Origin of the sequence: Phyllobacterium sp. CCNWLW109 (genome assembly GCF_037203905.1) — a bacterium.
Taxonomy (GTDB): domain Bacteria; phylum Pseudomonadota; class Alphaproteobacteria; order Rhizobiales; family Rhizobiaceae; genus Phyllobacterium; species Phyllobacterium ifriqiyense.
In genome coordinates this window covers 286,888-342,246 of record NZ_JBBCBK010000003.1, presented here as the reverse complement: position 1 = coordinate 342,246, position 55,359 = coordinate 286,888, and the positions used below count along the sequence as shown (strand labels likewise).

The following is a 55,359-nucleotide window of genomic DNA, read 5'->3' as shown; positions in this document are numbered from 1 at the left end:
GCTGGCTAAGGCCGATCTCCCGGCCATCAGCAGCCGCTTCTCCAAGCAGCAGGGCTGTGCCTGATGGCGCATCGACCTTATGTTTGTGGTGCATTTCAAGAATCTCGATATCGAATTCTTCACCGAGTGCTTTTGCTGCCTGTTTGACCAGAACGCCAAGCAGATTGACACCAAGACTCATATTGCCTGATTTGACGACCACTGCATGGCGCGCTGCGGCATCAATCTTAGCATTATCCTCAGCGGAGCAGCCTGTTGTGCCAATCACATGAATGATACGCGCTTGTGCAGCCAATTCGGCAAATTCAATGGTCGCGGCAGGGGTGGTAAAATCAAGCACGCCCTCAACGCCGACAAAAACAGAAAGCGCGTCATCGGTAATTGGAATACCGAGGTGACCAACGCCGGCAAGTTCGCCTGCATCCTGACCGATATGCGGCGAGCCAGAGCGCTCTATGGCACCGGCAAGTGTGGCGCCCGGTGTCGCTTGTATGATGCGAATCAAGGTCTGCCCCATGCGCCCGCCAGCACCGGTTACGGCAAGCTTCATCGGATTTTCTATGCTCATTCCGTTGGTCCCATGCGTTCGGCAGTCTCGTCTTCATCCATAAGAATAATGGGTGACTCATCCTTGCCCTGCAATTGATAGAAGCGCGCGTAAACGCCATTTGGCCGGGCAAGCAAGGTTTCATGAACGCCTTCTTCCACAACCCGTCCCGCTTCCATAACGACAATATGATCCGCGTTGACAATAGTCGAAAGACGATGGGCGATGACGATGGTTGTGCGGCCCTGCATGCTGCGTTCAAGAGCCTGTTGTACGCGCTTTTCGGATTCATTATCGAGCGCTGAAGTGGCCTCATCGAGCAGGAGAATGGACGCATTGCGGACAATGGCGCGCGCAATGGAAAGGCGCTGCCGTTGACCGCCTGAAAGCGTTATACCGTTTTCGCCCACTTCGGTGCCGTAGCTTTGGGGCTGCTTGATAATGAACTCATCGGCATTGGCAAGTTTGGCCGCCTCGATAACCTCTTCATCAGTCGCGTCGGGACGTCCGTAGCGAATATTGTCGGCAATAGTGCCCTCGAATAAATAGGGTTGCTGCGAGACATAAGCGATGGATTGGCGCAGCGACCGCTTGCTGACATGGGCAATATCCTGGCCGTCAACCAGAATACGTCCACCATCAATATCATAGAAGCGCTGAACGAGACCGATCAGTGTCGATTTACCGGCGCCCGATGCACCGACAATTGCGGTGGTCTTGCCTGCATCTGCGGTGAAGCTGACATTGTGGAGAACCTGAATGCCATTGCCATAACCGAAGCTCACATTATCGAATTGAACCTCGCCATTGGGCACCGTAATCGGCACGGCGCCGATGCTATCTGCCTGACGCGGCTCAATGTCGAGAATTTCATAGATCATGCGGGCGTTAACGAGCGAGCGCTCAAGGCCAACCTGCACACGGGCAAGACGGCGAACCGGGTCATAAGCGAGGAGCACAGCGGTGATAAAGCTGAACATGGCGCCGGGAGGCTGTGCATCATAAACGGCGCGAAAGCCCGTATACATGATCATTGATGCAATGGCTGTACCCGCAATGAGCTCTGTCACGGGAGTCAGCCGCTCGGACACGCGTGAAATCTTATTGGCTCGCTCCTCGGCGCGTGTGATCAATTTGCTGATCTTGCCGCGCAACTGGTCTTCCATGGTGAAAGCCTTGACGATGGCTATCCCTTGCGTAGCCTCTTGCATCGCGCCCAAAAGGTGTGAATTCAGGGTCACTGATTCACGATGAATGACCCGCAGGCGCTTGGTCAGGTAACGGACGGTGAGGAGCACTGGTGGGCCGATCAGCAAAGCGAACAGCGATAGCAGCGGGTCGAGCAGGATCATTGTGCCGACAAGAGCGATCAGGGTTGGAATATCCTTGCCGATTGTCGTGACCACAATATCAAGAAGCTCACGAACGCCACCAATATTCTGATTGATCCGCGCCGCCAGCTGTGCGGAACGCGTATCGTGATAAAAGTCGAGCCCAAGCTTCATCAGATGGTCAAAAATGCGATGCTGGTAACGCGCCACAATGCTGTTACCGACTTTTGCCATCGTTACTGATTGTACATAGGTCGCGACGCCGCGGATAACGAACGCGGCAAGAATGCCGAGGCTGATCGGTATGATGAGGTCTTCGCGGCGCTCATAATAGATTTTGTTGATTACATCCTTAAAGATATAGGCAACAAAAGCGGTACTTAGCGCCACGGCCAGCATTGCGAAAACTGCAACAGTGTATGAAGAGCGGTGCTGCCGGACATTTTCGCCAAGCACCCTGCCGACGACGCGCCTGGCCTCGGTCGGGTCGATTTTGTTCTTCTTGGGTACACCATTCATGACAGGCGGCAACTCGCTGGTACTAAAATGTCAGGCAAACCTCCTTTTGCAGGAAGTTTGCCGCGTGATCTTGTCCCTATAGCGTTATTGCCTCGCCTTGCCTATCGGTTTTGCCCCGTTTGGCGGAATGCGGCGGGCAGTGTTGCCTTGATGCCCCAGAAAGGGTTCAGCGAACAGTTCAGCCTTGGCGCCAGCGACGACCCTCAGTAGCAACGCCGAATCGGGCTGGTGTGCGGGCAAATGCAGACAGACCGCTTAAGGCTGCCAGAGGATGCGTGATGATATAAACCGGTGTCTCGCGTAATATTTGCTGGTGCGGGGCCTTATCTTCAAAAGCTTCGCGGAAGGCCGGATTTTTTAGCGGCTCCACGATCTTTTGAACGATGCCACCGGCGAGATATACACCACCGCGCGCCATGAAAGTCAGAGCAAAATCACCCGCCAGACGGCCGAGATAGGTGACGAAAAGAGCCAGGGTTTCCCTCGCTTCCGGAGATTCACCGGAAAGACCAGCGGCAGTTATGTCGGCAGGCGTTTCAAGCGCTGGTTCCGTTCCACCAACCTTGCAAATGGCGCGATAGATATTCTGCAGTCCGCGCCCGCAAAGCAGTTGTTCGCCGGAAATGCGGCCATCAATATGCTCGATATGAGGGAAAAGTTCGAGATCGCGTTCAGTACGCGGACCCATATCCACATGACCACCTTCACCAGGAACAGGAACCCAGCTTGCGCGAGAACGAACCATGCCGGCAACCCCAAGACCAGTGCCGGGCCCGAGCACCGCACGGCTGCCATGCGGATCACCCGCGCCACCGCCAAGCTTTTCAAGATGCTTTGGCTCAAGCGAAACAACGGCGAGTGCCTGCGCCTCGAAATCGTTGATGACGGTAATGTCCGAGAGGCCAAGTGTCTCCATCATCTGGCGCGGCTTGACGACCCAGGCGCAATTGGTCAGGTCGATCTCGTCACCTTCGACAGGACCAGCAATGGCAAGCACTGCAGAACGTGGCTGGATCGAGGTGTGGTCAAGGATCGCGTTCTGGATAGCTTCATCAATAGTTGAAAAATCGGCAGTTTGCAGAACCGGAAATTCCTTCGGCTCTGCATAGGCATCGACAAGAATAGCGAAGCGCGCATTGGTACCGCCAATATCCCCGACCAGAATCGGAAATTTCATGATGTGGTCGGTATCTGCCTGTGTAACCATTATCGCTTTCCTGTCTTAAATGCCACGCGTGCCTTTATCCCGATCGGACACATGGCGCATCAATGTATTGTCGGCCGCGTCATCCCGTAGCAAGCCTCTTTTTTGTACCAGAACCTCAGCTGTGGCCCGGTTCAATGCCATGGGAATATCGTAAACGCTGGCAAGCCGCATCAGTGCTTTTACATCAACATCGTGTGGCAAAGGTGACAACGGGTCGACGAAAAATATAAGCCCGTCAATTCGTCCTTCCGCAATCAACGCACCGATCTGCTGATCGCCGCCAAGCGGTCCGCTCTTTACGCGGGCGATTGTCAGTGAGGGACACGCTTCCTGTATCAGGCGGCCGGTCGTGCCGGTCGCGACGATGTCACATGGTGCAAGCAAGGCCTCATAATTGCGCGCAAACGCCACCATGTCGTCCTTCTTCTGGTCATGGGCAATCAACGCAAGGCGGAATGGCTGTGTCATCAAAACTCTTTTTCGGGTGGGGCCCTAAATCGATTGAAACTCTATAAACAATTCACGTCGCCGTGAAAAGGGCAGAGCACAAAAAGACCTCAAGGCTTTTGACCGGGAACCGGAACGTCTTCTGGAAAGTCCTGGCTGGTATCTGTAGATGCCTGTGGAACCTTCGCACCAACGCCAAGCGTAACCTCTTCAACCGATTTTGGCCCGGGTGCATTCAATATCTGGGCGCAAAGCTTCGGTAGGTCCGAGAGCATCATGACCTTGGGCTTGACCGGGTTTTTGGGTGGAGGTGCTTTCTTCCACGGCTCATCGGTGAACCACCAGGCCAAAGGTTTGCCGCAGCCATCATCAGTCCCTGTCGGCTCCTGTGCTTTGCATTCGGGAGATCCGGGCTGGCATTTGATGCGCACATGGAAATGATAATAGTGACCCCAATAGGGACGTACTTTGTTCAGCCAGCTACGGTCGCCCTGCACGCTGTCACACAGCTTTTTCTTGATGCCGGGGTGGACAAAAATCCGCTCAACCTCAGGGTAACTCGCAGCGCGTTTCAAAAGAGCCGTGCGACTTGCACTCCATTTATCAGGGTCAACAAAAAGCGTGTCCCCTTGAAGCATGGACTTCGCCTCCACCGTCTCACGTTCCTGATTGGTGAAGCGGCGTTTCGGCATCGGAGTCAGCCAGATATCGGCATCAAGCCCTACCTGATGCGAAGCATGACCGGTCAACATCGGACCGCCACGTGGCTGCGAAATATCGCCAACCAGTAGGCCGGGCCAGCCGTCCTTGGCGGAAGCATCACGGGCTAGCCGTTCCAGAAGGGCGATCATGCGCGGATGGCCCCAATTGCGATTTCGCGACAGACGCATGACCTGCCAGGCCGGTCCATCCACGGGCAATGCAACGCCGCCTGCAAGGCAACCCTTGGCGTAAAAACCGGTTGATTGCGGTGCTCCGAGACTGGGCAATGATTGCGAGCCGAACAAGCGCTTTGCAGGCCCGTCTTCGGCGACAGCATTGAGTGTGCTTGCTAGCGAAACTAATATGCCAACAGCAAAGGAGAGCAGAGTTTTTGATATCATTTTATTGTCCAATGGATGGGAAGCAAAATTGCTTCGGTCATCCGAGCTTTATGATGGCAAGATTCGCATGAAACCCGCAATATGGAAACAAATTTAGGTTTGATTCGGTGGGGTCCGCATTATGAGAGCAGTCATTTTCGAGCAGTTTGGCCATCCGCCCCGCGTGCAGAACGTTATGGATCCCGAACCTGCCGCAAGCGGCGTTGTAGTGAAAGTTGAAGCGACCGGACTTTGCCGCAGTGATTGGCATGGCTGGATGGGGCATGATGCGGATATTGTTCTGCCGCACGTGCCAGGACATGAGCTTGCGGGAACAATTGAAGCTATTGGCAAACATGTGACAGGATGGAAAATCGGCCAGCGCGTAACAGTGCCTTTTGTTGGCGGTTGCGGACATTGTTTTGAGTGTAATTCGGGCAATCATCAGGTTTGTGAAAGTCAGTTTCAGCCCGGCTTCACCGCATGGGGCTCTTTCGCGGAATATGTCGCGCTCGACTTCGCCGATACCAATCTTGTCGCCCTGCCGGATTCGCTGGATTTTGCCACGGCGGCAAGTCTTGGCTGCCGATTTGTGACCTCTTTCCGCGCCATTGTCGACCAGGCGAAAGTGAAGCCAGGCGAATGGGTGGCAGTGCATGGATGCGGCGGGGTGGGACTCTCCGCAATTATGATTGCCACTGCGATGGGCGCGAATGTTGTTGCGGTCGACTTGTCCGAAGAGAAGCTTGCTTTTGCCCGAGAATTAGGGGCTGTCGCTTCTGTCAATGGACGTGAGAAACAAGATGTTATTGGCGCAATCCGAGAGATTACCAAGGGTGGTGCCCATGTTTCCATAGACGCACTGGGGCACCCCACAACATGCTTTAATTCAATCGCGAATCTGCGTCGCCGTGGCCGTCATGTGCAGGTGGGACTAATGCTTGGTGATCACGCACACTCTCCCATTCCCATGGATAAGGTCATTGCGCATGAGCTTGAAATATATGGCAGCCATGGCATGCAGGCCTTTCGGTATAATGCTCTGATGGACATGCTGGAGACTGGCAAGCTCAAACCGCAAAGATTGATTGGCAAGGAAATCACCTTGGATGACGCGCCAGCGGCCCTGATGGCGATGGACCGCTTTGAAGGCATCGGAATCAATGTAATTACGAGTTTTCGCTAGATACAGACGTTAACGCCAGCTGCCGTCTCGCCACATGGCCGCGAAGGCAGTGCCGTAGTCGGGATAGCGGAATGTGAAACCCAAAGACTTGATGCGCTTGTTGGAAACACGCTTGTTCTCGCCATAAAATGAGCGGGCCATCGGCGTCAGTTGCGCTGATTCAAAGTCAGACTCTTCCGGTGGCTCCACGCCCATTAACTCGGCGGCATAGGCGACAACATCCTGGGGCGGAGCCGGTTCGTCATCGGTAATATTGAATATGCCACCCTGGTTGTGCATGCTGAGGAACTGAAGGGCACCGGCAATGTCATCCACATGAATGCGGTTGAAAACCTGACCGGTTTTGTTGAGACGCCGCGCTGTTCCATTGGTGAGATTGACAAAAGCATTACGCCCCGGTCCGTAAATTCCCGAAAGCCGCAATATTGCCAGCGGAACGCCGCGAGCATCTGCCAAAGCCTGCCAGCTATGCTCCGCATCGACACGCTCAACCGAACGCGTGGAAACCGGGCTGCAGGGCGTTGTTTCGTCCACCCAGGCACCGGCGTGATTGCCATAGACGCCTACTGTCGATAGATAGCCGATCCATTGCAGCTTTGGCATGGCGCGACGGATCGTCTCTCCGAACAGCGCGATCACGGGATCGCCGGTTTTTGCTGGAGATGTTGAAATAACCAGATGAGTGATGGTTTCCAGCGCATCTGCAATCTCCTGCGACGCGTGGGTGCCATGGAAAAGGAAAGGCATGATACCTTCCTTGTCGAGTGTCGCCAACTTCGTTCCGTCACGCGTCGTCCCGCCAATAAACTCGGCTGTGGGAGCAATTGCTCTGGCAAAGGCGCGCGCTGAATAACCGGCACCAAACAGGAAAATCTTCATAGCTGATTGTTCGCGCCATTGTGCCATTCGGTCAAGACGCCAGCATCATTTTCCTTCACTGCGTGGATCAATCTGAGGTTTGAAAAGCTTTCTGCGTTCAGGAGCTGGCTCAAAGCCCACACCGCTGAGCCGCGCACGAGCGGCGAAGGATCGGACAGATGCCGCTTGACCGGTTCTATCAAATTCGGATCATCGGAATTACCGCAGGCGTTCAATACATTTCGCAGGAAGCGATCGCGACCAATGCGCTTGATAGGTGAGCCTGAGAACAGGGTTCGGAATGTAGGGTCATCCAAGGTCAGCAGGTAAGCAAGAGAGGGCGAGCGAAGATCGTCGCGGGCACGCAGCTTGGACTCGCGTGCAGTTTCAGCAAATTTATTCCACGGACATACGGCAAGACAATCATCGCAACCATAGATACGGTTGCCCATCGCCTTGCGGAACTCGAGTGCGATCGGTTCTTTATGCTCGATAGTGAGATAGGAAATGCACCGGCGTGCGTCGAGCTGATAGGGAGCAGGAAAAGCCGAGGTCGGACAGGTATCGAGACAAGCACGGCACGAGCCGCAGTGGTCCTGCTCTTTGGTGTCTACAGGGAGCATTGCTGTTGTGAAGATGGTGGCTAGAAAGAGCCAGGACCCATGCCTCCGGCTGACCAGATTGGTGTGCTTGCCTTGCCAGCCAAGCCCTGCGGCTTCTGCCAGTGGCTTCTCCATGACAGGTGCCGTATCAACGAACACTTTAAGGTCTTCGCCAGTGGCCCGCGAGGCAAACCGGCTGGCTACGCCTTTTAACTTGCCCTTTATAATGTCGTGATAATCACGGTTCTGCGCATAGACGGAAATCGCTGCCTTGTCTTTTTGCTCAAGGATAGTGAGCGGATCGTTGTCGGGGCCGTAATTCATGGCCAGAACAATGATCGAGCGAACTTCCGGCCAAAGAGCTTGCGGACTGCTTCGACGCTCCTCGGTTTCCCGCATCCATTCCATGCTTGCGTGACGCCCAAGCGACAAATATTCGCGCAGCCGCTCTTCAGCTTGTGGGATTGAGTCCGGACTGGTGATCGCGATGACATCGAAGCCAGCTGCCCGCGATTCTTCGATAATGAATTGTTTAAGCCGCTCTTGCTGATTTAGGTTCATTTGCATGACAACCGTGCATGAGAACTTAAATACCCTATAAGATCAAAAATCCAGATCACCATAGTGCGATGCAGGGGGCAAGCCGCGCACGCGGTCCGAAAGAAGCGGGCGGAAGGAGGGTCGGGACTTCATCCGGGTATACCAATCGCGTGCCGCACGATACTCGGCCCATTTTATCTCTCCAAGATAGTCGAGAATGGAGATGGAGGCCGCAGCAGCCATGTCTGCATAGGTCGGTGCAGGTCCTGCCAGCCAATTGCGTGTGGCGGTCAACCAGTCAATATATCTCATATGCTGGGTAATATTTGCCCGGGCGGCGCGGATGGCAGCGCTGTCAGGTGCGCCTCCACCCTGCTCGGCTGTCATATGCAACTTGAAGATGCGTTCACGCGCCATATGCCGTGTCACTTCATTTTCAAACTTGCTCAAGAACCAGTCAACAAGCCGGCGTACCTCTGCGCGATTGAGCGAGTCTTCCGGAAACAAACGACGGCTGCGTTTTAATGCGCCACGTGTTTCGTCAATATATTCGGCAATCACCGATGCCCCGGCCACAGGCACGTCACCTTCTGCAAGCAATACGGGCAATGTACCTGCGGGATTGAGCGACAGAAATTCCTTGCGGCGTGCCCAACTGTTTTCCTCGATCAACTGCACTTCAATGTCATATTCATTGAGGATCAGTCGCACATATCGCGACCCGGTGGACATGGGATGATGAAAAAGCGTCAACATGGCAGATATTCTAAATCTTTCGAACTGGCATTTTGCGGGTCGGCATCGTATTGCGAACATGGCAGACACCGGGCCAATGCTATAGGCGCAACGGCGGCATGAGACAAGTAAACACGATTTAACGGGCGGGTCCTTATCGCTGAATAATTTCTTAAACGAGAATCGGTTAAGACAAAAATTGTGCAGTGTATTCAATTGTAGCGGTGCCCTTTTGGCGGGGCGGGAACCGCAATACGGATTAAGAAAGCGGTAAGCATAAACATGGAAACTCAGACAATTGTCGAAGCGCTTTTCTTGGGATTGCTGGAGGGGCTTACCGAATTCATCCCTGTTTCTTCGACAGGACACCTGCTGCTTGCAGGCCATTTTCTCGGTTTCGAGTCAAATGGTAAGACCTTCGAAGTGCTGATCCAGCTCGGTGCGATCCTTGCTATTCTGACTGTTTACTCCGCACGCCTTCTGAAAATAGCACGTGATTTGCCCAATGATCCGAAGGCCCGGCGTTTTGTAATCGGTGTGCTGATTGCATTTCTGCCCGCCGTTTTCATTGGCGTTCTTGCCCATGGGCTCATCAAGGCAATCCTGTTTGAATCGCCAATGTTGATTTGTACGATGCTGATACTGGGTGGGCTTATCCTTCTATGGGTGGATAGGCTCGACCTGAAGCCACGTTATACGGATGCGATGGATTTCCCATTGCCGCTCTATTTGAAAATCGGCCTTTTCCAGTGCTTTGCCATGATCCCTGGCACGTCGCGTTCTGGCTCGACCATTGTCGGAGCTTTGCTTTTGGGCGCTGACAAGCGTTCGGCGGCTGAGTTCTCGTTCTTTCTTGCCATGCCCACCATGGCAGGCGCTTTTGCCCTCGACCTTTTCAAGAACCGCAATATCCTGACATTCGATGATGTGACGTTGATCGGCGTCGGCTTCCTTGCAGCCTTTATCTCCGCCGTGCTCGTAGTGCGTTATCTGTTGGGTTACGTATCTCGCCACGGTTATGGCCTTTTTGCTTGGTGGCGGCTTGTTGTCGGTACGGTGGGCCTGGTCGCTTTGATATTGATGCGCTAAGTCACGGCTTTTCCATAGACTGAAGACAGCCAATGGGCGGAATATTTCCGCCCGCCAGAGGTTTTTTGCAAAGTATAGATGAATTATTATTCACGCGATGAATTTTATTGACAGTCTCTTTTCTTTGAGATTAGTTACCCATGCTGGCATTCGAGGAGGAGTGCCAGTTTTCGCAAAGTAAAGTGGCTGCATTCGAAGCGCCGCGGACAAATGGGAGGGGCTTCGGCCTCGAGGAGGACACTTGCGTACTTTTTTGGGCACGACCGCGATGGCGGTCCTTGCAGCAACATTATTTGCATCGCCAGCCAAGGCTGAAACGGAATCGCCGTTTCGCTGCAAGCCGGGCGAAAAATATGTCATGAACGTCATGGTGTCGGGTGTCGAATACTGGTTCCCGGTTTACGAGATGTTCAAGCAGGCAGGCAAGCAGCTTGGCTGCGAGACGGCCTATACCGGAACACCGGAATATGACGTCAACAAGCAGATCGCCAGTTTTGATCAGGCATTGGCACAGAACCCGGCAGGCATTCTGGTTCACCCAATGAACTCGGATCCCTTCATCGAGCCAATCAACCGCGCTATCGGTCAGGGAACGGCAGTCGTGACATTTGCGGCGGACTCGCCATTGTCAAAACGCATATCGTTCATCACTTCGGATAATATTCGTGAAGGCACCTATGCGGCTGATGCCATTGCCAACAAGCTTGGTGGCAAGGGCGAATATGCGGTGCTGGAAAATCCAGGTCAGGATAATCACGACAAGCGTGTAACGGCATTTGTTGACCGCATGAAGGAAAAGTGGCCGGATATGAAATTGGTTGGCCGCGCTGCCTCCAATCAGGACCCGACAAAAGCCTATCAAGGCTTGATGAGTATCGTGCAGGCCAATCCTAATCTTGGTGCAGTGTTCATGCCGGAGGCCAACTCGGCCATCGGCGCAGCCCAGGCAAATAAGGAAAGCGGCGGTAAAATCCTCGTCATGTGCGCGGACGTCAACGCCAATATTCTCGACATGATCAAAGCCGGTGAAGTCTTTGGCTCAATCAACCCCAATCAGGGCATGCAGGGCTATATGGGTTTCATGCTGCTCTGGTTGGCCAAGCATCCGGAACTGATCGATCCTATGAACGATGCCAAGCGGGCAGGGTTCAACCCGATGAGTATTCCATTCGTTGACAATGGTCTCTCCATCGTCACAGCGGAAAATGCGGATGATTTCTTCTGGGACAAGTACCTGAAGCGTCGCGGTACCAAAGGGATCGAGGAGTAGACTTCGCAATCCGCTATCCGGATTTGCAAAGTCCGGGTAGCGTCTTGTGAAGTATTGGGGAGGAGCGTCATCATGCCGAAACCGGTTCTGGACATCCACAACGTCACAAAGCACTTCGGTGCGGTAAAGGCGTTGACGAATGTAAGTTTCAGCCTCCATCGCGGGGAAATTCACGCGATCTGCGGCGAAAACGGAGCCGGCAAATCGACGCTGATGAATATCATTGCCGGTGTGCTGCAACCGGATGAGGGTGAAATCCTCGTGGAAGGTGAGGCGGTGAAAATCGCCTCTCCTTCAATAGCCCAATCATTTGGTCTGGGGCTTGTGCACCAGGAAATCGCGCTTTGTCCTGATGCAAGCATAGCGGAAAATATCTTCATGGCCGCGACGAGCCGCCAGCGATCGTTCCTGATGGACTATCGTAAACTGGAACGTAAGGCGCAGGAAGTCATGAACCGGCTTGCACCGATCGACGTGCGCCGAAAGGTTGCGGATCTGTCCATTTCCAGCCAACAGCTGGTGGAGATCGCCAAGGCTCTGACACTGGATTGCCGGGTACTGATCTTTGACGAACCAACAGCTGCATTGACCGAAGCCGAAACCCGCATATTGTTCGATATTATTCGGGATCTGAAAGCGAACGGCATTTCCATTATTTACATCAGTCATCGAATGGCTGAGATTTTCTCGCTCTGCGACCGTGTCACGGTTCTGCGCGACGGCCGATATGTGTCCACGGAGAGGGTGGCAGATGTGACGCCCGATGATGTTGTCCGCCGTATGGTGGGCCGTGAAATAACCCAGCTCTATCCGCCTAAACAGCAAAGCGCTGAGGTGTCAGGCGAGACAATCCTTTCGGTTCGTGGCCTTGGTGACAGAAGCCGCTTCCTTGATATCAATATCGAGTTGAACAAAGGCGAGATACTAGGCATTGGCGGTCTGATCGGCTCTGGCCGCACGGAGATTGCCGAGGGCATTTGCGGTCTGCGGGCGATCACGGATGGCGAAATCCGCTTGCACGGTCAGGTACAGGCAATCAAGACTTACACGGATGCCGTAGAGGCTGGCATCGTCTATCTTTCCGAGGACCGCAAAGGTTCTGGCGTTTTCCTCGACATGTCGATCGCCCAGAATATTTCCGTTCTCAATCTCAAGGCGCTGACGGGACATCTGGGGCTGATTAATGCGCGGGGCGAAGCACAGCTTGCCCACGCATTCGCGCAGCGGCTGAATATTCGTATGGCCAACATCGACACGCCTGTATCAGCGCTCAGTGGCGGCAATCAGCAAAAGGTCGCGATTGCCAAACAGCTCGCGGTGCAACCGAAGGTCATCCTGATGGATGAGCCGACGCGCGGCATTGATGTTGGTGCAAAATCTGAAATTCACCTGTTGCTTCGCGATCTGGCAAGGTCCGGCATCGGAATCATTGTCATCTCGTCAGAGCTGCCGGAATTGCTTGGATTATGTGACCGGGTGCTGGTTATCCGGGAGGGAAAGATCGCGGGTGAACTCGGCGCAGATGAGATGACGGAGGAGGCGGTGATACGGCTGGCTTCCGGTGTCAATCAAAGCGAACAAACACGGTTGGCGACAGATCATGCTGCCTGAAAAGTCTATGGGAGAAAATAACATGGTGGCTGAAACAATCGGAGTAAGTGCTACGCGGACACCGTCCTGGAAAAGGCTGGGTTCAATGCGGGAAGCTGGGCTGATCGCGATCATTCTGGCGCTGTGCATTGCCATGAGCTTTGCTTCACCGCATTTTCTGACGCTCGGCAATTTCCGCGCCATGCTGATGAGCTTTTCCGTTGAAGGCATTGTTGTGGTTGGCATGACAATTCTGCTCATCGTCGGCGGTATCGATCTGGCGGTGGGTTCCGTAGTCTGCTTCGCAATGGTGCTTTCAGGCTCGCTTTTCGTTGCGGGACTGGACCCGTGGAGCGCCTCTCTTATCGGTATTCTGGCAAGCAGTCTGATTGGCTGCGTGATGGGCTTCTTTGTTACCGTTGTCGGACTTAATCACTTCATCACGTCGCTCGCCGGAATGGTGATTGTACGTGGCCTTTGCCTTATAATCACCAAAGGAACGCCGCTCTCGCTCTTCACCCTACCCCCCGCGTTCAAGGCAATCGGGCAGGGCAGTTTTCACGGTGTGCCCTATGTCATCATTATTTTCGTGGTGGTGGTGGTGCTCTTCGATTTCCTCTTGCGTCGTTCGACTGCATTGCGAAAAGTTTTCTACACGGGAAGCAATGAAAAGGCCGCTCTTTACTCAGGCATCAGGACCAATCAGGTCAAGTTCTGGGTGACTGTTCTCTGTTCCACGCTCGCCGGGGTGGCAGGCGTCATCTATATGTCACGCTTCGGTGCGGCGACCCCTACATTCGGCGTCGGCATGGAGCTGAACATCATCGCAGCGGCTGTTATTGGCGGCGCGTCATTGAATGGCGGATCGGGAACAATTCTTGGTGCGATCCTCGGCATTGCCCTGCTTTCGGTGGTCACAAGCTCGCTGGTTCTGCTTAATGTATCGGTTTACTGGCAGGACATGATCAAGGGTTGCATTCTACTCGGCGCAGTATCCATTGACCACTTTTTGCACAAGCGTAAGGCTTCCTGATATGACTGTCGTCAGACTCAACGCAAAACTATCTCCAGCACCACGCGAGGAGATCGTCATTGCCAGGCAAATGCATCAGGCATTGGTGTTGCACTTCGTGGAAGGCCTGACACAAGCGCAGATCGCCGATCAGCTCGGCGTATCACAGCCGACAGTTAATCGCCTCATTAAGCGCGGGCGTCAGCTCGGACTGGTCGAAATCAAGATAAAGTCACCTGTTGAACCGCTCATCGATCTGGAAGAACGGTTGCTTGCGCTGGGGGGTATCAATCGGGCTGTCGTGGTGCCCACAGTGTCGGACAATCCGCAAACAGCATTGCAGGCGGTTGGTGAAGCGGCGGCTAGGTTGCTCCTGCAGCAAATCTCCGATGGCGATACGATTTGTATCACGGGCGGCAAGGGTGTCAGTGCCGTTGTTGCCGGTCTGCAGGTGCCGCGGCCGTTCAATATCGAGGTTGTGCCCGCAACTGGCTGTGTCCAGGGCAAGCATTACACTGATGTCAATCACGTTGCGACATTGCTGGCCGACAAGCTCGGCGGACGGGCTTATCAAATTCATGCGCCACTCTTTGCAGATACGGCGGCAGAACGATTGATGCTTATCAATATGCGGTCGGTCGCGGATGTTTTTAAGCGTGCGCGGGAAGCCAAAGTCGCAGTTGTCGGTATTGGCTCCATCCTGACCGATGATTCGAGCTATTATGACTTGCACCCATCGTCGAGTACCGACCGGGAAGCGATTGAGCGCTCCGGTGCAAGCTGTGAACTGCTGGCCCATCTGCTGGACGACCGGGGGCAGGTTTGCGGCTACAGCTTAAACGATTCCCTCGTTTCACTCACCTTGAGTGAATTCGCCTCGATTCCAACAAAGATTGGCGTGGCGAGTGGGCCGAACAAGGCAAAGCCAATTCTCAGCATTATGCGCGGCAACCATCTGGATACGCTGGTGACGGATGAAGCAACGGGTATGCGTATTTTAGAAATTGCAGAGGCAGAAGGAAGCTGGGCATGAATAATGGGCAATTGATACGTGCCATTGGCAAGTCCGGTGTAAATGCCTCGGCTGTTGGCTTGGGGACATGGGCCATCGGCGGCTGGATGTGGGGTGGCACTGATGAAAATCAGTCCATAGCCGCAATACAGGCCTCCCTTGATGCCGGTGTCAGTTTAATCGACACAGCTCCCGCCTATGGCCTTGGGCGCTCGGAAGAGATCGTTGGCAGGGCGTTGAAGGGAAGGCGTGACAAGGCAATCATTGCCACCAAATGCGGGCTGGTCTGGCACACGCAGAAGGGACAGCATTTTTTCGATCAGGATGGAAAACCGGTTCATCGCTATCTCGGGCGCGATGCGATTTTCCACGAGATCGATGAGAGTCTCAAAAGGCTGGGTACCGATTATATAGATCTGTATATCACGCATTGGCAGGACCCGACGACACCCATCGAGGAGACCGTACAGGCACTGGAAGATTTGCGCAGTGCCGGCAAAATCCGCGCAATCGGCGCAAGTAATCTTAGCCAGAACGAACTCAAAGCCTATGTCGCAACCGGCTCGCTGGATGCCATACAGGAACGGTTCAGTATGATCGATCGCGAAATCGAGACGGATCTACTTCCGGTCACTCGAGAGCAAGGCGTATCTACACTGAGCTATTCTTCTCTGGCGCTTGGGCTCCTTGCCGGGACGATTGATCCGCATCGCGTGTTTTCGGGTGATGATCAACGTAAGGATAATCCCCGCTTTTCTACCAGTAATCGTTTGAAGGCCAAACAGTTTGCCGAGGCAATCCAGCCCGTAGCAGAAAAGCATCAGGCGAGTGTCGCCCAAGCGGTGATTGCATGGACGCTGGCACAACCCGGCGTGACATTTGCCCTGTGCGGTGCACGAAATCCGGAACAGGCTTTGGAAAATTCCAGAGCCGGAACAATAAGACTTGATGAGCAAGACCTTGCGGCCCTTGACGCGGCCATCGCAGTGAAACTGACAAATATGGACAGGTAACGGGCTGCATCATGAAGCGTGAAGAAGTATTTGACGGGCTTCGTCGGAGCCCGAAGGTGGACGTGTGTGTCATCGGCGGCGGAATAAATGGTCTCAGCGTGTTCCGCGAACTGGCGCTGCAGGGCATCAATGTTCTGCTTGTCGAGAGGAATGATTATTGTTCGGGCGCCAGCTCAGCTCTTTCGCGCATGGTTCATGGCGGTCTTCGCTATCTCGAAAACGGTGAATTCAATCTGGTGAAGGAATCACTGGTTGAACGCGACCGCCTGCTTCGCAACGCCCCACATATGGTCGCGCCCTTGCCTACGACCGTCCCGGTTTTCAGTTTATTCTCTGGCCTTGCCAACGGTGCTGTGCGTTTTCTTGGCCTGACTCGCAAACCAAGCAGGCGCGGTGCTCTCGCCATAAAGGCAGGCTTAAGCATTTATGATTTTCTGACACGCAAGCGCGCTTTGATGCCCAAACATCAATTTCGCGGGCGGCAAGCCAGTCTTGGCAAATGGCCAGAGCTCAACCCAGCCATCAAAAGTTCGGCGACCTATCACGATGCTTGGGTCAGCCATCCAGAGCGAATAGGAATTGAACTGCTCCAGGATGGCATGTCAGCCAATGCTTCGGCCCGTGCGGTCAATTATGCCGAACTTCGCCGGGATGCGTCGGGCGTTTTTGCTGTCCATGACCATATCAGCGGAGCCGCCATAACCATAAAGCCAGACCTGATTGTCAATGCGACGGGCGGCTGGATAGATATGGCCAACGCCACATTGTTTCCAAAAAATGCCTTGTCTGCACCGCTCATGGGTGGCACCAAGGGATCTCACCTCATCATCGACAATGCCGAGCTTCTGAAAGCCCTTGATGGCCATATGATCTATTACGAGAATGAGGATGGCCGCGTCTGCATTCTCTTTCCCTATCTTGGTAAGGTGCTGGTTGGCTCTACGGATATTCGGGTTGATAACCCGGAGAATGTCACCTGCACCCCGGAGGAACAAGACTACATTCTGCAATCCTTGGCCTTCGTGCTGCCGGCAATCAAGATAAAGCCGGAAGAAATCGTCTATCAGTTTTCCGGCGTGCGTCCGCTGCCTGCGAGCAAGGATCAGTTTACGGGGCGCATCCCGCGAGATCATTTTTGCACTTTTGTCGAGCACGACAACAGCGGTCCGCCTGTCCTTTGCATGATCGGTGGAAAGTGGACAACCTTTCGCTCCTTTGGCGAGCTTGCTGCGGACATGGTGCTGGCAAGACTCGGCCGCAAGCGGAGCCTGACAACAGAGGACCGCGCAATTGGCGGTGGCCGTGATTTCCCCGCTGAAAGAGATGCGTGGATATCGCGTGTCGCTGGCCCGACCGGCCTTGAGGAACAGCGTATTGATCAATTGTTCCAACGATATGGAACAGATGCTGAAGTGCTCGCACAATTCATTGCTGCGGGGAACGATGAAGCAATGCCGCATCCAGGCTACTCAAGGCGCGAGATTCTGTTCCTGATCAGAAACGAAGCGGTTGAGCATCTGGACGACATCCTGCTGCGGCGCACCACCTTGGCGATCAGCGGAGAGCTTTCACTGTCGATGACAGACGCGGTTCTGGGCCTGCTCGCCGCTGAAAAGGAATGGTCTGTTGCACGCCGCAATGATGAGCGAGCGAAGTTTTTATGCCTGCTCTCAGAGCGGCATGGCGCTGATATCGCCGCACAAAGCGCACGAAATGAAGAAGGAGACTATCATGAGAAACAACAGCAAGGTTCGGATGAACCGTCTTTTCGGCAAGGGGCGCTGCCTCGACGTGGCGATCGATCACGGAGTGTGCAATGAGCCGACCTTCCTGAATGGTCTGGAGGATATGGAATCTGTCGTGAAGGCATTGGTTGCTGCAGCTCCAGACGCCATACAGATGAATTACGGCCAAGCCGATCTTTTGCAAAACGTGGACGGGAAAGATAAGCCCGCATTGGTCATGCGTATCGACATGGGCAATCCCTACAACCCGTTTCGTCACCGCAATATGTGGGCGGTTTTGCAGAATGAAGCCGAGCCACTGATTGGCGCGATCGAAATGGATGCAGCCTGCGTCGTCGTCAATCTGTTCATGCTGCCCGATGAGCCGGACCTGTTTCGGCAATGTGTTCAAAACATTTCACGCGTGCGCGCCGATTGCGACAAATACGGGTTGCCATTGATGATTGAGCCGCTGGTCATGCAGCCGGTCACCGAGTGGGGAGGCTATATGGTTGATGGCGATGCGGATAAGATCGTAACGCTGACACGGCTTGCCCGCGAGATGGGGGCCGATATCGTCAAGGCTGATCCGACAACCAATGCAGAGGATTTTCATCGCGTTGTTGAAGCTGCCCGCTGCCCGGTTCTTGTGCGCGGTGGCGGCAAAGAAGACTTGAAGAACGTGTTCGTCAAATCGGCAGCTTTAATGCAGCAGGGCGCGATGGGTATGGTCTATGGCCGCAATATCTACCAGCATGCAAATCCGGGCGCTGTGGTTCGTGGACTAATGGCCATAATCCATGACGATGCCAGCGGCGAGGATGCCTACGCGCTTTATCAAGAGGGCTGAGCATAAGCATAGAACCTGAGGAGGGGTTCCGGATGGGAGAATATCTATTAGGGCTCGATGCTGGCAACACGATCATCAAGGCGGTGATCTTTGACAGGCAAGGCCGTGAAATCGCTTCAGCTGCACAGGAAGGGCACAGTGCGATGCCCTTTCCCGGGCATGTGGAGCGGGGTCTCGGGGAACTTTGGGAGAATGCCAAACTTGTCATCAGAACCTGCATCGAACAGGCCGGGATCGAGCCTGAAGATATCGCAGCAATCGGCTGTGCGGGACATGGCAATGGGCTTTATACGCTGGATCATTCCGGTGAACCATTGTTTGCAATCCAGTCGCTGGACACACGTGCAGCACCACTTGTCGAGTCATTATTGGCTGAAGGCGTCGGAGATCGCACCTATCCGATAGGTTTGCAACGTCCCTGGCCATCCCAAACCCCAACCCTGCTGGCGTGGATCAAGCGTAATCGCCCGGAAACCTTTCGCAAGATCGGGACAGTGTTTCTGTGCAAGGATTTCGTGGTCAATCGCTTGACGGGTGCGCGCGTCAGTGAAGTGTCCGACATGACCGGCTGCGGATTGTTGAATGTTGCCGAACGCCGCTATGACCAAGACCTTCTGGACGCGTTCGGTTTGGGCGACTGCATGGACATGCTGCCGCCTTTGATCGAAAGTGCGGACATTGCGGGAACGGTCACAGCGAAGGCGGCTGCTGAAACCGGATTGGCCGCTGGAACGCCAGTCATTGGCGGATTCTTTGACGTGATCGCTTCCGCCATCGGGTCCGGGGTCACGCGCACGGGTGCCGCTTCCATCATTGCTGGAACATGGAGTATTAACCAGGTGATCATTGATCGCCCGCGCCTGGAAGGCCCGGTGTTCATGTCATCGACCTTTGATCGCGATCGCTATATGGCGATTGAATCGAGTGCTACTTCAGCAGCCAATCTTGAATGGCTGGTGCGTGAATTCTTCCATGGCGAGCAGCCGGATGGTCAATCACCATTCGATGTCTGCTGCGAATTAGCATCATCAATTGAGCCAGCGGCAAATGATCCAATCTACCATCCCTTTCTTTATGGCGCGCAACAGGACGGTAATGCGCGGGCGGGTTTCTACGGTGTTGCAGGCTGGCATACAAAAGGTCATATGGTTCGAGCATTGCTGGAAGGCGTAGCTTTCGGCCATCGCCAGCACATCGAAATGATGCGCGCCGCCGGAGCGAGCTTCAACGAGGCCGTGCTTTCCGGTGGCGGTTCGCGCAGCTTGATCTGGCCGCAAATATTCGCCGATGTGCTGGGGTTGCCTGTATCCATTGCCCGCTCAAGCCAGACGGGTGCGCTGGGGGCTGCCATCGCGGCAGGAACGGGAATTGGCATATTCGCAGATTTTTCTGCTGGTGCTGAAGCAATGGTCACCAGTGAGCGGCACTACAAGCCCGATGCAAAACGAGCAAAGCATTATGAACGTCGCTACCAATTATACCTCGAGATTGCCGCAGCTATGGCTCCAATCTGGCGGCAAATGGCGGAAAGCGATGCAGTCGCGACCGAGGTGGCAGCGTGAATATGCATCGCACCGAGCAAGCCTTCGATGAGGGCGTCTATGACTTTATCATCGTCGGGGCTGGTTCGGCGGGGTGCGTTCTTGCCAACAGGCTTTCGGCCAATCCAAAACATCGTGTTCTCTTGCTCGAAGCGGGAGGAAGCGATCGATATCACTGGATACATGTTCCAATCGGCTATCTGTTTTGCATGGGAAACCCCAGAACCGACTGGATGATGAAGACCGCTGCTGAACCAGGTTTGAATGGCCGGACGCTACCCTATCCACGCGGCAAGGTGCTGGGTGGCTGCTCGTCGATCAATGGCATGATTTATATGCGCGGACAGGCAGCCGATTACGATGGCTGGCGTCAGGCAGGCAATACTGGCTGGGGCTGGGATGACGTGCTGCCCTATTTTCTCAAGTCTGAAGACAATTATCGTGGAAAGTCCGCCTTGCATGGAGCTGGCGGTGAATGGCGGGTGGAACGTCAAAGATTATCCTGGCCCATTCTCGATGCATTTCGGGATGCGGCGGAAGAGCTTGGCATTCCCAAAACGGAAGATTTTAATACCGGCGATAATGAAGGCTCGGGCTATTTCGAAGTTAATCAGCGTGGCGGTTTACGCTGGAATACCACCAAGGCGTTTCTTCGCCCTGCCATGAAGCGACGCAACTTGCGGGTCGTCACCGGGGCAGAAGTGGAGCGGGTGGAATTCGAAGGCAAGCGGGCCGTGCGGATCGGTTATCGTTTGCAGGGCCGAGCCTGCATTGCACGCGCTTCGGGCGAAATTATTCTGTCGGCAGGCGCAATCAACTCTCCGAAAATCCTGGAGCTGTCCGGCATCGGAAACCCTGCCATTTTGAAAGATGCAGGCGCTGCGCCCTTGCACGATCTGCCTGGGGTGGGTGAAAATCTGCAGGACCATCTTCAAATCAGGACAGTGTTCCGCATCGAAGGTGCGCGAACATTGAACCAACTTTATCACAATCTCTTCTCGCGGGCTGCCATGGGGTTCGAATATGCGCTACGCCGCTCAGGACCTTTGTCCATGGCCCCGAGTCAGCTCGGCATTTTCGCAAAAAGCGATCCCGGACTCCTAACGCCTGATCTTGAATACCACGTGCAACCGCTCAGCACAGATCGGCTGGGCGAGCCTCTGCATCGCTATCCCGCTGTTACCGTCTCGGTTTGCAATTTGCGGCCAGAAAGCAGAGGTACAGTCCATATAAGCAAGGCTGATTCCAGCCTTCCACCCAATATCAAGCCGAACTACCTGTCGACGGTGGGCGACAGGCTGCTTGCAGCCCGGTCAATTCGTCATGCCCGAAATCTGATGGCGACCAAGGCTGCAATGAAATACCACCCACAGGAAATGCTGCCTGGAACGCAATATCAAAGCGATGACGAGTTAATTCATCGCGCAGGTGATATTGCGACGACGATTTTTCATCCGGTTGGTACGTGCCGGATGGGCCGTGACAATTTGGCGGTCGTCAATACGGACTTGCAGGTGCATGGGCTGGAAAGGTTGCGGATTGTGGATGCATCGGTGATGCCATCCATCGTCTCTGGCAATACAAACTCGCCGGTTATCATGATCGCAGAAAAAGCTGCCGACCTAATTCTGACAGCAGCCCGCTAGGGCAAATTTTGCTCTAATCAAGCAGGCTTCTGGCTGGAATACTGACCCTGCACACGGAAGCGCCAAAGATATGACGGCAAAATCGTCTCAATGGTTTGCGGACGAATGCCGAGGCCTTCAAGCGTGCGCCCTTCTGCCTTTGCTTGTTCGGAAACGACATTGTCATTTCTAAGCTGGATCACCTGATCGGAAGTAATCATCGGCTTTGGCAATAGCCCAAGGATCGAGCCTTGTATGGATGCTACCCAGAATGGAATGGGGAGGAATGCCCGCTTGCGGCCAATAACACGGAGCATTTCTTCCATGCACTGGCGGAACGTCAGAACTTCTCCGCCGCCTAATTCGTAAATTCTGCCCTGCTGCAAGGCACCGTCGACAGAACGCGCGATCACCTCGGCCACATCGCCGACATAAACCGGTTGAAACTTTGTATGACCACCGCCGACCAACGGCAGGAACGGGGATATGCGCGCCATGCCCGCAAACTTGTTGAAGAATCCATCCTCCGGTCCAAAAATGACGGACGGGCGGATAATATACGCCTCCGGCAGAATTTTCAGAACGGCTTCTTCAGCACGCCCTTTCGTACTGGCATATGCGGATTGCGATTGCGAATGAGCACCCAGCGCCGACATATGGGTGAGGGGAACGCCTGCTGCACGGGCTGCTTCAGCAACAGCACGCGCGCCAAAATCATGTACCGTGCTGAAACGCTGGCTGCCTCCCTCATAAAGGATGCCAACCAGATTGATGACATGGTCAGAACCGGCGACTGCGCGATCCACCGACCAACGGTAGCGCAGATTGGCTTGAACTGCCTGAATTTGACCAACGCCACCCAATGGCTGCAGATGAAATGCAAGATCAGGGCGTCGAACCGCGACCCGAACCCGGTAGCCGCGTTTGGCGAGCGCGCGAACCACGTGACGACCGACAAAGCCAGAGCCTCCAAAAACAGTAACCAGTTTTGGTTTGGTGATTGTCATTGAACTCTCCTGAGCAGTCAAAACGTACAACAGCTATTTCTATGCTGTTTAATGCGTTTTGATGTCGACGCAAAGGCCTGTTGTCTCACGAATCTCGCGGCGCGTTGCCGCGCTTTGAACCATATAGATCGTCAGGCCGACATGCGCAGCATGATTTCGGCGTTTAAAAGAATGCGCTCATTTGCCGGTAATACTGTTTTGGTGTCACGCGTTTCGCCGAGCTTCTGAAACATCAATTCGACCGCCAGCCGACCGATTTCCTTATGGTTTTGCGCAACAGTGGTGAGCGGCGGGCACATATAACGAGCAAAGGGCTGGTCATCGTGCCCTGCCAAGCGAAGGTCATCATTCTGACGCCGGCCAATCTTCAGTCCCGCTTGATAGGCCGCGGCCGAAAGGCCTGCCGCTATGCGGTCATTGCCGCATAGCACGGTCTTGGTCGGGAAAGATCCGTTTCGCAGGATTCGAATAGCGGCATCAAAGGCGAATTTTTCAAGGTTCCATGTGTTTTCTGGATCCACGGGCACAAAAAGCGGCTCCAAGCCCAGATCATCCATTGCCTCGACATAGGCGCTCCTGCGACCCTGCACATTATTGTTAAGCGGCGGCATGCCAAAATAACATGGAGCGTCGCCTGATCTGGTTAGATAATCCACGATGAGCTTTACGCTCTGCCTGTTATCGGTTCCCACGAAGGGGGACGTATCATCAAGCGAGGAGTCAATATACACAATGGGTACTGACTCAGCGGCTTTTGCCAGTTTTTCCTGATGTGATGACGAGCCGAGCGCGCCGATGATAACGCCAGCTACATTCATGGATTGGAATGTTTCAAGCGCGCGCTGCTCAAGCTCCGGTCGTCCTTCGGAGCTTTGCATGAAAACCATATAGCCTGCCAAACCCGCCAAATCCTGTATGCGACGTGTCAGCGACATATAGAATGGATCGTTGGAATTAGGCACGATCACGCCAAGAATATGCGTTCTTCGATTGCTGGCAAAAAGGTTGGGCTTGTAACCGGAGCGAAGGATCGCGGCTTCGACAATTTTGCGCGTGCTTTTGCGGACAGACGATGGATCGTTAAAGTATTTCGACACTGTCGGGCGCGAAAGACCAGCAAATTCGGAAAAGTCTTCCATAGTTTTGATGTCTTTGGGCATCGGTTAAATTCCTTTTTGGACTACAGGCAATCCGGAAAAAAGAATTGCAGGATGAGTCCTGATAAATGAATGAGGTCAAAACTATGCAACTTTCAGTTGCACAAATATTCGTAAAAGTAGCAATTAAGCGTATAGTGAGATGATATTCATTTGCTAAAGATCTAATGTTAATTCATTGATTGCAAAAAACCATATAAATACTTTTCCAGCCGATTAATGCACGTATCTGAACCAATAGGTTTTAATAATCTATGCTGGAATAAATTTCTAGCTGCCAGATTCGATATTGTTGAAATAGTATTCAAATCCAGACTGCTAAGGAGTGAATATGACATTTGCGCCCATACCATCGCAGCACTATGCAAATGTCGATTTCGTAGAGACATGGCATGGAGATTGACTGATGGAAGGCGCAATACCAAATCCGGAAGTATTTACACACGTACGGGTCATCATAGGCATTATTCTCGGACTCAGCGTATCGCGTCTGCTTACCGGTGTTGCCCGGATCATCCAGCATCCGCAGCACAGAAATATCTATGTCGTTCATTTGGGCTGGGTGCTTTTTACCCTGCTTACGGTGGTCCATTTCTGGTGGTTTGAGTTCTATCTTCACCAGCTGGTGCTATGGAAATTCGAGGCCTATCTCTTCGTCATCTTTTTCGCCAGCTTGCACTTTCTGGCATGCGCCATGCTGTTTCCGGACAGTATGGAGGGCTATGACGGCTATGAAGATTACTTCATGTCCCGCAGAGCCTGGTTTTTCGGCATTATGATATCGATATTTGTTTTCGATTTTATCGATACCGCAATGAAGGGGCACGCCCACTTCCTCTCTCTCGGGCCTGAATATCCCTTGCGTAATCTGGCCCTGATAGGGCTGCTCAGTGCCGGGATTTACTTCAGCAACCGAAGAGCCCGACTTGCAATTCTGGTCGCAGCTCTAATCATTCAAATGGCTTTCATCCTCGTTCAGTTCGATACGATCTAGTTTAGGAACAAGCCCTTGCAACAAAAAACCCGCCGGCGAACCGGCGGGTTTTTTAACTCAAGTCCGAAAGTGGACTTAGTTCTTTTCGCGGTTCTTCAGGGCTGCGCCGAGAATGTCGCCGAGCGAAGCGCCGGAGTCTGTCGAACCATACTGGGCAACAGCTTCCTTCTCTTCAGCGATTTCAAGCGCCTTGATGGAAACCTGCAGCTTGCGGGTCTTCTTGTCGAAAGCGATGACGCGCGCGTCTGCCTTCTGGCCAACAGTGAAGCGCTCTGGACGCTGCTCGTCGCGGTCACGGGACAGATCAGCACGGCGGATGAAGGTGTCGAGGTCGTGATCGACCAGACGCACTTCAAGGCCACCATCGGTGATCGCCGTAACTTCTACGGTTACAACGGCGTTCTTGCGCAATTCACCCGAAGTCGCTGCTTCACCGACCTTGTCGCCGGTAAGCTGCTTGATGCCAAGCGAGATGCGCTCTTTCTCGACGTCAACGTCGAGAACTTGCGCCTTGACCATGTCACCCTTGTTGTACTCTTCGATGACCTGTTCGCCTGGACGATTCCAGTCGAGATCGGAGAGGTGAACCATGCCGTCTACATCGCCATCGAGGCCAATGAACAGGCCAAACTCGGTCTTGTTCTTGACTTCGCCTTCGACGATCGTACCGACAGGGAACTTTTCAGCAAAAGTGGTCCAAGGATTGTCGAGTGTCTGCTTGAGACCGAGGGAGATGCGGCGCTTGACCGGATCCACTTCGAGAACAACGACTTCGACTTCCTGTGTTGTCGAGAGCAGCTTGCCCGGATGCACGTTCTTCTTTGTCCAGGACATTTCAGAAACGTGGATAAGGCCTTCGATGCCTGGCTCGATCTCAACGAATGCACCGTAATCAGTGATGTTGGTAACCGTACCGGTGATCTTTTTGCCGATTGGGTACTTCGCACCGATACCATCCCAAGGATCGCTTTCGAGCTGCTTCATGCCGAGCGAAATACGATGTGTTTCCTGATTGATACGAATGATTTGAACCTTGACCGTCTGGCCAATGCTCAGGATCTCCGAAGGATGGTTCACACGGCGCCATGCCATGTCTGTTACGTGCAGAAGACCGTCAATACCGCCGAGGTCAACGAACGCACCGTAATCGGTGATGTTCTTGACAACGCCTTCAACGACCTGACCTTCTTCGAGGTTCTGGACGATTTCAGAACGCTGTTCCGCACGGCTCTCTTCGAGAACCGTACGACGCGATACAACGATGTTGCCGCGACGCTTGTCCATCTTGAGGATTTCGAAGGGCTGCGGATTGTGCATAAGCGGGGTAACATCGCGGATCGGACGGATGTCAACCTGTGAGCGCGGCAGGAAGGCTACGGCGCCATCGAGATCGACAGTGAAACCACCCTTGACCTGATTGAAGATCACGCCATCGACACGTTCGCCGCGGTTGAACTTCTCTTCCAGGCGAACCCAGCTCTCTTCGCGGCGTGCTTTTTCGCGCGACAGAACAGCTTCACCCAGCGCATTTTCGATGCGCTCAACATAAACTTCAACGATATCGCCTGGCTTGAGCGAACCGTCCTTGGCTTTCGCGCCGAATTCCTTCAGCGGAACGCGGCCTTCAACCTTGAGACCGGCGTCAATGATCGCCATGTCTTTTTCGATGGCAACAACACGGCCCTTTACAACATAACCTTCTGCAAGGTCGTTGGTGGCAAAGGACTCGGCGAGAAGAGCTTCGAAATCTTCGCGCGATGGATTGGCTTGAGACATATATACTCCTGAAGTGTCCGGCTTTCCGCTTTTAGGAAAGGTTTTTGGACACAGGCACCGGTGGTTCGAGTTACGGATCATTCACATGCCAACCCGCCCTATGAGGGCAATCCGGTGCGAGGGCTGACTGCAAATGTATTACTTGGTATTACGGGCTTCCCGCGCCAAGGCCTGATCGATCAGAGTTTTGGCATTAAGAAACGCGGTCTCTATATCCATTTCTGTCGTATCAAGCAAGTGCGCGTCCGCTGCCGGCTTCAACGGAGAGTCTGTGCGCCCCATGTCACGCGCGTCACGGCGGGTAAGGTCGTCGAGAACATCCTGATAATTTACGTCCTTGCCGCTGGCTTTGATTTCATCATGCCGCCGCTTGGCGCGCGCTTCCGGCGACGCAGTAATGTAAAGCTTCACGGGAGCATCAGGGCAGACAACGGTACCGATATCGCGCCCATCCAGCACTGCACCCGGCGACAGCAAGGCAAATCCCTGCTGTGCCGAGACTAGCGCCCGGCGTACGGCCGGCATGATGGCGACTTTTGATGCTGCTTCACCAACATCGTGTGCGGACAGAACGGTACGATCCAATGTCGACAGATCGATTGAACGTGCGGCTTTCTCGGCCAAAAACTCATCGTCGAGCGGCATGCCCTGATCCAGCAAGGTTTTGGCCACCGCGCGATAGGTAAGACCCGTGTCGAGATGATGATATCCGTAAAATTGGGCGAGACGCCGTGCAAGCGTGCCCTTGCCTGAGGCCGCTGGACCATCAATGGCGATGGTGAAATGTTTCGGCGGCGATAATTCGAGTTCATCCTTGTCGAAGAACCACTGCCAGAGCGCAAAAAGCAGATAGGCCGCGGCCAGAACCAGCGTGATGAGCGGTGTAATGCCGATGGTTACAAAGGCAAAGCCGCCAAGTGTCGTCATCATCGATTCGAGCCACTCGGGCAGATAGGTGGCCAGATTTTGCAGGAATGCATCAATTGCGAGGATGAGAAACAGCTGGAAAACAAATAGCCAGAATAGCAGCGCGAACAGCCCGAAGCGAACTTTGAGTCCGATGCGCTCTATAGCGTAGGGGATAGCCGTAATCGCAATTGATGCCAGCAGGAAATACATCAGTCGGTTGTCCTGTTGCCTGTAAAGAACCCTATACCGTAACCGGCTATCGACCCAAGTGCTGGTGGCAGCAGGAGAAACTGGTAAGGCATCCACTCGCTCGCAACCGCAGCTTCGGAGATGTTCCACGCATAGAGGAAGATCAGCAGTAAAGGAAGAACGATACGAAAAATCGTACAGCTTATACCCGGCCACCGCCGGTCGGACCTGCTGGCGAGCGTGCCGGCATGGGCACCCTTTGCGGCCCACACGATGAATGGGATACTGGACATTCCGTAAAGCCCATAAACTGTAATAGCCGAAAAAAATGAATTCATTGGGTCGTCATGCTGGCGCAGCAAGTTCAGTGATCTGTGCCCCCATGCCAGCCATCATCGCCATGAATTCAGGGAAACTTGTCGCAATCATGGTCGAATCATCGACGGTAACCGGTTTTTCTGAAACCAATCCCATGATGAGGAAGCTCATTGCGATACGATGATCAAGGTGGGTTTCCACTATACCGCCGCCGATCGTCTTGCCGTCCGGGCGTCCGCGCACACTCAGTGTTTCGGTGCCTTCCGTGCAATCGACGCCATTGACCTTCAAGCCATTGGCCACGGCAGAAAGCCGGTCAGACTCCTTCACCCGCAATTCTTCCAGCCCGTTCATCACCGTCTCACCGCTGGCAAAACTCGCCGCAACAGCCAGAACGGGATATTCGTCGATCATCGACGGCGCACGGTCTGCCGGTACCTCCACGCCCTTCAGTTCAGAATATCTCACACGCAGATCGGCAACATCCTCGCCCCCTGCAAGTCTGGCATTCATGATTTCAATATTCGCACCCATTTCCTGCAAGGTCAGAATCAGCCCGGTGCGGGTCGGGTTCATCAGGACGTTGCGGATGGTGACATCCGAGCCGGGAACCAGCAGAGCGGCGACCAGTGGAAAAGCTGTCGAGGAAGGGTCACCCGGTACATCGATTGTCTGGCCGGTCAATGTGCCCTGGCCTTCAATGCGAATATGGCGCACATTATTCTTGTCAGTTTCCACGGAGAGATTCGCGCCAAAGCCTTGCAGCATCTTTTCCGTATGGTCGCGGGTCATCACCGGTTCAATCACTGTGGTTATGCCGGGTGTGTTCAAACCAGCGAGCAAAACAGCTGATTTCACCTGCGCCGAAGCCATTGGGACCCGGTAAGTGATAGGAGCGGCTACTTTGGGGCCGCGTAAGGTGAGCGGCATCCGGTCGCCATCGGCAGCGGAAACCTGAACGCCCATTTCGCGCAGTGGATTGAGGACGCGGCCCATCGGCCGCTTTGATAGGGATGCATCGCCGATGAAGGTGGTTTCCATGGCATAGGTCCCGACAAGCCCCATGGTAAGACGTGCGCCGGTGCCGGCATTGCCGAAGTCGAGAGGCGCTTCAGGCTGCAACAGACAGCCATTGCCCGTTCCCTTGATAATCCAAACGTCGCCTTCTTTGGCAATTGTTGCACCCATGGCCTGCATGGCGCGTCCTGTATTGATAACGTCCTCACCTTCAAGCAGGCCGGTAATGCGGGTTTCGCCAGAGGCCAGACCGCCAAACATGAAAGAGCGATGCGAGATCGATTTGTCGCCGGGAATACGGATATCGCCTGTAAGGGCGTTTGAGCGGCGGGATATTGCAGGTTTTGGCAGCGAATCGTGGGACATGATTAAGGGTCAATCGCGAAAAATAGGGTGGGCGGGGCAAACTCGGTAGGCTCTAACACAGCTTGGTTCCTTGGTCATCTTGCAAATTCAATCCTCACGCAGTGCTTTTTTCGCTTTGACAAATGCGGCGAATTGCGTTTATGGGACCACGAATTTTTTTATGAGGTGCGGTCGGAAAAGCTGCGTCTTCAGGAAACAAGCGTATAACCCCAAAAATCGATTCGATTTTGGATAAGGATTATGCGCCAATACAAAGTGTTATTGCGTGCACGTGGGTCCCTGGGAGCACATGGCGCAATGATTGTCAGCCGAATGCAGGCAAGCGCAGCAAGACGAGGCAGAACGTGGCTAATCCAAAACTTGGCACCAAGCGTGTTGACCCGGAAACCGGGCAGAAATTTTATGACCTGAACCGCGACCCTATTGTTTCGCCGTTCACAGGCAAGACCTATCCGCTCAGCTATTTTGAGACGACGGTCTCTGCCCGGGAGGAAGAGGAAGAAGTAGAAACTGAAGAGCTGGATGTAGCACTGGAGAAGCCGGAATTCGTGGCTCTCGAAGAAGCTGATGGCGACACAGACAGTGATGTTCCGGATTTGGGCGACGATGTTGAAGTCGATGATTCGGACGATGACGATACATTCCTCGCGACCGACGAAGAAGACGAAGATGACGACGTCACTGACATTCTTGGCGGCGGCATAGGCGACGACGACGAGAATTGATTCTAAAAATAAGTTCCGTTCGCCGAGAAATAAGCGGCGAACGGGGCTTGATCTTCGCGTGAGCGGAAGCTAATAACCCGCCATCTTCGGATGGCAGAACAAGGTTACCAGTCCTTGTTGAATATAAGCCGGTTTACCGGCACGGCCCAATGGGTCGATTGGAATGGGGCCATAGCTCAGCTGGGAGAGCGCTTGCATGGCATGCAAGAGGTCAGCGGTTCGATCCCGCTTGGCTCCACCAAACTTCTCAATTTACCGCAATAATGAACCGGCAGTCGCCTTCAATCGCGCAGTAACGAGCGGTGCGATAAGCCAAGTCGCAAGTCTGGCTTGGTCAAAATCCATGCGGTCAGCCAAAGCACGATCAAAATCTGCCTCCTCCGCAGCAGAATCAAACCGCGAGACGCTGACGAGGACATTCTCTCCGAGACGCACCGGGAGGCGGGTGAAGCTGTTTTCACTGTGTTCAGAAGCCAGAAGAGCGATCCGTCTATCGTCAAACTCGTCAAGAATAGGTGCGAGCTCAGTCTTGTAGAATTCGAGAAAACCTTTCTCCGCGGGGGCTCGGAGCTTGTATGTTGCGATCCGGAATATGCTTGAAGCAGGTGCGGCCTTTTGATTTGCATTGCGGCTCACAGGCAGCTCGAAATCCGAGCCGTCATAAGCAGGATGCAGCAACAGGACATCATCTGAATCCACCATCGTTGCATTGGCTGTATAGCGATGCTCGCTCCAGACTGGTCCGTCGTAGAACGCGGTCAGAGCCTTCTGCCTTGCCCGCATATCATCAAACCCACGAAACCAGACAAACGCATCAGGATCGTCCATATCTGTAAACTGACCAATGATCTTCATGCCGCAATGCTCTTGGCCTTCAAGGAAATGCTCATCGAAAACGCTAATCAGCTCGTCGCGCCGGTTGGGATGAAGTGTATAGCGCCGCAGCTCGATAATGGGGCTGTAGTTCGATGTCTTTGCTGGTTCAGTCATCGCCTTCTCCAAAAACAGGTCAATCATCCTGTTTAATAAAACCGGTTGTCCTGTTTTGTCAATCTGATAGTCTGGAACGAAGAATCACGGAGCAGTCCGAATCCGGTCATAGCGATTGAAATTTGCGCGCAGTGAGAGCTTTTGATGCAGAAAGAGAAGTCGAAAAGAACTAACAATCCGCTGGCCATGCGAGCGCGGATTTTGGACGTGGCTGCCGCTCTTTTTCAACAAAACGGATATAATGGTACCAGCATTCAGGATGTGGTGCAGGCGGCGACAACCACCGGTGGGGCCTTGCACCATCATTTCGCGACAAAGAAAGCGCTCGGCCTGGCGGTGATTGCCGAGCGTGTTGCGGCAGAGGTTCAGGAAACTGCAATCAAGCCAGTCTCGACAGCCGCATCGGTCGGCGAGGGTGTCGCGACTTTTCTCGATAATGTCGCCACGACTTTGGATCGCAATCAGGTGGTGTCCGGCTGTCCGCTTAACAATCTGGCTCTGGAGCTCTCCTTGGCTGATAGTGATTTTCGCCAAGCGGTGAGCACGGTGTTCGATGAATGGCGCGAGGCGATTGTCGTGCGGCTTAAAACCGACAGGCCGGCAATGAGTGCATCTGATGCGCAAGATTTGGCGACGCTGGTCGTTGCCAGCTATTCGGGTGCAATGGCGATGGCAAAGGCGAGCCAGAGTGCGGAGCCGCTGCGTGCCAGCGCCCGGCAATTGGCCCTAGTTCTTGCTTGAGAAAACCACAACCGCGAAGAGTAGAACGCCGGCAAACACGATCAATGAGCCTATGCCTACGAGGGGCTCCAAAGCTGCGTTTCCCAGCGCCATGAAATAGAGCGAGGGGATCATCACCACGATCCCGATCGTGTAGACAGCAAACTGCCACATCGCCAGTTTCCCCTCTGCCTTCTTGGGGTTAAGGGCGTAGTAGGTTGCAAAAATGGCGCTGCTTACCCAACCTAAAAGATTAAGGTGGGCATGCGCGGGGAAAGGGCTGTGATCACCAGAAAACCCCATGTGAAGCCCCATCATGACTCCAATAATGAAGAAAATCGTCGCCGATTTGAAAAAGAGCTGAGAAATCTTAGGCATAATTGTCCCCCCGGAAGCCCATGCCAAGAACATACTCTCAAATCAAAAACCATTCCAGCCAGCCAATTGAGCGTATTCTAAGCAATTCGGTCGGGATTCTTCGTAGCCAAAAGCAAAAGTGGCATTTTTATACTGGATTGAAAGCCGAAAATGGCTCAGAGCTTGGACAAAAGACTTAATTCAGGAAATGCTCAAATGCCCTCGACTCCGGTAACCGTAGCCCACTCTCCCGAAGCATCAACAGCACGTACCGGGATATTGCTCATGTTGCTTGGCATGTTAATGTTTTCGCTTAATGACGTCATGGGAAAGTGGTTGGTTTCGACTTATTCGGTTGGGCAAGTTGTATTCATTCGCAGCATTGCCGCCTTGGTCGTGCTGGCGCCATTTATATGGTTTAATGGCCCCAAGAAGATCGTGCAGGTCGACCAACCATGGACACAGGCAGCGCGGGTCATTCTTTCGACGGCTGAAGTTTTCGCATTCTACTTCGCAGTCATTTATTTGCCCTTGGCCGATGTCATGACCTACTGGCTCGCTGCGCCAATCTATGTGGCGGCGATCTCTCCCTTCATTTTGAAAGAGCCGGTTGGCTGGCGGCGCTGGAGCGCTATCATTCTTGGCTTTGTCGGGGTGATAATTGCACTTGAACCATCGTCGCAGGCACTTACGCCGCAGGCGGTCATTTCGATATTTGGCAGTATTGCCTTTGCGTTCATGCTGCTGCTGGGCCGCACATTGCGCAGCACGCCGGATACGACTTTGGTGTTCTGGCAGATTATTGGAGCAGGGTTGGCGGGACTCGCCTGGATTTGTTTCGAGTGGACACCGGTGACGATGCGCGATCTATTATTGCTCGGACTACTGGGGATTGTCGCCATGCTTGCCCATGTTCTGGTCAACCGGGCATTGAAACTTGCCGATGCAGCCACGGTAGCGCCGCTGCAATATACGTTGCTCTTCTGGGCCATCCTGTTTGGTTGGATGGTGTTTGGCGACGTACCGCGCATGTCGATGCTCGTCGGCTCCGGATTCATCATCGCATCAGGCCTGTTCATCTTCTTCCGCGAACAGCAATTAAAGCGGCAAGGCCGGATGAAGCAACCAGCAGAAGCAGTTGTGGCCGGTTCAGGCGACGGTGCCTGAACCAATAAGATCAGAGACTTTCATGGCGGCGATGGACCAGTTCCGTGTCGAAGTGGTTGATCGCTTTTTCGAATTTGTCCCGGCAGCCAGGATTGCAGAAGCCGACAACGGCTCCATTATAAAGCGTCAGGCTGTCTTCCTTGATGGCATCGCCCGACCAAGGACAGGTCGTGTTTATCGCGTCCGCGATCTTGAGTTCGGTGTGCATTATATTCCTCCAACGTCAACGGTCAGGCAGGTTCAACATCGACTTTTGTAATCACTGAATTGGCAATAAAACATTGCTCATGGGCCGCGTGGTGAAATTCCGCTTCGGCGGCTTTGTCCGGTGACTGTCCGGCATAGGTCACATGCGGACGCAGAACCACGCGGCTGATATAGACTTTCCCCTTTTCGTTCTTTGCCAGTTCGCCTTGCGCCTCATCGCGGTATTCATCAATGACAAATCCGGCTTTTGCCGCACCGGCAAGAAAGAACAGCATGTGGCAACTCGAAATCGAGGCAACGAAGGCTTCCTCAGGATCGACATTCTCGGCCACGGAATAGGGCAGGCGCACAATATGCGGTGAAGACGAGGCTGGGACCTCTGCGCCGCCATCGAATTGCCAGAGATGGGCCCGGCTATATTTGTTGTCGGTGAAAGCAGCGCCTTCATCCCTATTCCATAAAATAGTCGCTCCGAATGTTGCCATGATCTGATTCCCGGTTTTGATCTGCGTTGCGGGAGCTTGTCAAAGCATGCCGGAATTGTCGATAAGGGATCATCGATAATAAGGATGGTAATGGTATGGATCTGGGTATCAAGGGAAGGCGCGCAATTGTTTGCGCAAGTTCGAAGGGGCTTGGCCGGGGTGTTGCTGAGAAGCTGGCAGAAGCAGGTGTCAATCTCACGCTTAATGCCCGCACGGAATCGACCTTGCGCGCCACAGCGGATGAAATCGCAGGAAAGTATGGCGTTGAGGTTCAGATTGTTGCGGAGGATGTAACAACGGAAGCAGGGCGCTTGGCCCTGTTGCGGGCGGAACCCAACGCTGACATTCTGATAAACAATGCGGGTGGCCCGCCTCCCGGTGTCTGGTCTGATTGGGGCGAAGAAGAATGGCTGCAGGCCGTCAATAATAATATGCTGACGCCGATCCTGCTCATGAACGCAATTTTACCCGGCATGATCGAACGCAAATGGGGCCGCGTCGTCAATGTTACGTCGGGCTCGGTGAAGTCGCCTATCGCACAGCTTGGCTTGTCCAACGCAGCGCGCAGCGGCCTCACCGGTTTCGTCGCAGGAACTGCAAGGCAGGTCGCCCGACACGGTGTTATCATCAACAATTTGTTGCCCGGATCTCACGATACCGATCGGACCAAAGGCTTTATCGAGCGCACCGCCGCTGCCAAGAAAATTTCCTTGGAGGAAGCTCGCGCAGAAGCATATGCGGGAAATCCGACTGGGCGTTACGGTACTGCAGAAGAGTTCGGCGCTGCTGCCGCCTTTCTGTGCAGCCAGTTCTCCGGCTTCATTGTAGGCCAAAATCTTTTGCTGGATGGCGGGGCGTTCAACTCAACCTTGGGCTAGGGTCCGGACCCTAGAATCTATCGGGGTCACGGCGAGCATCGTGCAAACGAAGTCGTGACCCACTCCATCAACTTTGAGACCAACCTGCGACAGCGCATCTATTGACGGGCGGGGGTCAGATATGAAAAGTCCTGCGCAATCCATTGCATCAGGAAACAGCTATGATCCGCCATATTGTATTCTTCAGCGCCCGTAACAAAGATGATGTTGAAGCAATCATCACCGGGCTGAAACAGCTTGGTGAAATACCGCACTCAACCGCCTTCGAGGTGATGAAGAACACAAAGGTAGATCCGGTTTCCGATGAGATCGATGTCGTCGTCTATGGCGAGTTTGAGGACGCCGCCGCGCTCGCAGCCTACAAGGCCCACCCCATATATTCGGCAACGACCGCGCTGGTAAAACCCATGCGCGAGCTGCGCATCTCTGCGGATGTCGTGTCGACGCTTTAGCTTTAAGCTTCGCCTGAAATATTTTCGAGTATCGGACAGTCTGGCCTCTGGTCGCCATGGCAATGGGCAACCAGATGGTTCAGCGTATGCTGCAATTCACGAAGTTCAGTGATCTTACGCTCAACTTCCTGAAGTTTGGATTGCGCCATTGATTTGACATCGGCGCTGGCACGATCGTTATCCTCGTATAATGCCAGCAACTGGCGGCACTCTTCCACAGAAAATCCAAGCCCCCGCGAACGTTGCAAAAAGCGCAGCTTGTGGACATCGGACATTGAGTAGTCGCGATAGCCATTATCGGCCCGGTCTGGTTTTAGCAGGCCGATATCCTCGTAATACCGGATTGTCTTTGCCGGCAGGCCGGAGCGTTCGGAAGCGTTGCCAATATTCATGGAAACCTCACAGTTTGATAGTGCGTAACCGCAACGCATTGGCGATTACGGAAACAGAGGAAAGACTCATCGCTGCGGCAGCGAGCATCGGCGATAATAGGAGGCCGAAAACCGGATAGAGCACGCCGGCCGCTACAGGTACGCCAAGCACATTGTAGATGAAGGCGAAAAACAGGTTTTGCTTGATATTGCGAATGGTGGACGTAGCCAGCGTCCGGGCGCGAACGATACCGTTAAGATCTCCTTTTACCAAGGTTATTCCGGCGCTTTGCATTGCGACATCTGCTCCGGTTCCCATTGCGATGCCAACATCGGCGGCTGCCAGCGCAGGAGAATCATTCACGCCATCACCCGCCATGGCGACCTTCGATCCCTTGGCATGCAATTCGTCGATTAACTGTTTTTTGGTCTCGGGCAGCATATCGGCGCGAACCTCATCAATGCCTAGCTCTTTGGCGACCGCCAGCGCTGTCACCTTGTTATCGCCCGTCGCCATAATGATGCGAAGTCCTGCGTCATGCAGTTTTCGTATGGCCTCGATGGTCGTTGATTTGATGGGATCGGCGACCGCAAGAATACCAGCGGCCTTGCCGTCGACGGCAATAAAGAGCGCGCTTTTGCCCGCTGCTCTCAGGGCATCAGCCTGTTGGGTAAGGGCAGCGATATCGACACCGATATCCTGCATCATGGCAAGGTTCCCAAGCGCAACACTGTTGGTGCCGATTTTGCCCGATATGCCTTTGCCAGTGACAGCATTGAAGTCAGCCGCGTTCTGAACCGTCAGATTTCGTGCTTTTGCACCTTCAATAATGGCTTCGGCTAAAGGATGCTCGGAGCCCTTTTCAAGGCTTGCCGCAAAGCCGAGCAAATCATTTTCGGAAATGCCACCGACGGTTACAATATCCGTCAATTTCGGTTTCCCCTCCGTCAGTGTTCCGGTTTTATCGACAATGAGCGTGTCAACATTGGCAAAGCGTTCAAGCGCTTCTGCGTCTTTGATGAGAACGCCGGCCTGGGCACCGCGCCCTGTGGCAGTCATAATTGACATTGGCGTTGCCAGCCCAAGCGCACAGGGACAGGCTATGATAAGCACCGAAACGGCTGCAACGAGGCCATAGATCATGCCAGGTTCTGGTCCGATGAGAGCCCAGACAGCGAATGCGACGAGAGCAACAACAACCACGGCAGGAACGAAGTAACTGGCGACACGGTCTGCCATGCCCTGAATCGGCGCACGCGAGCGCTGTGCCGACGCGACCATGCCAACGATCTGGGACAGAACAGTATCCGCCCCCACCTTTTCCGCCGTGATCAGCAAAGTGCCATTCCGATTGAGCGTGCCGCCTGTGACAGTGTCCTCGACGTTCTTTTCAACTGGAAGCGGTTCGCCGGTCAGCATGGATTCGTCAATTGACGAACGGCCCTCAACAACAATGCCATCCACCGGCACGCTTTCGCCGGGGCGAACACGAAGACGATCACCCACCATCACGTCATCCAGCGGGACATCTGTTTCCGTGCCATCCTTGGCAAGGCGTCTGGCAGTCTTTGGCGCAAGGTCAAGCAGGGCACGGATCGCCGAGCCGGTTCGCTCGCGCGCCTTTAACTCAAGAATTTGACCAAGGAAAACAAGCGTAACGATAACCGCTGCCGCTTCAAAGTAAACCGGCACCGAACCGCCATGCATGCGGAAGGAATGGGGAAAAATATCCGGCAGAAATGTTGCAACGACACTGAACGCATAGGCCGCACCAACGCCAATGGCGATAAGCGTCCACATGTTCGGGCTGCGATGGACGAAGGACGACCAGGCGCGTTCGAAGAAGGGGATTGCCGCCCAAAGGACGACTGGCGTTGCTAAAGCAAATTCCAGCCAGATCGCAAGTTCCTCTCCAATCCACGAACGCAAGGGCAGTCCGAGCATTGGTCCCATTGTCATGAGCAAAAGCGGCACTGAACAAAGCGCACTGATCCAGAAGCGCTTGGTAAAGTCGACAAGTTCGGGATTGGGTCCCTCATCACCCGTCGGTATTCCCATTGGCTCCAGAGCCATTCCACAAAGCGGGCAAGAGCCGGGAACATCGCTGATGATTTCCGGATGCATAGGGCAGGTATATTGCGTTCCGGCAGGCATTGGCTTCGGCGCAGGGCGGTCACCAAGATAATCTTGCGGGGCCTTTTCAAACTTCGCCATGCAGCTGGCTGAGCAGAAATAATATTTCTCGCCCTCATGCCGCAGAAAATGTTTGGCGCTGGCGCGGTCGACCTTCATACCGCAAACAGGGTCTGTGGCTTCAAGATAGTTTGCCGGCTCTTTTGTGAATTTTGCATGGCAAGATGCGGAGCAGAAATGAAACACCCGTCCGCCATGCGTGGCCGACAGTTTGCCAGCATTCGGGTCCACAATCATTCCGCAAACGGGATCGCGTATAACCGCATCCAATGGAGGCTGAGATCCTCCGCAGCAGGAGTGATTATGATGATGGCTATGATCGTGTTTCATGATGCAGCTTTCGGTTAGAAACCAGATAGTGCATCAAAGATAATCTTTCCAGTAACTGGAAGGTCAAGGGCAGGATGACTGGGAATTGCTTAATTCGTCATCCTGCTTGGCTTATCTCTTCTCCGGTGCCAAGCTGCCCTGCCTCCCAGCCAAGAATTGCCCGCTTGCGGGTAAGGCCCCAATGATAACCCGTCAAAGCTCCGGATTTCCCCACTGCCTGATGGCAAGGCACGACGAAGGAAACCGGATTGGCTCCTACCGCTGCGCCAACGGCGCGCGATGCTTTGGGTGATCCGATATCGGCAGCAATGTCAGAATAGGCAACGCATTTGCCCATGGGAATCTTTAACAGCGCTTCCCAAACGCGAAGTTGAAAGTCCGTACCGATGGTTACGACCTTTAGGGGTTTGTCGGCGCGCCATTCTGACGGATTGAAAACACGTGCCGCATATGGAGCCGTCGCGGCAAGGTCTTCCACATAAGTGGCGTTGGGCCAGCGCGAAGACATATCGGCGAGAGCATCCCGTTCCTTGCCAGGATCGGCAAAGGCCAGACCGGCCAATCCCCTTTCGGTCACCATGATCAGAGCCTGACCAAAGGGTGAGATGAGGAAACCGTAACGGATGGTAAGTCCTGCACCGCGCGATTTGTAATCACCGGGCGACATGCCTTCATGGGTTACGAACAGATCATGCAGGCGACCTGGTCCTGAAAGGCCGGTTTCATACGCTGTTTCCAGCAGAGGCATCCCGTCATCGAGCAGGCGTCGCGCATGGTCGATAGTCACTGCCTGCAAAAAACCCTTTGGCGACAGACCTGCCCATCGCGTGAAAAGCTTTTGCAGTCCCGTTGGTGAGAGGCCAGTGTCGCGCGCCAGTGTCTCAAGCGAAGGCTGGTCACGATAATCCTTGCTGATGCGCTCTATGATATGGCTCACAATGGCGTAATCATCACCCTTCGGCGTAATGTCCTTTTGAAGTATGGCCTGTGGTTTCATGGTTCTGTACCTCGTTGTTGAGGCTATATGACCATTGATAAGCCTTTGCCGCCACCCGATTCTTGCACGCTCTGCACTACCGGCTTTTGGCGGTCGCCAGCGCCCTTTGAAAAGCGGAAGCAAAGCTTTCGCGATCATCCGGATTAAGGAATGAGCCTATAGTCAAAGCTTTACCACGACTCTCGACCCGCATCGATGTAATACCAATCTCCGAGTGACGAGACACGAGGAACCTTGTCCAGAAGGGGTTGAACTCATGCAACTTGCTCCGCCCTGATGGCGCAACCTGACGGACCTGCAAAGCAATGCGCGAAATGCTCACTTCCTCATGTGCACGCGCAGACCGGTAGTTCAGACGGAACGCAATATAGACGAGCAGAACATCAAGACCGAAAAACCCGAATACCGGCCAAGCGCCCAGCATCAGGAAGAAAATACCGGTTACAAAGCTGCTGATCCCCAGCGCTCCCATAACCACGAGAAACCCCATTTTTCCGAGCGAACGGTGCGGCACCAGAAGAGCGCGAAAAATCTCTTCTTCGTTGTGGGCGCCAGCGTCAATTGGGTCGATTGTTTGGCTCATGGTGTATAAGTATAGAAGGCAAATGGAAAATCCCAAGCATAAAATTGATCAGATTAGCGTGAGTAGCCCTGTATCAGCCAAGCCTCGCCGCGTGGCTGGTACGAGCTATACTGCAGCGGAAATCCATGAAATTTTCAGGCGGTTTGCGGTTCAGAGGCCAGAACCAAAGGGGGAGCTTGAACACGTCAATCCCTTTACGCTGCTTGTTGCTGTGGTGCTTTCGGCACAAGCGACGGATGTCGGTGTAAACAAGGCGACGCGTGCGCTGTTCAAAATTGCCGATACGCCTGAAAAGATGCTGGCGCTTGGCGAAGAAAAAGTCGGCGAATATATCCGAACAATAGGCCTTTGGCGTAACAAGGCAAAGAACGTCATTACGCTCTCACAAACGCTGATCACCAAATATGGCAGTGTTGTTCCGAATGACAGGGATGAACTGGTCAAGCTGCCGGGTGTAGGGCGCAAAACCGCTAATGTCGTGCTTTCAATGGCTTTCGGTCAGGCAACGATGGCGGTCGATACCCATATTTTCCGCATAGGCAATCGCCTTGGTCTGGCACCCGGCAAAACCCCTGAACAGGTGGAAGACAAACTGATGAAGATTATTCCTGCGGAATATCTTTATCATGCTCATCACTGGCTTATTCTGCACGGGCGATACACTTGCAAGGCCCGCAAACCGGAATGCCCTGCCTGTGTCATCGCCGATATCTGCAAGGCCGCCGAAAAGACGTCGGAAATACCCGCGCCCCTGGTGCCTCTGCCGCCTCAGGTTTTCTAACTCACCGCCGCAGGAGGCTCGGACTGTGCAACGGCCTTGTGCAGATGCACCATCATTGCTGCTGCAAACAAGGGTGTCAGCAGGTTCAAAATCGGAATGGCCATGAAAGCTGCAATCACCAATCCTGCCAGAAATACCGTGGTCGAATGTTTGGAGCGCAAAGCCTTTGCTTCCATTTCAGGCCGGAATCGCATGGCGGCAAATTCAAAGAATTCTCGGCCCAGCAAATAGCCGTTCACCATGAAGAACGCGATGATGTTGACGCCAGGGATCAGCAGCAGAAGCAATGCAATGAAATTGCCAACGATGACGACACCCAGAAACTTTGCCGAAAGAATAAAAGAGCGCAATGCCGGAAGAGGCTTTCCCTTGGGATCAAGCGGGTAATCTTCTTTTTCCACGACTTCAGCAACATCATCGAGAAACAGGCCTGCAACGATGGCGGTCACTGGCGCGATCAACAAGGCCAGTCCGAGAGCCAGTCCCAGACTTGCCAGAATCCCAGCGATAAAACCGATCCAGCCAGCCCAGGAAGGCAGGTCCGGTATCATTTGGTCAACAAATGGCCAAGCCAGAATTTCAAAGAGTTCGCGCAAGCCAAACCACACCCCAGCAAGCAGCAGAACTGTCAGTCCGATCGATTTCCACAGCACGGAGCGGAACTCCGGCCTGAATAGATGCCCAGCAGCAGCGCGAGCGCTTTCGAGTATCATGGCGTTCCGTGCTCCAGTTGTTCCTATATAGGGGACATAGGTTCGGTAATGGTTGATGACAAGGCAACATGCAACGGAGGGGGTGGTAAAGCCGCTGCTGACGCGCTACCAAGTGCTCCGGAATATTCACTTAAGGTGTAATCGCCGCTAAGGCCTCGCAATCCGGAGAATTCATGTCCAGCTATGACGTGCTTTGCATCGGCAACGCTATTGTCGATATCATTGCCCGCACCGATGACGATTTCATCGTGAAGAACGGCATCATCAAAAATGCAATGAACCTCATTGATGCCGAGCGGGCGGAATTTCTCTACGGGCGTATGGGCCCCGCGATCGAAGCTTCGGGCGGAAGTGCCGGCAATACCGCCGCTGGCATCGCTAGCCTTGGAGGCCGTGCTGCTTATTTTGGCAAGGTTGCCGATGATCAGCTTGGCCATATTTTTACCCATGATATCCGCTCGCAAGGCGTAGCATTCGACACGCGCGTGTTACAGGCGCCGCCCCCCACGGCCAGATCCATGATCTTTGTAACGCCCGATGGCGAACGTTCGATGAATACCTATCTCGGCGCCTGCATTGAGCTTGGACCGGAAGATGTCGAAAGCTCGAAAGTTTCTGAAGCAAAGGTAACCTATTTCGAAGGCTACCTTTGGGACCCGCCCCGCGCGAAGGAAGCGATCCGGCTTTCCGCAAAAATCGCCCACGAATATGGCCGCGAAGTATCGATGACGCTTTCGGATCCATTCTGTGTAGACAGATATCGTGACGAATTTCTTGATTTGATGCGTTCAGGCACGGTCGACATAGTCTTTGCCAATGAAGCCGAGTTGAAATCATTGTACCAAACCGATGATTTCGAAACCGGTTTGGAGTTGATCCGCAAGGATTGCAAGCTGGCTGCGATCACACGCTCCGAAAGAGGCTCGGTCGTCGTGTCGGGGGATATAACCGTTTCAGTTCCGGCAATAGCAATTGAAGAACTGGTTGATACAACCGGGGCAGGTGATCTTTATGCTGCGGGCTTTCTGTTTGGTTATACCAGCGGCCGGTCATTGACCGACTGTGCAAAACTTGGCTCGCTGACAGCTGGACTCGTAATCCAGCAGATCGGTCCTCGCCCTCAACAAAATCTGAAGACGGCAGCTGAACAGGCGGGGTTGCTATAAACCTATTCCGAGCGGATATATCCGTCCCGTTTGAGTTCCTCATCGGTGCGGCCGGGCTTGTGATAGTTGGGTAATATCCAGCCGAAATATAGCGCTCCGCCGCGAACGGCAAAAGCGGCGAGCGCGGCTGCAACTGCTGCGATCTCGGGAGCAACGGAGAGTTTGTACAAAAGCGTATACGCGCTGGAGCCAGCCAATGCCGCCGTGACGTAAATCTCGCGGCGCATGAGCACCGACGGTTCGCCAGAAACGATATCACGCAATATACCACCAAAGGTTGCGGTCAAAATTCCCGTTACAACTGCGATTGTGGAATCGAAGCCCAGAGCCAGTCCTTTGGCAGCACCAAGAACACTATAGGCCGCAAGGCCCATCGCATCGAGCCACAACAGCAAGCGATAGCGCGACTCCAGTAAGTTTGCCGAGAAATAGACAATGAAGGCAGCTGCCATGCAGACGAGCAAATTGCCCGGGTCCTCAACCCAAAACACTGGAACGCCCAAAATTAGATCTCGTAACGTGCCGCCGCCGATCCCGGTAACAGCAGCCAGAAAGATGAAGGCTATGATATCGAGTTGTCGCCGGGAAGCGGCAAGCGCGCCCGTGGCAGCAAACACAAACACGCCCGCATAATTGAATATCTGAATCATGGTCATGGGCAGTGCTCCGCGCATTTATCTGGCTGGAAGATACAGCACGCAGCGGCCAAAATGAAAAGAGCCGCGTCCCTTGGGAACGCGGCTCTTTCAATCACTCAGATTGGCTCAGGCGTCTTTTTCCGCTTGTGGATTAATTGGGCCGGGTTCAGGTTGACCTTCAGCCGCGGCCTGCTTGGGGCCACCTTTGGAAACGCCAACCAGAGCCGGGCGCAGCATGCGGTCGCCAATAACGAAACCGGACTGTGCTACCTGCAACACTGTATTATGCGGTACGTCAGCATTGGGAATTTCAAACATTGCCTGATGGAAATTCGGGTCAAATTTTTGGCCCTGCGGTTCAATCTTCTTGACGCCGTGGCGCTCCAGAGCCGACATCAGCGAGCGTTCGGTAATTTCCACACCCTCTGCCAGTGCCTTGAAGCCAGCATCCCCCTGCGCCAGCGCATCAGCGGGAATCGCCTCCAGCGCGCGCTTCAGATTGTCTGAAACCGAGAGTACATCGCGCGCAAAGTTTGCAACCGAATAGCTGCGCGCATCATGCACGTCACGAGCGGTGCGCTTGCGCAAATTTTCCATGTCGGCGGCAAGGCGGAGAAGCTGATCTTTCAGGTCGCCATTTTCCGCGCGCAGCTTGTCCAGCTCGGCCCAGTTTTGAGCATTTGTCTCGACTTCGTCTTCATTGGCCAGAGCATATTCCTCTGCCTTGCGCGATTTCAGAAAATCATCGGCAGCGCGTTTCAGCGCATCGCGATCACGCGGATTTTTCAGATCGCGCTGATCGAGATCAGGTGTGTCGTGATTGTTCTTTTCGTCAGTCATCTATCCAGTCCGTCCTATATTCGTAAGTTGCGCTGGATATCGAGGTTTAGCGTCCGAAAATCAAGTGCAAACCGCGCTAACGCAAGAGTCTTGAGACAAGTTGTGCCGTATAGTCCACCATCGGTACGATGCGGGCATAGTTCAACCGGGTCGGACCAATGACACCAAGCGCACCGATGATACGCTGTTCGGAATCCCGATAGGGCGCAATTACCAAAGAGGACCCGGATAGCGAAAACAGCTTGTTTTCTGAACCGATGAAAATACGCACACCAGGTCCGGCTTCGGCTAGATCGAGCAGTTGCAGCGTGCCTTCCTTGGTTTCCAGATCATCGAAAAGATGCCGCAGGCGTTCCAAATCAGCTTCGGCATGGATGGAATCGAGTAGATTACCCCGGCCCCGGACAATCAGGCGTGCCGGCTGGCCAGCTCCGTCACCACCCCAGACAGCCAGACCCTGCTGCACCAGATGCTGCGAAAGACTATCGAGAGCCTGTTGCGTCTCATCCTTCAGGCGGGCGATTTCCTGCCTTGCCTCGGTAATGGTACGCCCCTGAATATGCGCATTGAGAAAGTTGGATGCTTCGATCAGTTGTGAGGGCGTGACACCGATTGGCAGGTCAATGACACGGTTTTCCACATCGCCATTCTGCGTCACGAGAACCGCCAGGGCTTTGGTTGGTTCCAGCCGCACAAATTCGATGTGTTTCAACGCGCCTTCCACCTTCGTCGCGAGCACAAGGCCCGCGCCGCGCGACATGCCGGACAGGATCTGGCTGGCCTGTGTCAGTACGTTCTCGGCGGTCTGCGCATCACCGGCACGAACCTGCGCCTCAATGGAATTGCGTTCGGAAGATGAAAGATCGCCGACCTCCATGAAGGCATCCACGAAAAAGCGCAGCCCAAGCTGTGTGGGCAGGCGTCCTGCGGAAATATGCGGCGCATAAACGAGACCGAGATGTTCAAGATCGCTCATCACATTGCGGATCGTTGCCGGCGACAAGGCGACGGGCAATATGCGGGACAGGTTTCTCGATCCGACAGGTTCACCGTCGCCTAGATAACTTTCGACGATGCGCCGGAAAATATCGCGTGATCTCTGATCGAGCGATTGGAGTGCTTCCGGGGCGACTGCTTTGTTCATTATGCCTCATCTATCTCATGACTGTGCCATAGATATAAGCATTGTTAGAGCAATCATCAAAGCCTTTGCTTCATAACATCATCGCGGTTAAAAGGCGGAAAGCTTATCAACAAGAGGTCTATCCATGCGTCACTCCAAACGAGCCCCCGACGAAATGCGCGCCATTTCCTTTGAGCGCGGCATTTCAAAACATGCCGAGGGCTCGTGCCTGGTTAAATTTGGCGATACCCATGTTTTGTGCACAGCCAGCCTTGAGGAAAAAGTACCGGGTTGGATGCGTAATACCGGCAAGGGCTGGGTGACAGCGGAATATGGCATGCTGCCCCGTTCGACTGGTGATCGCATGCGCCGAGAGGCATCTTCGGGTAAACAGGGCGGCCGCACGCTTGAGATTCAGCGGCTGATCGCGCGTTCCTTGCGTGCAGTCATTGATCTGCAGGCGCTGGGCGAAGTGCAGATTACGGTTGATTGCGATGTGATTCAGGCTGATGGCGGCACGCGAACTGCGGCAATCACCGGCGGCTGGGTTGCCTTGCATGAATGCTTGCGCTGGATGGAGACGCGCCAGATGCTAAAGGTGGAAAAGGTGCTGAAAGACCATGTTGCTGCGATATCATGCGGTATTTCCAACGGTACGCCCGTCATCGATCTCGATTATCTGGAAGATTCCACGGCACAGACTGACGCCAATTTTGTCATGACCGGCAATGGCGGTATTGTTGAGGTGCAGGGTACTGCCGAAGGTGAACCGTTCTCGCAGGAAGAATTGCTGGCGCTGATGGATTTGGCCCGTAATGGCATTACGCGGCTGGTTTCACTGCAAAAAATGGCCGTTAGCTAAGGGTAATGACCATGCAGCCATCATCAATTCTGGAAACAGCGCTTTATGTTGATGACGTCGAGGCCGCGGCGCAGTTCTATAGTGGCGTTCTCGGGCTTGAGTGCATTTTGCGGGCAGGGGAAGAATCTGCATTCTTCGTCTGCGGGGCTGGTGTGCTCATTGTTTTCAACGTGGAAAAGTTGCAAGAGCGGCCTGCTGGTGGGCTGCCTATCCCAAAGCATGGGGCAGAAGGTCCGGGTCATGTGTGTTTTCGCGCCACACGGGATGAAATTGCTGCATGGAAATCCCATCTTGAGAAACATGGCATTGCCATCGAAAGCGAATTCGATTGGCCAAGCGGCGCACATTCGCTTTATTTTCGTGACCCCGCCGGTAATTCGGTCGAGTTCGCCGAACCAAAATTATGGAATCTGAAATGAGAACACTCGAAAAGGGCAAGCTGCTGGTTGCCAGCCACAATCAGGGTAAGATCAACGAAATGATTGATCTGCTTGGTCCTTTTGGTTTTGAGGTCGTCTCTGCCGCAGAGCTAGGTCTGCCCGAGCCGGATGAGACAGGCACGACCTTTGAAGAGAATGCCTATATCAAGGCCTTTGCTGCGGCCAAAGCCACGGGGCTTGTGGCGCTTTCTGACGATTCAGGCCTGTGCGTCGATGCTTTGGGCGGCAATCCAGGCGTCTACACGGCCAATTGGGCTGAATTACCCGATGGCAAGCGCGACTTTGCACATGGCATGCAAAGGGTCGAAACCGCGCTGCAGGATGCGGGCGTAGCCAAGTCCGAAGAACGGGGTGGCCGATTTGTTTCCGTTATTTGCCTTGCTTGGCCGGATGGTGAGGCAAATTACTATCGTGGTGAAGTGGAAGGCGAAATCGTCTGGCCGCCGCGTGGCACAGCTGGCTTCGGCTTCGATCCCGTTTTCAGGCCGGAAGGCTACGACACAACATTCGGTGAAATGACCGCAGAACAAAAACATGGCTGGAAACCCGGCGATGAATTGGCGCTCTCCCACCGTGCCCGCGCCTTTCAGCTATTTGCCAAAGATTGTCTGGACGTTGCATGAGTCATAGCGACCATAGGTCCGAATCCGGCTTCGGGATCTATGTCCACTGGCCCTTTTGTATGGCGAAATGCCCCTATTGCGATTTCAACTCGCATGTCCGGCATCAAGCTGTCGACCAGCCACGCTTTGCAGCGGCATTTGGCCGCGAAATGGCAACCATGCGCGATCGTACGGGCCAGCGCAAAGTCTCCAGCATATTTTTGGGTGGTGGCACACCATCATTGATGCAGCCGGAAACCGTAGCCTCTGTCCTGAACGAGATCGCGCGCAACTGGCATGTGCCGGACGATATTGAAATTACGCTGGAGGCTAATCCAACCAGCGTTGAGGCGGATCGTTTTCGTGGCTATCGCGCGGCTGGTGTCAATCGGGTGTCCTTGGGGGTTCAGGCGCTGAATGATCCTGATCTGCGTCGTCTTGGCCGCATGCATAATGTTGACGAAGCGCTGGTTGCGATCAAGCTTGCGCGGGAGATTTTTCCAAGGCTCTCATTTGATCTCATCTATGCAAGACCGGACCAGACCATCGAAGCGTGGCGGGACGAGCTTGCCAAAGCAATTTCCTATGCGGCAGATCATCTGTCGCTTTACCAGCTGACAATTGAAGAGGGCACGCCTTTCTACAATCTATGGAAGGCAGGAAAACTGATAACGCCCGACGGCGACCACGCGGCGGCACTTTATGCTGAAACGCAAGAAGTCACTGCAAAACATGGTCTGCCAGCCTATGAGATTTCAAACCATGCCGCGCCGGGCGCAGAATCCCAGCATAATCTCGTTTATTGGCGCTATGGTGAATATGTTGGAGTTGGTCCGGGCGCCCATGGGCGGTTTATCGAAAATGGTACGCGTGCTGTAACCATCACCGAGCGTCATCCTGAAACATGGATGCAGAAGGTCGAGGCGGATGGTCATGGCATTGTCGAAGAAGAGTTTCTGACGGGCGAGCAGGAGGGAGACGAGTTTCTGCTGATGGGCCTGCGTCTGGTAGAGGGTATTGATCTTTCCCGTTATGAGCGCCTGACCGGCCATGGTGTCAAGGAAAGCCGTGTAATCTCTTTGGCGGAACAGGGGCTTATCGAATATATCGGTAATAGTCGCATCCGCACAACACCCGAAGGCGCTATCGTGCTCAATGCCGTTATCGCTGATCTCGCAGCTTGAGGATAAAGCGTGTCTGAGGCCCACCAATCTGATGAAAAGGACCGGAGCTACCAGATTGGCAGTTCGTCCTATCGTGCGCGGCCTCTTGAGCCTGCGCTCTACATCGTGGCGACACCCATAGGCAATCTTGGCGACATGACCCTTCGCGGTATTGAGACCTTGGCGGCAGCCGACATTATCGCTTGCGAGGACACGCGCGTCAGCCGCGTCCTGCTTGATCGCTATGGTATTTCCCGCCGTCCCTACGCCTATCACGAGCACAATGCCGAGATGGCAGGGCCCAAAATTATCGAGGCACTCCTTGCCGGAAAGAGCGTTGCGCTCATTTCCGATGCCGGTACGCCGCTGGTTTCAGACCCAGGCGGGCGGCTTGTTCCTGAAGCCAAAGCGGCTGGCATTCGTGTCGTGCCAATCCCTGGCGCATCCTCTGTCCTTGCAGCCTTGACTGCTTCTGGCCTGTTCAAGGATGCGTTTTACTTTGCCGGATTCCTTTCCTCCAAACAGGGCCAGCGCCGGGCAAAGCTGGAACAGTTGAAGACATTGGATGCCGCGCTGGTGTTCTTCGAATCGCCCAATCGCGCCGCAGCGACCCTGGCCGATATGGTTGAGACTTTCGGACCTGAGCGCCAAGGCTCGCTCTGCCGCGAGTTGACCAAGGCATATGAGACGGTGACTACATTGCCTTTAAAAGAACTTGCTGCGGAGTTCGATGGTGAAGACCGTATTCGCGGTGAGGTTGTTCTGGTGATCGGACCACCACGGCAAGATGAACATGTGGCGCGCAGCGATGAGGATATTGACGCATTGCTGAAAGCCCTCAGTCAGGAAATGTCGCCTGCAAAGGCGGCGGGGGAAGCCTCCCGCATGACAGGCCGCCCAAAAGGCGAGCTTTACCAACGTTTGCTGGCGATGAAGTAGGAATGCCGATGGGCGCGAAGGACAAGCGTCATAAAGCTTACCGTCGCGGCCACTCTGCCGAACGCCTCGCTGCATTTGCTGTGGTTCTGAAAGGCTATCGGATTGTGGATCGCCGCTATCGCACGAAGCTCGGAGAAATCGATCTGATTGCGCGACGCGGCAATATTGTCCTCATCATTGAGGTCAAAGCGCGGCGTACGCTTCAGCAGGCGATGGATTCGGTCAATCCGCTCGCCATGCGCCGAATAGAGGCTGCCGCTGACCAATGGCTGGCCCGTCAGCCGGATCATGACCGCCTTTCGCTTCGCTTTGATCTGGTTGCGATCTTGCCTTGGCGTTGGCCCGTTCATGTTCCGGCTATATTTACCGCCTGAGCATCATTGGGCTTGCGGCACCATGTGGACGATTTCCCAGACATGGCCGTCAATATCCTGAAAGCTGCATCCATACATGAAGCCTTCATAGTCTTGCTTTGGCTTCCATTCCTTGCCTCCCGCAGCAATCGCCTTTGCAAAAGTCTCATCGACTTCTTCCTTGCTTGCTGCCGAAAGCGCAATAAGCACTTCCTGAGATTTCGTTGCGTCGCTAATGCCGTTATTGATGAAGTCCTTGAAGCGGTCTTCTTCCATCAACATTGCAAAAATATTCTCTTCGATAATCATGCAGGTTGTTTTCTCGTCAGAGAAGTCCGGATTGAAGCTAAACCCCAAAGCCGCAAAAAAGGCTTTTGAAGCAGCAAGATTCTTGATCGGCAGGTTTACGAAAATCATACGCATCGGGATAAAATCCTCTCTGTTTGATAACTCACTTCCGAATGACGAATAGAATTGCGAGATCCCGACAGTCATGAAAAAATAAAAAACAACTTGCAATCGAATTTAAACCCGATAAGAATGGTCGTGTATCGAGCGCCGTTCATTTGCGGCTGCGTTCCTTTGGCCTTTCCCACCTCCTTTTATGGAGCGAGGGGAGGTGCAACTATGTATGGCGCAGAAAGAGAATCCGATTACCTTCGGTTTTTCAGAAATTATATGCTCCTGCGCGTGAAACGGCGCATTTCTGTTTCTTATAATCAGGTCATTGATATCGGATAATTCCCACAGCCATTGGGATACCCACGATTCATGCCTATTCGTTCCAACCAGCTATCTGTCTTTCCAGCCTTCTTCCGTGTTCGGAACGAGGTGCTTGTGGTTATAGGCAATGGGGAAGAGGCCTTGAACAAGGCCCGCCTTCTGACACAAACCAGTGCCACCATCCGCATAGTCGCTGCCGAACCGGAACCAGAACTTGTCGCCTTTTTGCGGAGCGGCAATTGCGACCATATTGTAGAAAAATTTGCTCCCAAGCATTTGACCGGCGCAAAGCTGGTCTTTGTCGCCACTGGCGATGAGGGTCAGGATATTGCCATTGCCGATGAAGCGCGCCGCCAGAATATTCCTGTTAATGTCGTTGACCGTCCTGATCTGTGTGACTTCTACACACCTGCCATTGTCAATCGCGCGCCTATCGCCATTGCCATAGGCTCTGAGGGTACGGGCCCTGTACTGACCCAGCTCATCCGTGCGCGCATTGATGCGGCTTTCTCCCCGCGTCTCGGGGATCTGGCCCGTCTCGCCAATGCCTACCGGCCTGCCGTTGAACGACTGGTGAAAAAGGGACTGTCGCGGCGCATTTTCTGGCGCTCATTCTTTTCGGGCGATGTAGCAAGCAATGTTTATAAGAATGATCTGATCGGAGCCCATGACGCTGCCGCAAATCTGCTCGAAAATCAGGGTTCTCCCAAAGGCTATGTCTGGTTGGTTGGGGCGGGTCCGGGCGTTGAGGATTTGCTGACCTTGCGTGCGCACCGCGTCCTGATGGAAGCTGATGTGATTGTTTATGATGCGCTGGTGCCGGAGGCTGTTGTTGCCATGGGCCGCCGCGATGCCACGAGACTGTCTGTGGGCAAGCGCAAGGGTTGCCATTCCAAGGGCCAAAGCGAGATCAATGATCTTCTTGTAACGCTTGGCCGCGAAGGCAAGCGCGTCGTTCGATTGAAATCTGGTGATCCGCTGGTTTATGGACGTGCTGGCGAAGAAATGGCCGCTTTGCGCGATGCCGGTATCTCCTTTGAGATTGTCCCTGGTATTACATCTGCCTTCGCTGCCGCAGCAGATATGCAGCTTCCGCTCACATTGCGCGGCGTTGCATCCTCGCTGGTCTTTACCACTGGCCACGATATGACGGGCGATATACTGCCGGATTGGGCACGCCTGGCTATTTCCGGTGCAACCATCGCCGTTTATATGGGCCGAAGTGTTGCCGCTTCCGTTGCCAATCGCCTGATTGAGGCTGGCCTTCATGCGGATACCGGCGTTGCTGTGATTGAAAATGCCGGACGTGCGGAACGTCGCATGTTCCACGGGACATTGAAAGATCTGCCAGCACTTGAACAGCGCAGCGATCTGGAAGGGCCGGTCATGGTTGTTATTGGCGATGCTGTCGCCGGTGCCGCCATTCATCTGGCAGAACCGCTTTCTGCAACGAAGACAAAGTTTGAAGATTTCGTGGCTGAGCGCCACATGGCAGCGCAAGCTGTCTGAACCGCAAGGATGATGATCATGAGTGTCAAAGTTTTAACAGCGAACCGCCTGACCGATGGCGAAGCAGTTTGGCTTGGTGCCAATGGTGAGTGGCTCGACCATATTGATGGTGCCCTTGTCGCACGTCATGCCGAGGCTGTGGCAGCGCTTGAGGAAGCCGGTAAAGCCGCGATAAAGTCCAATCTCGTCATCGACGTTAATGTCATTGATGTTGAGGAACGCGGTACAAACCTATATCCGCTACGCCTGCGCGAACGTATCCGCCAGCTCGGCCCGACAATCCGTCTTGATCTTGGCAAGCAAGCCGAGAAAACCAGCGCCAACGCCGCCTAATTTCTGAAGGTCCGCATAGAATGTATCGTTACGATGAGTTTGATCACGCGTTTGTCTCTGCCCGCGTCGAGCAGTTCAAGGATCAGGTTGAGCGGCGTCTTGCTGGCGAGCTGACTGAAGAGCAGTTCCGCCCGCTGCGTTTGATGAATGGTGTCTATCTTCAGCTGCATGCCTATATGCTGCGTGTTGCGATCCCCTATGGCACATTGTCAGGTCGGCAGATGCATAAATTGGCGCATATTGCGCGCCGTTATGATCGCGGTTATGGCCATTTCACCACACGACAGAATATCCAGTATAATTGGCCGGCTTTGAGCGATATGCCAGCGGTGCTTGATGAATTGGCCTCTGTCGAAATGCATGCTTTGCAGACATCGGGCAATTGCATCCGCAATGTCACAGCCGATCATTTTGCCGGTGCCGCCGCTGATGAAGTTGCCGATCCGCGTCCCTATGCGGAGATTCTTCGTCAATGGTCGTCAATGCATCCGGAATTTTCCTATCTGCCGCGTAAGTTCAAGATCGCAGTCACTGGTGCTGATCGGGATCGCGCAGCCATTCAGGTCCATGATATCGGGCTTCATCTGAAGAAGAATGAAGCCGGCGAACTCGGCTTTGCGGTCTATATTGGCGGCGGTCAGGGCCGCACGCCGATGGTAGCCAAGAAGATCAGGGACTTCCTGCCAATTGAGGATTTGCTGACCTACACGACTGCAATCGTGCGTGTGTATAATCTGCATGGCCGCCGCGATAACAAATACAAGGCACGTATTAAAATCCTAGTGCATGAAACCGGCACCGAGGAAATTACCCGTCAGGTCGAGGCTGAATGGCAGGCAATCAAGGATACCGACTTGAAGATGCCGCAGCAGGATGTCGATGCCATCGACAATTATTTCCGTATGCCAAACCTGCCGCAGCGTCCCGAAGGCTGGTCGCAGCTTGCGATCTCGCGTAAGGCCGATCCTTCCTTTGCGCGCTGGGTCGATCAAAATGTAACGCCGCACAAGAATCCGGACTACGGGGTCGTCACAATCTCCTTGAAGCCGATTGGTGGTATTCCAGGTGACGCAACAGACGCGCAGATGGATCTGGTGGCAGATATCGCCGAGAAGTTCTCGAATGATGAGATCCGCGTCAGCCATGAACAGAATCTCGTTCTGCCGCACGTCGCCATTGCTGATCTGCGCATTGTTTATGATCTGCTGCTGACCGATGGCCTAGCAACAGCCAATGCCGGACTGATCACGGATATCATCGCTTGCCCCGGCCTTGATTATTGCGCTTTGGCCAATGCCCGTTCCATTCCGGTGGCACAGCGCATTTCAGAGCGTTTCGGCCAGCCGGAACGTCAGGCGGATATTGGTGAACTCAAGATCAAGATTTCCGGTTGCATCAATGCCTGCGGCCATCACCATGTCGGCCATATCGGTATTCTCGGCGTCGAGAAGAAGGGCGAAGAGCTTTATCAGATTTCGCTCGGTGGCTCCGGTGATGAGATTTGCACGATTGGCGATATTACCGGTCGCGGCTTCTCTTCCGAAGAAATCGTCGATGCGGTGGAAACCATAGTTGACCGCTATCTTCAGGTGCGGACGGACAAGGAAGAAAACTTCCTTGCAACCTATCGCCGTCTGGGCGCTGCACCGTTCAAGGACGCGCTTTATAACGAGACTGCAAATGCTGCTTGAGACAAATGAACGTACCGTGGCGGACGAAGCGCGCGCGCTTCAGGCCCGCTATGGGAATCTCGAACCGGCCGATATTATCGAGCTGGCGATAGATCATTTGTTCAATGAAGAAATTGCTGTCGTGTCATCATTTGGCGCCGAATCTTCGGTGCTTCTGCACCTGATCGCGCAGGTGGATCGTGCTACGCCGGTTCTATTTCTGGAAACGGGCAAACATTTTCCGGCAACCTTGCGTTATCGTGACGAGCTTGTTGGCGAATTGGGCATGACAGATGTTCATGACATTCATCCCTTGCAGCAGACGCTCAAGGATGAGGATCCCTATGGCGCCATGTCGATGACCAATAAGGATCGCTGCTGCTATATCCGTAAAGTGGAGCCGATGGCCCGGGCCGTTGCTCCTTATCGCGCATGGATGACCGGTCGCAAACAGTTTCAGGCATCGACGCGTAATGCATTACCCGTGTTTGAATCGGTGGGTGAGCGTATTCGCATCAACCCGCTGGCCCAATGGACATCGGCTGATCTGCAAAACTATATGGTCGCGCACCACTTGCCTGCGCATCCGCTGGTGGCAGAAGGCTATCGTTCGATCGGCTGCATGCCCTGCACGCAGCCGGTGAAAGAAGGTGAAGATGCGCGTTCCGGTCGGTGGGCTGGAAGCGACAAAACAGAATGCGGTATCCACCTGACGGGACTTACCGATCAATTGAGCAATATTTCCCTGACGGATTCGAGCCTATGAGTGACATTTCTGAAAGCGTAGCTGGTGAACTTTGGGGTCGCGAAGGATTTCGTGAAGATCCTTACATTGCCGCTGAGACACTCGAAGAAACAGGTGATGCGCCGGCTGTAATTCTTCCTCTGGCTGCATGGCTGGGCCTGGATGAGAGCATCCGCAACAATACTAACCGCAAGATCGGGGTATCGGTCGCGCCGGGCGAAAGCATCGACCCTCTTCTGCCATTGCTGGATACAATACCGCTTATTGCGCTGCAGTTTCCGGCTTTCAACGATGGCCGCTCTTATTCGAAGGCGGACATTTTGAAAAACCAACATCAGTTCAAGGGAGAGCTGCGTGCGGTGGGCGATGTACTGATCGATCAGGTCGCCTACATGTTGCGTACCGGTTTCGATACGATGAAGGTTACACATGTCGTAACGCTGACACGCCTTGCGGAGCACAATCTGCATGATGCACCCGGCTATTATCAGCCCGGTAGAGGTTCGCACACCGTACCGGGCGCCTATAGCTGGCGCCGGGTTCCGGGCGCCTGAAACAATAAAATTCAATTCGGTTTGTTGGAAAGCACTTATATGTCAGAACTTATTGAAACAGATGTCGTTATCGTCGGTGCCGGTCCTGTTGGCCTCTTTGCCGTATTCGAGCTTGGCCTTTTGGACCTGCGCGCCCATGTCATCGATATTCTTGATCGTCCGGGCGGCCAATGCGCCGAACTCTATCCGGAAAAGCCGATTTATGACATTCCGGGTCTGCCGGAAGTGACAGGGCA

General features: G+C 53.9%; 58 protein-coding genes and 1 tRNA gene (2 of these 59 cut by a window edge). 32 read left to right on the top strand and 27 right to left on the bottom strand.

All coding sequences use genetic code 11. From position 1 onward, the window contains the following. The 5 genes from dapB to mepA form a co-directional block, all read right to left on the bottom strand. Window positions 1-568 carry the 5' portion of a 4-hydroxy-tetrahydrodipicolinate reductase gene (gene dapB, locus V9K92_RS12170; RefSeq protein ID WP_115054582.1) on the bottom strand. The gene continues 269 nt to the left of window position 1, outside the view, so the window shows 568 of its 837 coding nt (coding positions 1-568); it begins with the start codon at window positions 566-568; the stop codon falls past the left edge of the window. Beyond that, complete coding sequence (locus V9K92_RS12165; RefSeq protein WP_115054801.1) at window positions 565-2,397, bottom strand: ABC transporter ATP-binding protein; 1,833 nt, start codon at window positions 2,395-2,397, stop codon at window positions 565-567. The genes dapB and V9K92_RS12165 overlap by 4 nt, the downstream gene beginning before the upstream one ends. 178 nt (window positions 2,398-2,575) lie before the next feature. Continuing rightward, window positions 2,576-3,604: a glucokinase gene (locus V9K92_RS12160; protein WP_337354097.1), complete on the bottom strand. Its 1,029-nt coding sequence runs from the start codon at window positions 3,602-3,604 to the stop codon at window positions 2,576-2,578. Between the two features lie 15 nt (window positions 3,605-3,619). Further along, window positions 3,620-4,072: a methylglyoxal synthase gene (locus V9K92_RS12155; RefSeq protein WP_307281711.1), complete on the bottom strand. Its 453-nt coding sequence runs from the start codon at window positions 4,070-4,072 to the stop codon at window positions 3,620-3,622. An 89-nt stretch (window positions 4,073-4,161) separates the two neighbouring features. Continuing rightward, window positions 4,162-5,154, bottom strand: coding sequence for a penicillin-insensitive murein endopeptidase (gene mepA / locus V9K92_RS12150; RefSeq protein WP_336440261.1), 993 nt, complete (start codon window positions 5,152-5,154; stop codon window positions 4,162-4,164). A gap of 121 nt (window positions 5,155-5,275) precedes the next feature. On the opposite strand from mepA, the gene V9K92_RS12145 reads away from it, so the two are divergent. Next, on the top strand, window positions 5,276-6,319 hold the full coding sequence (locus tag V9K92_RS12145; protein ID WP_337354096.1) for a zinc-dependent alcohol dehydrogenase family protein: 1,044 nt from the start codon (window positions 5,276-5,278) through the stop codon (window positions 6,317-6,319). A gap of 9 nt (window positions 6,320-6,328) precedes the next feature. Here V9K92_RS12145 and V9K92_RS12140 read toward each other — a convergent pair whose 3' ends face one another. From V9K92_RS12140 to V9K92_RS12130, 3 genes are read right to left on the bottom strand one after another with little or no spacing between them, the layout of a single operon-like run. Continuing rightward, the gene (locus V9K92_RS12140; RefSeq protein WP_337354373.1) at window positions 6,329-7,198 is read right to left on the bottom strand and encodes an SDR family NAD(P)-dependent oxidoreductase; all 870 of its coding nucleotides are present in this window, start codon (window positions 7,196-7,198) and stop codon (window positions 6,329-6,331) included. Then, window positions 7,195-8,346, bottom strand: coding sequence for a tRNA epoxyqueuosine(34) reductase QueG (queG, locus tag V9K92_RS12135; protein WP_337354095.1), 1,152 nt, complete (start codon window positions 8,344-8,346; stop codon window positions 7,195-7,197). The genes V9K92_RS12140 and queG overlap by 4 nt, the downstream gene beginning before the upstream one ends. Window positions 8,347-8,382: 36 nt before the next feature. Then, entirely contained in the window at window positions 8,383-9,075 is a 693-nt protein-coding gene (locus V9K92_RS12130) for a glutathione S-transferase family protein (protein WP_115054588.1), read from the bottom strand. 261 nt (window positions 9,076-9,336) lie between these two features. On the opposite strand from V9K92_RS12130, the gene V9K92_RS12125 reads away from it, so the two are divergent. The 10 genes from V9K92_RS12125 (at window position 9,337) to V9K92_RS12080 (ending at window position 21,801) form a co-directional block, all read left to right on the top strand. Beyond that, window positions 9,337-10,143, top strand: coding sequence for an undecaprenyl-diphosphate phosphatase (locus tag V9K92_RS12125; protein WP_307281727.1), 807 nt, complete (start codon window positions 9,337-9,339; stop codon window positions 10,141-10,143). A 241-nt stretch (window positions 10,144-10,384) separates the two neighbouring features. Next, window positions 10,385-11,413, top strand: a complete 1,029-nt coding sequence (locus V9K92_RS12120) for a substrate-binding domain-containing protein (protein WP_115054590.1) — start codon at window positions 10,385-10,387, stop codon at window positions 11,411-11,413. A gap of 72 nt (window positions 11,414-11,485) precedes the next feature. Further along, the gene (locus V9K92_RS12115; protein WP_337354094.1) at window positions 11,486-13,024 is read left to right on the top strand and encodes a sugar ABC transporter ATP-binding protein; all 1,539 of its coding nucleotides are present in this window, start codon (window positions 11,486-11,488) and stop codon (window positions 13,022-13,024) included. A gap of 22 nt (window positions 13,025-13,046) precedes the next feature. Further along, window positions 13,047-14,036, top strand: a complete 990-nt coding sequence (locus V9K92_RS12110; RefSeq protein ID WP_337354093.1) for an ABC transporter permease — start codon at window positions 13,047-13,049, stop codon at window positions 14,034-14,036. 1 nt (window position 14,037) lies between these two features. Continuing rightward, the gene (locus V9K92_RS12105; protein WP_337354092.1) at window positions 14,038-15,048 is read left to right on the top strand and encodes a sugar-binding transcriptional regulator; all 1,011 of its coding nucleotides are present in this window, start codon (window positions 14,038-14,040) and stop codon (window positions 15,046-15,048) included. After that, a complete protein-coding gene (locus V9K92_RS12100) occupies window positions 15,045-16,040 on the top strand; it encodes an aldo/keto reductase (RefSeq protein WP_337354091.1) in 996 nt (331 codons plus the stop codon). Before V9K92_RS12105 ends, V9K92_RS12100 begins: the two co-directional genes overlap by 4 nt. An 11-nt stretch (window positions 16,041-16,051) precedes the next feature. Beyond that, a complete protein-coding gene (locus V9K92_RS12095; protein ID WP_337354090.1) occupies window positions 16,052-17,860 on the top strand; it encodes a glycerol-3-phosphate dehydrogenase/oxidase in 1,809 nt (602 codons plus the stop codon). Continuing rightward, a complete protein-coding gene (locus V9K92_RS12090) occupies window positions 17,772-18,614 on the top strand; it encodes a class I fructose-bisphosphate aldolase (RefSeq protein ID WP_443094461.1) in 843 nt (280 codons plus the stop codon). Before V9K92_RS12095 ends, V9K92_RS12090 begins: the two co-directional genes overlap by 89 nt. A 32-nt stretch (window positions 18,615-18,646) precedes the next feature. Next, a complete protein-coding gene (locus V9K92_RS12085; RefSeq protein WP_307281747.1) occupies window positions 18,647-20,176 on the top strand; it encodes an FGGY-family carbohydrate kinase in 1,530 nt (509 codons plus the stop codon). Window positions 20,177-20,178: 2 nt separating this feature from the next. Then, window positions 20,179-21,801, top strand: coding sequence for a GMC family oxidoreductase (locus tag V9K92_RS12080; RefSeq protein WP_337354371.1), 1,623 nt, complete (start codon window positions 20,179-20,181; stop codon window positions 21,799-21,801). 17 nt (window positions 21,802-21,818) lie between these two features. On the opposite strand, the gene V9K92_RS12075 is transcribed toward V9K92_RS12080, so the two are convergent. Further along, on the bottom strand, window positions 21,819-22,787 hold the full coding sequence (locus V9K92_RS12075; RefSeq protein ID WP_115054598.1) for a complex I NDUFA9 subunit family protein: 969 nt from the start codon (window positions 22,785-22,787) through the stop codon (window positions 21,819-21,821). Between the two features lie 131 nt (window positions 22,788-22,918). Next, window positions 22,919-23,947 (bottom strand): LacI family DNA-binding transcriptional regulator, encoded by a 1,029-nt coding sequence (locus V9K92_RS12070; RefSeq protein ID WP_337354089.1) that lies wholly within the window; start codon window positions 23,945-23,947, stop codon window positions 22,919-22,921. Between the two features lie 403 nt (window positions 23,948-24,350). Between V9K92_RS12070 and V9K92_RS12065 the strand changes: the two genes are divergently transcribed. Next, window positions 24,351-24,938 (top strand): hypothetical protein, encoded by a 588-nt coding sequence (locus tag V9K92_RS12065; protein ID WP_115054600.1) that lies wholly within the window; start codon window positions 24,351-24,353, stop codon window positions 24,936-24,938. 75 nt (window positions 24,939-25,013) lie between these two features. Here the strand turns inward: V9K92_RS12065 and rpsA are convergent, their stop codons facing one another. The 4 genes from rpsA to aroA all read right to left on the bottom strand — a co-directional run bounded on the left by rpsA (window position 25,014) and on the right by aroA (window position 29,513). After that, the gene (gene rpsA / locus V9K92_RS12060) at window positions 25,014-26,714 is read right to left on the bottom strand and encodes a 30S ribosomal protein S1 (protein WP_115054601.1); all 1,701 of its coding nucleotides are present in this window, start codon (window positions 26,712-26,714) and stop codon (window positions 25,014-25,016) included. A gap of 138 nt (window positions 26,715-26,852) precedes the next feature. After that, window positions 26,853-27,491: a (d)CMP kinase gene (cmk, locus tag V9K92_RS12055; RefSeq protein WP_307286316.1), complete on the bottom strand. Its 639-nt coding sequence runs from the start codon at window positions 27,489-27,491 to the stop codon at window positions 26,853-26,855. 341 nt (window positions 27,492-27,832) lie between these two features. After that, window positions 27,833-28,150, bottom strand: a complete 318-nt coding sequence (locus tag V9K92_RS12050; protein WP_337354088.1) for a hypothetical protein — start codon at window positions 28,148-28,150, stop codon at window positions 27,833-27,835. A 7-nt stretch (window positions 28,151-28,157) separates the two neighbouring features. Then, complete coding sequence (aroA, locus tag V9K92_RS12045) at window positions 28,158-29,513, bottom strand: 3-phosphoshikimate 1-carboxyvinyltransferase (RefSeq protein WP_115054603.1); 1,356 nt, start codon at window positions 29,511-29,513, stop codon at window positions 28,158-28,160. A gap of 344 nt (window positions 29,514-29,857) precedes the next feature. Between aroA and V9K92_RS12040 the strand changes: the two genes are divergently transcribed. Beyond that, window positions 29,858-30,238, top strand: coding sequence for a TIGR02300 family protein (locus V9K92_RS12040; RefSeq protein WP_115054805.1), 381 nt, complete (start codon window positions 29,858-29,860; stop codon window positions 30,236-30,238). A 165-nt stretch (window positions 30,239-30,403) separates the two neighbouring features. Next, window positions 30,404-30,479 (top strand) — tRNA-Ala (locus V9K92_RS12035). Window positions 30,480-30,490: 11 nt separating this feature from the next. On the opposite strand, the gene V9K92_RS12030 is transcribed toward V9K92_RS12035, so the two are convergent. Further along, the gene (locus tag V9K92_RS12030) at window positions 30,491-31,228 is read right to left on the bottom strand and encodes an NIPSNAP family protein (RefSeq protein ID WP_337354087.1); all 738 of its coding nucleotides are present in this window, start codon (window positions 31,226-31,228) and stop codon (window positions 30,491-30,493) included. Between the two features lie 144 nt (window positions 31,229-31,372). Here V9K92_RS12030 and V9K92_RS12025 point away from each other — a divergent pair, with 144 nt between their 5' ends. Beyond that, on the top strand, window positions 31,373-31,969 hold the full coding sequence (locus V9K92_RS12025) for a TetR/AcrR family transcriptional regulator (RefSeq protein ID WP_337354086.1): 597 nt from the start codon (window positions 31,373-31,375) through the stop codon (window positions 31,967-31,969). Here the strand turns inward: V9K92_RS12025 and V9K92_RS12020 are convergent. Beyond that, window positions 31,955-32,326, bottom strand: coding sequence for a hypothetical protein (locus V9K92_RS12020; protein WP_337354085.1), 372 nt, complete (start codon window positions 32,324-32,326; stop codon window positions 31,955-31,957). The two genes, V9K92_RS12025 and V9K92_RS12020, sit on opposite strands and share 15 nt — an antisense overlap. Window positions 32,327-32,521: 195 nt before the next feature. Here V9K92_RS12020 and V9K92_RS12015 point away from each other — a divergent pair, with 195 nt between their 5' ends. Then, on the top strand, window positions 32,522-33,472 hold the full coding sequence (locus V9K92_RS12015; protein WP_115054606.1) for an EamA family transporter: 951 nt from the start codon (window positions 32,522-32,524) through the stop codon (window positions 33,470-33,472). A 10-nt stretch (window positions 33,473-33,482) separates the two neighbouring features. Here V9K92_RS12015 and V9K92_RS12010 read toward each other — a convergent pair whose 3' ends face one another. Beyond that, complete coding sequence (locus V9K92_RS12010) at window positions 33,483-33,680, bottom strand: glutathione S-transferase (RefSeq protein ID WP_115054607.1); 198 nt, start codon at window positions 33,678-33,680, stop codon at window positions 33,483-33,485. 22 nt (window positions 33,681-33,702) lie between these two features. Further along, complete coding sequence (locus V9K92_RS12005; RefSeq protein WP_337354084.1) at window positions 33,703-34,164, bottom strand: OsmC family protein; 462 nt, start codon at window positions 34,162-34,164, stop codon at window positions 33,703-33,705. Window positions 34,165-34,259: 95 nt separating this feature from the next. On the opposite strand from V9K92_RS12005, the gene V9K92_RS12000 reads away from it, so the two are divergent. Continuing rightward, window positions 34,260-35,042 (top strand): SDR family oxidoreductase, encoded by a 783-nt coding sequence (locus tag V9K92_RS12000; RefSeq protein WP_337354083.1) that lies wholly within the window; start codon window positions 34,260-34,262, stop codon window positions 35,040-35,042. 161 nt (window positions 35,043-35,203) lie between these two features. Continuing rightward, a complete protein-coding gene (locus V9K92_RS11995) occupies window positions 35,204-35,494 on the top strand; it encodes a Dabb family protein (protein WP_115054610.1) in 291 nt (96 codons plus the stop codon). 2 nt (window positions 35,495-35,496) lie between these two features. On the opposite strand, the gene cueR is transcribed toward V9K92_RS11995, so the two are convergent. From cueR to V9K92_RS11975, 4 genes are all read right to left on the bottom strand, one after another. Next, a complete protein-coding gene (gene cueR / locus V9K92_RS11990) occupies window positions 35,497-35,886 on the bottom strand; it encodes a Cu(I)-responsive transcriptional regulator (protein ID WP_337354082.1) in 390 nt (129 codons plus the stop codon). Window positions 35,887-35,893: 7 nt separating this feature from the next. After that, a complete protein-coding gene (locus V9K92_RS11985) occupies window positions 35,894-38,389 on the bottom strand; it encodes a heavy metal translocating P-type ATPase (RefSeq protein WP_337354081.1) in 2,496 nt (831 codons plus the stop codon). 97 nt (window positions 38,390-38,486) lie between these two features. Further along, window positions 38,487-39,386 (bottom strand): bifunctional helix-turn-helix domain-containing protein/methylated-DNA--[protein]-cysteine S-methyltransferase, encoded by a 900-nt coding sequence (locus tag V9K92_RS11980; protein WP_337354080.1) that lies wholly within the window; start codon window positions 39,384-39,386, stop codon window positions 38,487-38,489. 76 nt (window positions 39,387-39,462) lie between these two features. Beyond that, a complete protein-coding gene (locus V9K92_RS11975; RefSeq protein WP_115054614.1) occupies window positions 39,463-39,969 on the bottom strand; it encodes a DUF2244 domain-containing protein in 507 nt (168 codons plus the stop codon). 22 nt (window positions 39,970-39,991) lie between these two features. Between V9K92_RS11975 and nth the strand changes: the two genes are divergently transcribed. Then, a complete protein-coding gene (nth, locus tag V9K92_RS11970) occupies window positions 39,992-40,750 on the top strand; it encodes an endonuclease III (protein ID WP_115054615.1) in 759 nt (252 codons plus the stop codon). Here the strand turns inward: nth and V9K92_RS11965 are convergent. Continuing rightward, window positions 40,747-41,463 (bottom strand): sulfate transporter family protein, encoded by a 717-nt coding sequence (locus V9K92_RS11965; RefSeq protein WP_337354079.1) that lies wholly within the window; start codon window positions 41,461-41,463, stop codon window positions 40,747-40,749. The genes nth and V9K92_RS11965 overlap by 4 nt on opposite strands. Window positions 41,464-41,636: 173 nt before the next feature. On the opposite strand from V9K92_RS11965, the gene V9K92_RS11960 reads away from it, so the two are divergent. Continuing rightward, window positions 41,637-42,629, top strand: coding sequence for an adenosine kinase (locus V9K92_RS11960; RefSeq protein ID WP_337354078.1), 993 nt, complete (start codon window positions 41,637-41,639; stop codon window positions 42,627-42,629). Between the two features lie 2 nt (window positions 42,630-42,631). On the opposite strand, the gene V9K92_RS11955 is transcribed toward V9K92_RS11960, so the two are convergent. The 3 genes from V9K92_RS11955 to hrcA form a co-directional block, all read right to left on the bottom strand. Next, the gene (locus V9K92_RS11955) at window positions 42,632-43,285 is read right to left on the bottom strand and encodes a trimeric intracellular cation channel family protein (protein WP_115054618.1); all 654 of its coding nucleotides are present in this window, start codon (window positions 43,283-43,285) and stop codon (window positions 42,632-42,634) included. Between the two features lie 108 nt (window positions 43,286-43,393). Continuing rightward, the gene (grpE, locus tag V9K92_RS11950) at window positions 43,394-44,107 is read right to left on the bottom strand and encodes a nucleotide exchange factor GrpE (protein ID WP_115054619.1); all 714 of its coding nucleotides are present in this window, start codon (window positions 44,105-44,107) and stop codon (window positions 43,394-43,396) included. 76 nt (window positions 44,108-44,183) lie between these two features. Then, a complete protein-coding gene (hrcA, locus tag V9K92_RS11945) occupies window positions 44,184-45,251 on the bottom strand; it encodes a heat-inducible transcriptional repressor HrcA (RefSeq protein ID WP_307281808.1) in 1,068 nt (355 codons plus the stop codon). Window positions 45,252-45,375: 124 nt separating this feature from the next. Between hrcA and rph the strand changes: the two genes are divergently transcribed. The 6 genes from rph to V9K92_RS11915 are packed head-to-tail and all read left to right on the top strand — an operon-like array spanning window position 45,376 to window position 49,610. Then, complete coding sequence (rph, locus tag V9K92_RS11940; RefSeq protein ID WP_337354077.1) at window positions 45,376-46,092, top strand: ribonuclease PH; 717 nt, start codon at window positions 45,376-45,378, stop codon at window positions 46,090-46,092. 11 nt (window positions 46,093-46,103) lie between these two features. Then, on the top strand, window positions 46,104-46,511 hold the full coding sequence (locus V9K92_RS11935) for a VOC family protein (RefSeq protein WP_115054807.1): 408 nt from the start codon (window positions 46,104-46,106) through the stop codon (window positions 46,509-46,511). Beyond that, window positions 46,508-47,155, top strand: coding sequence for an RdgB/HAM1 family non-canonical purine NTP pyrophosphatase (gene rdgB / locus V9K92_RS11930; RefSeq protein ID WP_337354076.1), 648 nt, complete (start codon window positions 46,508-46,510; stop codon window positions 47,153-47,155). The genes V9K92_RS11935 and rdgB overlap by 4 nt, the downstream gene beginning before the upstream one ends. Next, on the top strand, window positions 47,152-48,318 hold the full coding sequence (hemW, locus tag V9K92_RS11925; protein ID WP_337354075.1) for a radical SAM family heme chaperone HemW: 1,167 nt from the start codon (window positions 47,152-47,154) through the stop codon (window positions 48,316-48,318). Before rdgB ends, hemW begins: the two co-directional genes overlap by 4 nt. A gap of 54 nt (window positions 48,319-48,372) precedes the next feature. Continuing rightward, window positions 48,373-49,236: a 16S rRNA (cytidine(1402)-2'-O)-methyltransferase gene (gene rsmI / locus V9K92_RS11920; protein ID WP_440808464.1), complete on the top strand. Its 864-nt coding sequence runs from the start codon at window positions 48,373-48,375 to the stop codon at window positions 49,234-49,236. Window positions 49,237-49,244: 8 nt separating this feature from the next. After that, entirely contained in the window at window positions 49,245-49,610 is a 366-nt protein-coding gene (locus V9K92_RS11915; RefSeq protein ID WP_336440239.1) for a YraN family protein, read from the top strand. A gap of 3 nt (window positions 49,611-49,613) precedes the next feature. Here V9K92_RS11915 and V9K92_RS11910 read toward each other — a convergent pair whose 3' ends face one another. Next, window positions 49,614-50,012 (bottom strand): VOC family protein, encoded by a 399-nt coding sequence (locus V9K92_RS11910; RefSeq protein ID WP_115054625.1) that lies wholly within the window; start codon window positions 50,010-50,012, stop codon window positions 49,614-49,616. A 348-nt stretch (window positions 50,013-50,360) separates the two neighbouring features. Here V9K92_RS11910 and cysG point away from each other — a divergent pair, with 348 nt between their 5' ends. The 6 genes in view from cysG to V9K92_RS11880 are tightly spaced (at most 39 nt apart) and all read left to right on the top strand, a layout consistent with a single transcriptional unit that may run on beyond the window. Beyond that, entirely contained in the window at window positions 50,361-51,821 is a 1,461-nt protein-coding gene (gene cysG / locus V9K92_RS11905) for a siroheme synthase CysG (RefSeq protein WP_337354073.1), read from the top strand. Window positions 51,822-51,839: 18 nt separating this feature from the next. Next, window positions 51,840-52,154 carry a DUF2849 domain-containing protein gene (locus V9K92_RS11900; RefSeq protein ID WP_115054809.1) on the top strand — a complete coding sequence of 105 codons (315 nt, stop codon included), beginning with the start codon at window positions 51,840-51,842 and terminating at the stop codon, window positions 52,152-52,154. Window positions 52,155-52,174: 20 nt separating this feature from the next. After that, window positions 52,175-53,845 carry a nitrite/sulfite reductase gene (locus tag V9K92_RS11895; protein ID WP_115054627.1) on the top strand — a complete coding sequence of 557 codons (1,671 nt, stop codon included), beginning with the start codon at window positions 52,175-52,177 and terminating at the stop codon, window positions 53,843-53,845. Beyond that, window positions 53,835-54,590, top strand: coding sequence for a phosphoadenylyl-sulfate reductase (locus V9K92_RS11890; protein ID WP_115054628.1), 756 nt, complete (start codon window positions 53,835-53,837; stop codon window positions 54,588-54,590). Before V9K92_RS11895 ends, V9K92_RS11890 begins: the two co-directional genes overlap by 11 nt. Window positions 54,591-54,595: 5 nt before the next feature. Further along, window positions 54,596-55,123: a DUF934 domain-containing protein gene (locus tag V9K92_RS11885; protein WP_443094470.1), complete on the top strand. Its 528-nt coding sequence runs from the start codon at window positions 54,596-54,598 to the stop codon at window positions 55,121-55,123. A gap of 39 nt (window positions 55,124-55,162) precedes the next feature. Beyond that, a protein-coding gene (locus V9K92_RS11880; protein WP_307281838.1) for an NAD(P)/FAD-dependent oxidoreductase crosses the window boundary here: on the top strand, window positions 55,163-55,359 show its 5' end (the start). The gene runs 832 nt beyond the window's last position; only the first 197 of its 1,029 coding nucleotides appear in the window; its start codon is at window positions 55,163-55,165; the stop codon falls past the right edge of the window.

What these genes read in the sequence shown, in the direction of transcription:
- V9K92_RS12165 (WP_115054801.1), bottom strand. Translation starts at nt 2,397, where the DNA reads ATGAATGGTGTACCCAAGAAGAACAAAATCGACCCGACCGAGGCCAGG.
- V9K92_RS12160 (WP_337354097.1), bottom strand. Translation starts at nt 3,604, where the DNA reads ATGGTTACACAGGCAGATACCGACCACATCATGAAATTTCCGATTCTG.
- V9K92_RS12155 (WP_307281711.1), bottom strand. Translation starts at nt 4,072, where the DNA reads ATGACACAGCCATTCCGCCTTGCGTTGATTGCCCATGACCAGAAGAAG.
- mepA (WP_336440261.1), bottom strand. Translation starts at nt 5,154, where the DNA reads ATGATATCAAAAACTCTGCTCTCCTTTGCTGTTGGCATATTAGTTTCG.
- V9K92_RS12145 (WP_337354096.1), top strand. Translation starts at nt 5,276, where the DNA reads ATGAGAGCAGTCATTTTCGAGCAGTTTGGCCATCCGCCCCGCGTGCAG.
- V9K92_RS12140 (WP_337354373.1), bottom strand. Translation starts at nt 7,198, where the DNA reads ATGAAGATTTTCCTGTTTGGTGCCGGTTATTCAGCGCGCGCCTTTGCC.
- queG (WP_337354095.1), bottom strand. Translation starts at nt 8,346, where the DNA reads ATGCAAATGAACCTAAATCAGCAAGAGCGGCTTAAACAATTCATTATC.
- V9K92_RS12130 (WP_115054588.1), bottom strand. Translation starts at nt 9,075, where the DNA reads ATGTTGACGCTTTTTCATCATCCCATGTCCACCGGGTCGCGATATGTG.
- V9K92_RS12125 (WP_307281727.1), top strand. Translation starts at nt 9,337, where the DNA reads ATGGAAACTCAGACAATTGTCGAAGCGCTTTTCTTGGGATTGCTGGAG.
- V9K92_RS12115 (WP_337354094.1), top strand. Translation starts at nt 11,486, where the DNA reads ATGCCGAAACCGGTTCTGGACATCCACAACGTCACAAAGCACTTCGGT.
- V9K92_RS12110 (WP_337354093.1), top strand. Translation starts at nt 13,047, where the DNA reads ATGGTGGCTGAAACAATCGGAGTAAGTGCTACGCGGACACCGTCCTGG.
- V9K92_RS12105 (WP_337354092.1), top strand. Translation starts at nt 14,038, where the DNA reads ATGACTGTCGTCAGACTCAACGCAAAACTATCTCCAGCACCACGCGAG.
- V9K92_RS12100 (WP_337354091.1), top strand. Translation starts at nt 15,045, where the DNA reads ATGAATAATGGGCAATTGATACGTGCCATTGGCAAGTCCGGTGTAAAT.
- V9K92_RS12095 (WP_337354090.1), top strand. Translation starts at nt 16,052, where the DNA reads ATGAAGCGTGAAGAAGTATTTGACGGGCTTCGTCGGAGCCCGAAGGTG.
- V9K92_RS12090 (WP_443094461.1), top strand. Translation starts at nt 17,772, where the DNA reads ATGAGAAACAACAGCAAGGTTCGGATGAACCGTCTTTTCGGCAAGGGG.
- V9K92_RS12085 (WP_307281747.1), top strand. Translation starts at nt 18,647, where the DNA reads ATGGGAGAATATCTATTAGGGCTCGATGCTGGCAACACGATCATCAAG.
- V9K92_RS12080 (WP_337354371.1), top strand. Translation starts at nt 20,179, where the DNA reads ATGCATCGCACCGAGCAAGCCTTCGATGAGGGCGTCTATGACTTTATC.
- V9K92_RS12075 (WP_115054598.1), bottom strand. Translation starts at nt 22,787, where the DNA reads ATGACAATCACCAAACCAAAACTGGTTACTGTTTTTGGAGGCTCTGGC.
- V9K92_RS12070 (WP_337354089.1), bottom strand. Translation starts at nt 23,947, where the DNA reads ATGCCCAAAGACATCAAAACTATGGAAGACTTTTCCGAATTTGCTGGT.
- V9K92_RS12065 (WP_115054600.1), top strand. Translation starts at nt 24,351, where the DNA reads ATGGAAGGCGCAATACCAAATCCGGAAGTATTTACACACGTACGGGTC.
- rpsA (WP_115054601.1), bottom strand. Translation starts at nt 26,714, where the DNA reads ATGTCTCAAGCCAATCCATCGCGCGAAGATTTCGAAGCTCTTCTCGCC.
- V9K92_RS12050 (WP_337354088.1), bottom strand. Translation starts at nt 28,150, where the DNA reads ATGAATTCATTTTTTTCGGCTATTACAGTTTATGGGCTTTACGGAATG.
- aroA (WP_115054603.1), bottom strand. Translation starts at nt 29,513, where the DNA reads ATGTCCCACGATTCGCTGCCAAAACCTGCAATATCCCGCCGCTCAAAC.
- V9K92_RS12030 (WP_337354087.1), bottom strand. Translation starts at nt 31,228, where the DNA reads ATGACTGAACCAGCAAAGACATCGAACTACAGCCCCATTATCGAGCTG.
- V9K92_RS12025 (WP_337354086.1), top strand. Translation starts at nt 31,373, where the DNA reads ATGCAGAAAGAGAAGTCGAAAAGAACTAACAATCCGCTGGCCATGCGA.
- V9K92_RS12020 (WP_337354085.1), bottom strand. Translation starts at nt 32,326, where the DNA reads ATGCCTAAGATTTCTCAGCTCTTTTTCAAATCGGCGACGATTTTCTTC.
- V9K92_RS12015 (WP_115054606.1), top strand. Translation starts at nt 32,522, where the DNA reads ATGCCCTCGACTCCGGTAACCGTAGCCCACTCTCCCGAAGCATCAACA.
- V9K92_RS12010 (WP_115054607.1), bottom strand. Translation starts at nt 33,680, where the DNA reads ATGCACACCGAACTCAAGATCGCGGACGCGATAAACACGACCTGTCCT.
- V9K92_RS12005 (WP_337354084.1), bottom strand. Translation starts at nt 34,164, where the DNA reads ATGGCAACATTCGGAGCGACTATTTTATGGAATAGGGATGAAGGCGCT.
- V9K92_RS12000 (WP_337354083.1), top strand. Translation starts at nt 34,260, where the DNA reads ATGGATCTGGGTATCAAGGGAAGGCGCGCAATTGTTTGCGCAAGTTCG.
- V9K92_RS11995 (WP_115054610.1), top strand. Translation starts at nt 35,204, where the DNA reads ATGATCCGCCATATTGTATTCTTCAGCGCCCGTAACAAAGATGATGTT.
- cueR (WP_337354082.1), bottom strand. Translation starts at nt 35,886, where the DNA reads ATGAATATTGGCAACGCTTCCGAACGCTCCGGCCTGCCGGCAAAGACA.
- V9K92_RS11985 (WP_337354081.1), bottom strand. Translation starts at nt 38,389, where the DNA reads ATGAAACACGATCATAGCCATCATCATAATCACTCCTGCTGCGGAGGA.
- V9K92_RS11980 (WP_337354080.1), bottom strand. Translation starts at nt 39,386, where the DNA reads ATGAAACCACAGGCCATACTTCAAAAGGACATTACGCCGAAGGGTGAT.
- V9K92_RS11975 (WP_115054614.1), bottom strand. Translation starts at nt 39,969, where the DNA reads ATGAGCCAAACAATCGACCCAATTGACGCTGGCGCCCACAACGAAGAA.
- nth (WP_115054615.1), top strand. Translation starts at nt 39,992, where the DNA reads ATGGAAAATCCCAAGCATAAAATTGATCAGATTAGCGTGAGTAGCCCT.
- V9K92_RS11965 (WP_337354079.1), bottom strand. Translation starts at nt 41,463, where the DNA reads ATGATACTCGAAAGCGCTCGCGCTGCTGCTGGGCATCTATTCAGGCCG.
- V9K92_RS11960 (WP_337354078.1), top strand. Translation starts at nt 41,637, where the DNA reads ATGTCCAGCTATGACGTGCTTTGCATCGGCAACGCTATTGTCGATATC.
- V9K92_RS11955 (WP_115054618.1), bottom strand. Translation starts at nt 43,285, where the DNA reads ATGACCATGATTCAGATATTCAATTATGCGGGCGTGTTTGTGTTTGCT.
- grpE (WP_115054619.1), bottom strand. Translation starts at nt 44,107, where the DNA reads ATGACTGACGAAAAGAACAATCACGACACACCTGATCTCGATCAGCGC.
- hrcA (WP_307281808.1), bottom strand. Translation starts at nt 45,251, where the DNA reads ATGAACAAAGCAGTCGCCCCGGAAGCACTCCAATCGCTCGATCAGAGA.
- rph (WP_337354077.1), top strand. Translation starts at nt 45,376, where the DNA reads ATGCGTCACTCCAAACGAGCCCCCGACGAAATGCGCGCCATTTCCTTT.
- V9K92_RS11935 (WP_115054807.1), top strand. Translation starts at nt 46,104, where the DNA reads ATGCAGCCATCATCAATTCTGGAAACAGCGCTTTATGTTGATGACGTC.
- rdgB (WP_337354076.1), top strand. Translation starts at nt 46,508, where the DNA reads ATGAGAACACTCGAAAAGGGCAAGCTGCTGGTTGCCAGCCACAATCAG.
- hemW (WP_337354075.1), top strand. Translation starts at nt 47,152, where the DNA reads ATGAGTCATAGCGACCATAGGTCCGAATCCGGCTTCGGGATCTATGTC.
- V9K92_RS11915 (WP_336440239.1), top strand. Translation starts at nt 49,245, where the DNA reads ATGGGCGCGAAGGACAAGCGTCATAAAGCTTACCGTCGCGGCCACTCT.
- V9K92_RS11910 (WP_115054625.1), bottom strand. Translation starts at nt 50,012, where the DNA reads ATGCGTATGATTTTCGTAAACCTGCCGATCAAGAATCTTGCTGCTTCA.
- cysG (WP_337354073.1), top strand. Translation starts at nt 50,361, where the DNA reads ATGCCTATTCGTTCCAACCAGCTATCTGTCTTTCCAGCCTTCTTCCGT.
- V9K92_RS11900 (WP_115054809.1), top strand. Translation starts at nt 51,840, where the DNA reads ATGAGTGTCAAAGTTTTAACAGCGAACCGCCTGACCGATGGCGAAGCA.
- V9K92_RS11895 (WP_115054627.1), top strand. Translation starts at nt 52,175, where the DNA reads ATGTATCGTTACGATGAGTTTGATCACGCGTTTGTCTCTGCCCGCGTC.
- V9K92_RS11890 (WP_115054628.1), top strand. Translation starts at nt 53,835, where the DNA reads ATGCTGCTTGAGACAAATGAACGTACCGTGGCGGACGAAGCGCGCGCG.